The 54,499-nt window shown below is 69.7% G+C and carries 55 protein-coding genes, 1 tRNA gene and 1 riboswitch (2 of these 57 only partly in view); of the genes, 33 read left to right on the forward strand and 23 right to left on the reverse strand.

All coding sequences use genetic code 11. The annotated features are described in order from the left end of the window. Both MYF83_RS01000 and MYF83_RS01005 read right to left on the reverse strand, forming a co-directional pair. Positions 1-74, reverse strand: the 5' portion of a protein-coding gene (locus tag MYF83_RS01000) for a FecCD family ABC transporter permease (protein ID WP_248958195.1). It extends 1,051 nt beyond the left edge of the window; the window shows 74 of its 1,125 coding nt (coding positions 1-74); the start codon lies at positions 72-74; its stop codon lies beyond the left edge, outside the window. A 127-nt stretch (positions 75-201) separates the two neighbouring features. After that, the gene (locus MYF83_RS01005) at positions 202-1,239 is read right to left on the reverse strand and encodes a FecCD family ABC transporter permease (protein ID WP_248958196.1); all 1,038 of its coding nucleotides are present in this window, start codon (positions 1,237-1,239) and stop codon (positions 202-204) included. A gap of 107 nt (positions 1,240-1,346) precedes the next feature. On the opposite strand from MYF83_RS01005, the gene MYF83_RS01010 reads away from it, so the two are divergent. Continuing rightward, positions 1,347-2,351 (forward strand): ABC transporter substrate-binding protein, encoded by a 1,005-nt coding sequence (locus tag MYF83_RS01010; protein ID WP_248958197.1) that lies wholly within the window; start codon positions 1,347-1,349, stop codon positions 2,349-2,351. A gap of 140 nt (positions 2,352-2,491) precedes the next feature. Here MYF83_RS01010 and MYF83_RS01015 read toward each other — a convergent pair whose 3' ends face one another. Then, entirely contained in the window at positions 2,492-3,565 is a 1,074-nt protein-coding gene (locus MYF83_RS01015) for a PLP-dependent cysteine synthase family protein (protein ID WP_248958198.1), read from the reverse strand. A gap of 286 nt (positions 3,566-3,851) precedes the next feature. Between MYF83_RS01015 and MYF83_RS01020 the strand changes: the two genes are divergently transcribed. Both MYF83_RS01020 and MYF83_RS01025 read left to right on the forward strand, forming a co-directional pair. Further along, entirely contained in the window at positions 3,852-4,448 is a 597-nt protein-coding gene (locus tag MYF83_RS01020; protein WP_248958199.1) for a sigma-70 family RNA polymerase sigma factor, read from the forward strand. 168 nt (positions 4,449-4,616) lie between these two features. Continuing rightward, complete coding sequence (locus tag MYF83_RS01025) at positions 4,617-5,000, forward strand: RidA family protein (protein ID WP_248958200.1); 384 nt, start codon at positions 4,617-4,619, stop codon at positions 4,998-5,000. Positions 5,001-5,006: 6 nt separating this feature from the next. Here MYF83_RS01025 and MYF83_RS01030 read toward each other — a convergent pair whose 3' ends face one another. Next, complete coding sequence (locus MYF83_RS01030; protein ID WP_248958201.1) at positions 5,007-5,843, reverse strand: EamA family transporter; 837 nt, start codon at positions 5,841-5,843, stop codon at positions 5,007-5,009. Positions 5,844-5,927: 84 nt separating this feature from the next. Between MYF83_RS01030 and MYF83_RS01035 the strand changes: the two genes are divergently transcribed. From MYF83_RS01035 to MYF83_RS01045, 3 genes are all read left to right on the forward strand, one after another. Continuing rightward, positions 5,928-6,509: a helix-turn-helix domain-containing protein gene (locus tag MYF83_RS01035; RefSeq protein ID WP_248958202.1), complete on the forward strand. Its 582-nt coding sequence runs from the start codon at positions 5,928-5,930 to the stop codon at positions 6,507-6,509. Between the two features lie 127 nt (positions 6,510-6,636). Further along, positions 6,637-6,942: a hypothetical protein gene (locus MYF83_RS01040; protein WP_248958203.1), complete on the forward strand. Its 306-nt coding sequence runs from the start codon at positions 6,637-6,639 to the stop codon at positions 6,940-6,942. A 107-nt stretch (positions 6,943-7,049) separates the two neighbouring features. Beyond that, complete coding sequence (locus MYF83_RS01045; protein WP_248958204.1) at positions 7,050-7,850, forward strand: polysaccharide deacetylase family protein; 801 nt, start codon at positions 7,050-7,052, stop codon at positions 7,848-7,850. A gap of 66 nt (positions 7,851-7,916) precedes the next feature. Here MYF83_RS01045 and typA read toward each other — a convergent pair whose 3' ends face one another. Then, a complete protein-coding gene (gene typA / locus MYF83_RS01050) occupies positions 7,917-9,770 on the reverse strand; it encodes a translational GTPase TypA (RefSeq protein ID WP_248958205.1) in 1,854 nt (617 codons plus the stop codon). 493 nt (positions 9,771-10,263) lie between these two features. On the opposite strand from typA, the gene MYF83_RS01055 reads away from it, so the two are divergent. Further along, complete coding sequence (locus MYF83_RS01055; protein WP_248958206.1) at positions 10,264-11,019, forward strand: alpha/beta hydrolase; 756 nt, start codon at positions 10,264-10,266, stop codon at positions 11,017-11,019. Continuing rightward, positions 11,016-12,143 (forward strand): acetate/propionate family kinase, encoded by a 1,128-nt coding sequence (locus MYF83_RS01060; protein WP_248958207.1) that lies wholly within the window; start codon positions 11,016-11,018, stop codon positions 12,141-12,143. Before MYF83_RS01055 ends, MYF83_RS01060 begins: the two co-directional genes overlap by 4 nt. Positions 12,144-12,296: 153 nt before the next feature. On the opposite strand, the gene MYF83_RS01065 is transcribed toward MYF83_RS01060, so the two are convergent. Beyond that, positions 12,297-13,733, reverse strand: coding sequence for an aldehyde dehydrogenase (locus MYF83_RS01065; protein WP_248958208.1), 1,437 nt, complete (start codon positions 13,731-13,733; stop codon positions 12,297-12,299). 385 nt (positions 13,734-14,118) lie between these two features. On the opposite strand from MYF83_RS01065, the gene MYF83_RS01070 reads away from it, so the two are divergent. After that, the gene (locus MYF83_RS01070; protein WP_248958209.1) at positions 14,119-15,018 is read left to right on the forward strand and encodes a coiled-coil domain-containing protein; all 900 of its coding nucleotides are present in this window, start codon (positions 14,119-14,121) and stop codon (positions 15,016-15,018) included. A 97-nt stretch (positions 15,019-15,115) separates the two neighbouring features. On the opposite strand, the gene MYF83_RS01075 is transcribed toward MYF83_RS01070, so the two are convergent. Next, the gene (locus tag MYF83_RS01075) at positions 15,116-16,456 is read right to left on the reverse strand and encodes a GH1 family beta-glucosidase (protein WP_248958210.1); all 1,341 of its coding nucleotides are present in this window, start codon (positions 16,454-16,456) and stop codon (positions 15,116-15,118) included. A 53-nt stretch (positions 16,457-16,509) separates the two neighbouring features. Between MYF83_RS01075 and MYF83_RS01080 the strand changes: the two genes are divergently transcribed. Next, positions 16,510-17,166, forward strand: coding sequence for a TetR/AcrR family transcriptional regulator (locus MYF83_RS01080; RefSeq protein WP_248958211.1), 657 nt, complete (start codon positions 16,510-16,512; stop codon positions 17,164-17,166). 75 nt (positions 17,167-17,241) lie between these two features. Then, positions 17,242-17,655: a MerR family transcriptional regulator gene (locus MYF83_RS01085; RefSeq protein ID WP_248958212.1), complete on the forward strand. Its 414-nt coding sequence runs from the start codon at positions 17,242-17,244 to the stop codon at positions 17,653-17,655. A gap of 221 nt (positions 17,656-17,876) precedes the next feature. On the opposite strand, the gene MYF83_RS01090 is transcribed toward MYF83_RS01085, so the two are convergent. Then, positions 17,877-19,709 (reverse strand): ABC transporter ATP-binding protein, encoded by a 1,833-nt coding sequence (locus MYF83_RS01090; RefSeq protein ID WP_248958385.1) that lies wholly within the window; start codon positions 19,707-19,709, stop codon positions 17,877-17,879. Positions 19,710-19,724: 15 nt separating this feature from the next. Here MYF83_RS01090 and MYF83_RS01095 point away from each other — a divergent pair, with 15 nt between their 5' ends. After that, positions 19,725-19,880, forward strand: a complete 156-nt coding sequence (locus MYF83_RS01095) for a hypothetical protein (RefSeq protein ID WP_248958213.1) — start codon at positions 19,725-19,727, stop codon at positions 19,878-19,880. 171 nt (positions 19,881-20,051) lie between these two features. Here the strand turns inward: MYF83_RS01095 and MYF83_RS01100 are convergent, their stop codons facing one another. Then, positions 20,052-20,195: a hypothetical protein gene (locus MYF83_RS01100; RefSeq protein WP_248958214.1), complete on the reverse strand. Its 144-nt coding sequence runs from the start codon at positions 20,193-20,195 to the stop codon at positions 20,052-20,054. Positions 20,196-21,014: 819 nt separating this feature from the next. Continuing rightward, entirely contained in the window at positions 21,015-21,635 is a 621-nt protein-coding gene (locus MYF83_RS01105) for a pentapeptide repeat-containing protein (RefSeq protein ID WP_248958215.1), read from the reverse strand. Positions 21,636-21,984: 349 nt separating this feature from the next. On the opposite strand from MYF83_RS01105, the gene MYF83_RS01110 reads away from it, so the two are divergent. The 3 genes from MYF83_RS01110 to MYF83_RS01120 all read left to right on the forward strand — a co-directional run bounded on the left by MYF83_RS01110 (position 21,985) and on the right by MYF83_RS01120 (position 25,091). Beyond that, a complete protein-coding gene (locus MYF83_RS01110) occupies positions 21,985-23,259 on the forward strand; it encodes an ABC transporter substrate-binding protein (RefSeq protein ID WP_248958216.1) in 1,275 nt (424 codons plus the stop codon). Positions 23,260-23,331: 72 nt separating this feature from the next. Next, positions 23,332-24,219, forward strand: coding sequence for a carbohydrate ABC transporter permease (locus MYF83_RS01115; RefSeq protein WP_248958217.1), 888 nt, complete (start codon positions 23,332-23,334; stop codon positions 24,217-24,219). Continuing rightward, entirely contained in the window at positions 24,216-25,091 is an 876-nt protein-coding gene (locus MYF83_RS01120) for a carbohydrate ABC transporter permease (RefSeq protein ID WP_248958218.1), read from the forward strand. The genes MYF83_RS01115 and MYF83_RS01120 overlap by 4 nt, the downstream gene beginning before the upstream one ends. A gap of 150 nt (positions 25,092-25,241) precedes the next feature. Here the strand turns inward: MYF83_RS01120 and MYF83_RS01125 are convergent, their stop codons facing one another. Beyond that, a complete protein-coding gene (locus MYF83_RS01125; RefSeq protein WP_248958386.1) occupies positions 25,242-26,222 on the reverse strand; it encodes an ArsR/SmtB family transcription factor in 981 nt (326 codons plus the stop codon). A 147-nt stretch (positions 26,223-26,369) separates the two neighbouring features. Here MYF83_RS01125 and MYF83_RS01130 point away from each other — a divergent pair, with 147 nt between their 5' ends. Further along, positions 26,370-27,617: an MFS transporter gene (locus MYF83_RS01130; protein WP_248958219.1), complete on the forward strand. Its 1,248-nt coding sequence runs from the start codon at positions 26,370-26,372 to the stop codon at positions 27,615-27,617. Between the two features lie 109 nt (positions 27,618-27,726). Here the strand turns inward: MYF83_RS01130 and MYF83_RS01135 are convergent, their stop codons facing one another. The 3 genes from MYF83_RS01135 to MYF83_RS01145 all read right to left on the reverse strand — a co-directional run bounded on the left by MYF83_RS01135 (position 27,727) and on the right by MYF83_RS01145 (position 30,890). Then, positions 27,727-28,164: an ester cyclase gene (locus tag MYF83_RS01135; RefSeq protein WP_248958220.1), complete on the reverse strand. Its 438-nt coding sequence runs from the start codon at positions 28,162-28,164 to the stop codon at positions 27,727-27,729. Positions 28,165-28,645: 481 nt separating this feature from the next. After that, positions 28,646-29,617: a zinc-binding dehydrogenase gene (locus MYF83_RS01140; RefSeq protein ID WP_248958221.1), complete on the reverse strand. Its 972-nt coding sequence runs from the start codon at positions 29,615-29,617 to the stop codon at positions 28,646-28,648. 55 nt (positions 29,618-29,672) lie between these two features. Continuing rightward, positions 29,673-30,890 (reverse strand): MFS transporter, encoded by a 1,218-nt coding sequence (locus MYF83_RS01145; RefSeq protein ID WP_248958222.1) that lies wholly within the window; start codon positions 30,888-30,890, stop codon positions 29,673-29,675. 68 nt (positions 30,891-30,958) lie between these two features. On the opposite strand from MYF83_RS01145, the gene MYF83_RS01150 reads away from it, so the two are divergent. Further along, on the forward strand, positions 30,959-31,450 hold the full coding sequence (locus tag MYF83_RS01150; protein WP_248958223.1) for a MarR family winged helix-turn-helix transcriptional regulator: 492 nt from the start codon (positions 30,959-30,961) through the stop codon (positions 31,448-31,450). A 250-nt stretch (positions 31,451-31,700) separates the two neighbouring features. On the opposite strand, the gene MYF83_RS01155 is transcribed toward MYF83_RS01150, so the two are convergent. Continuing rightward, positions 31,701-32,087, reverse strand: coding sequence for an ATP-binding protein (locus MYF83_RS01155; protein ID WP_248958224.1), 387 nt, complete (start codon positions 32,085-32,087; stop codon positions 31,701-31,703). A gap of 197 nt (positions 32,088-32,284) precedes the next feature. Between MYF83_RS01155 and MYF83_RS01160 the strand changes: the two genes are divergently transcribed. Both MYF83_RS01160 and MYF83_RS01165 read left to right on the forward strand, forming a co-directional pair. Then, entirely contained in the window at positions 32,285-33,112 is an 828-nt protein-coding gene (locus tag MYF83_RS01160; RefSeq protein WP_248958225.1) for a helix-turn-helix domain-containing protein, read from the forward strand. Further along, entirely contained in the window at positions 33,103-33,297 is a 195-nt protein-coding gene (locus tag MYF83_RS01165) for a DUF397 domain-containing protein (protein ID WP_248958226.1), read from the forward strand. The genes MYF83_RS01160 and MYF83_RS01165 overlap by 10 nt, the downstream gene beginning before the upstream one ends. Before the next feature lie 355 nt (positions 33,298-33,652). Here MYF83_RS01165 and MYF83_RS01170 read toward each other — a convergent pair whose 3' ends face one another. After that, positions 33,653-34,309: a TetR/AcrR family transcriptional regulator gene (locus MYF83_RS01170; RefSeq protein WP_248958227.1), complete on the reverse strand. Its 657-nt coding sequence runs from the start codon at positions 34,307-34,309 to the stop codon at positions 33,653-33,655. A 249-nt stretch (positions 34,310-34,558) separates the two neighbouring features. Here MYF83_RS01170 and MYF83_RS01175 point away from each other — a divergent pair, with 249 nt between their 5' ends. Continuing rightward, positions 34,559-35,188, forward strand: a complete 630-nt coding sequence (locus tag MYF83_RS01175; protein WP_248958228.1) for a class I SAM-dependent methyltransferase — start codon at positions 34,559-34,561, stop codon at positions 35,186-35,188. 56 nt (positions 35,189-35,244) lie between these two features. Here the strand turns inward: MYF83_RS01175 and MYF83_RS01180 are convergent, their stop codons facing one another. Beyond that, positions 35,245-36,072: a helix-turn-helix domain-containing protein gene (locus MYF83_RS01180; protein ID WP_248958229.1), complete on the reverse strand. Its 828-nt coding sequence runs from the start codon at positions 36,070-36,072 to the stop codon at positions 35,245-35,247. 111 nt (positions 36,073-36,183) lie between these two features. On the opposite strand from MYF83_RS01180, the gene MYF83_RS01185 reads away from it, so the two are divergent. Then, positions 36,184-36,897 (forward strand): SDR family oxidoreductase, encoded by a 714-nt coding sequence (locus MYF83_RS01185; RefSeq protein WP_248958230.1) that lies wholly within the window; start codon positions 36,184-36,186, stop codon positions 36,895-36,897. A 74-nt stretch (positions 36,898-36,971) separates the two neighbouring features. Here MYF83_RS01185 and MYF83_RS01190 read toward each other — a convergent pair whose 3' ends face one another. Both MYF83_RS01190 and MYF83_RS01195 read right to left on the reverse strand, forming a co-directional pair. After that, on the reverse strand, positions 36,972-38,189 hold the full coding sequence (locus MYF83_RS01190; protein WP_248958231.1) for a LacI family DNA-binding transcriptional regulator: 1,218 nt from the start codon (positions 38,187-38,189) through the stop codon (positions 36,972-36,974). A gap of 123 nt (positions 38,190-38,312) precedes the next feature. Further along, positions 38,313-39,104, reverse strand: a complete 792-nt coding sequence (locus MYF83_RS01195; RefSeq protein WP_248958232.1) for an IclR family transcriptional regulator — start codon at positions 39,102-39,104, stop codon at positions 38,313-38,315. A gap of 235 nt (positions 39,105-39,339) precedes the next feature. Between MYF83_RS01195 and MYF83_RS01200 the strand changes: the two genes are divergently transcribed. From MYF83_RS01200 to MYF83_RS01225, 6 genes are read left to right on the forward strand one after another with little or no spacing between them, the layout of a single operon-like run. After that, the gene (locus MYF83_RS01200) at positions 39,340-40,320 is read left to right on the forward strand and encodes an ABC transporter substrate-binding protein (protein WP_248958233.1); all 981 of its coding nucleotides are present in this window, start codon (positions 39,340-39,342) and stop codon (positions 40,318-40,320) included. Continuing rightward, on the forward strand, positions 40,317-41,105 hold the full coding sequence (locus MYF83_RS01205; RefSeq protein WP_248958234.1) for an ABC transporter permease: 789 nt from the start codon (positions 40,317-40,319) through the stop codon (positions 41,103-41,105). Before MYF83_RS01200 ends, MYF83_RS01205 begins: the two co-directional genes overlap by 4 nt. 5 nt (positions 41,106-41,110) lie before the next feature. Next, positions 41,111-41,920 carry an ABC transporter permease gene (locus MYF83_RS01210; RefSeq protein WP_372500074.1) on the forward strand — a complete coding sequence of 270 codons (810 nt, stop codon included), beginning with the start codon at positions 41,111-41,113 and terminating at the stop codon, positions 41,918-41,920. Continuing rightward, complete coding sequence (locus MYF83_RS01215) at positions 41,913-42,719, forward strand: ABC transporter ATP-binding protein (RefSeq protein ID WP_248958235.1); 807 nt, start codon at positions 41,913-41,915, stop codon at positions 42,717-42,719. Before MYF83_RS01210 ends, MYF83_RS01215 begins: the two co-directional genes overlap by 8 nt. Positions 42,720-42,770: 51 nt before the next feature. Continuing rightward, positions 42,771-44,234, forward strand: a complete 1,464-nt coding sequence (locus tag MYF83_RS01220; protein WP_248958236.1) for a benzaldehyde dehydrogenase — start codon at positions 42,771-42,773, stop codon at positions 44,232-44,234. Positions 44,235-44,259: 25 nt separating this feature from the next. Then, entirely contained in the window at positions 44,260-45,519 is a 1,260-nt protein-coding gene (locus MYF83_RS01225) for a CynX/NimT family MFS transporter (RefSeq protein ID WP_248958237.1), read from the forward strand. Between the two features lie 37 nt (positions 45,520-45,556). On the opposite strand, the gene MYF83_RS01230 is transcribed toward MYF83_RS01225, so the two are convergent. Beyond that, positions 45,557-46,852 carry an ABC transporter substrate-binding protein gene (locus MYF83_RS01230; RefSeq protein WP_248958238.1) on the reverse strand — a complete coding sequence of 432 codons (1,296 nt, stop codon included), beginning with the start codon at positions 46,850-46,852 and terminating at the stop codon, positions 45,557-45,559. Positions 46,853-47,110: 258 nt separating this feature from the next. Here MYF83_RS01230 and MYF83_RS01235 point away from each other — a divergent pair, with 258 nt between their 5' ends. Beyond that, a complete protein-coding gene (locus tag MYF83_RS01235; RefSeq protein ID WP_248958239.1) occupies positions 47,111-48,496 on the forward strand; it encodes a glycerophosphodiester phosphodiesterase in 1,386 nt (461 codons plus the stop codon). On the opposite strand, the gene MYF83_RS01240 is transcribed toward MYF83_RS01235, so the two are convergent. Together MYF83_RS01240 and MYF83_RS01245 are read right to left on the reverse strand one after the other, a co-directional pair. Next, positions 48,451-48,960: a cysteine dioxygenase gene (locus MYF83_RS01240; RefSeq protein ID WP_248958240.1), complete on the reverse strand. Its 510-nt coding sequence runs from the start codon at positions 48,958-48,960 to the stop codon at positions 48,451-48,453. The genes MYF83_RS01235 and MYF83_RS01240 overlap by 46 nt on opposite strands. Next, positions 48,938-49,906 (reverse strand): amidohydrolase family protein, encoded by a 969-nt coding sequence (locus tag MYF83_RS01245; RefSeq protein ID WP_248958241.1) that lies wholly within the window; start codon positions 49,904-49,906, stop codon positions 48,938-48,940. The genes MYF83_RS01240 and MYF83_RS01245 overlap by 23 nt, the downstream gene beginning before the upstream one ends. A 190-nt stretch (positions 49,907-50,096) precedes the next feature. Between MYF83_RS01245 and MYF83_RS01250 the strand changes: the two genes are divergently transcribed. Continuing rightward, entirely contained in the window at positions 50,097-51,119 is a 1,023-nt protein-coding gene (locus tag MYF83_RS01250; protein WP_248958242.1) for a LacI family DNA-binding transcriptional regulator, read from the forward strand. Here the strand turns inward: MYF83_RS01250 and MYF83_RS01255 are convergent. Continuing rightward, positions 51,106-51,483, reverse strand: a complete 378-nt coding sequence (locus tag MYF83_RS01255) for a phage holin family protein (RefSeq protein ID WP_248958243.1) — start codon at positions 51,481-51,483, stop codon at positions 51,106-51,108. The two genes, MYF83_RS01250 and MYF83_RS01255, sit on opposite strands and share 14 nt — an antisense overlap. 222 nt (positions 51,484-51,705) lie before the next feature. Here MYF83_RS01255 and MYF83_RS01260 point away from each other — a divergent pair, with 222 nt between their 5' ends. The 4 genes from MYF83_RS01260 to MYF83_RS01275 all read left to right on the forward strand — a co-directional run. Further along, on the forward strand, positions 51,706-51,981 hold the full coding sequence (locus MYF83_RS01260) for a hypothetical protein (protein ID WP_248958244.1): 276 nt from the start codon (positions 51,706-51,708) through the stop codon (positions 51,979-51,981). Positions 51,982-52,011: 30 nt separating this feature from the next. Beyond that, a complete protein-coding gene (locus tag MYF83_RS01265; protein ID WP_248958245.1) occupies positions 52,012-52,410 on the forward strand; it encodes an OsmC family protein in 399 nt (132 codons plus the stop codon). A 767-nt stretch (positions 52,411-53,177) separates the two neighbouring features. Continuing rightward, a riboswitch (cyclic di-AMP (ydaO/yuaA leader) is annotated at positions 53,178-53,316 on the forward strand. Positions 53,317-53,652: 336 nt separating this feature from the next. Beyond that, on the forward strand, positions 53,653-54,225 hold the full coding sequence (locus tag MYF83_RS01270) for a hypothetical protein (RefSeq protein WP_248958246.1): 573 nt from the start codon (positions 53,653-53,655) through the stop codon (positions 54,223-54,225). A gap of 253 nt (positions 54,226-54,478) precedes the next feature. Continuing rightward, positions 54,479-54,499, forward strand: a tRNA-Lys gene (locus tag MYF83_RS01275) (it continues 56 nt past the right edge of the window).

The raw sequence follows: 54,499 nt of genomic DNA on the forward strand, positions 1-54,499 counted from the left end.
CGATGCGCGAGCCGCACCGCGCCCGCGGTGGTGGCGGCTGCGGGGGCCGTGACGGTCCCGGGTGGGGCGCTCACGGATGTACCGATCTCGAGCCGCGAACGGGCGCGACGAGGGGGACGGCGCCGGCGTGGGCGGGCACGGTGCGTGGCGGGACCATCGATGGCGGGACGGCCAAGGGCGGGACGGCCAAGGGCGGGGCGGTCATAGGCGGGGCGATCGGGTTCGGCGGACCAGGGCTACGAAGAAGGGCGCGCCGAGCAGGGCCAGGACGACGCCGGCCTCCAGCTCGCCCGGGTGCGCGACGACGCGCCCGGCGACGTCGGCGGCCGGCAGCAGGGCCGCGCCGGCGAGCCCGGAGTACGGCAGCAGCCAGCGGTGATCGGGTCCGGCGAGCGCGCGGGCCAGGTGCGGCACGATCAGGCCGATGAAGGCGAGGGAGCCGCAGGCGGCGACCGCGGCCCCGGTGAGCAGGGTGATCGCCGCGATGCCGAGGAAGCGGGTGAGCGCGATGTTGCGGCCGAGCGCGCGGGCGACGTCCTCGCCGAGGGCCAGGGCGTTGAGGCCGGGCGCGTTGGCGAGCGCGAGGGCGAGCCCCACCGCGACGAACGGCAGCACCTGCCCCGCCACCGCACTGTCGCGGCCGGCGATCGACCCGGCCTGCCAGAACCGGAACATGTCCATGGCCTGCTGGTCCAGCAGCACGACCGTCGAGGTGAGCGCGTACAGGAACGCGCTGACGGCGGTGCCGGCCAGGGCGAGGGTGACCGGGGTGGGGGCGCCGCGGCCGCCGGCGAGCCCCAGGGCGAACACGGCCGCGCTGGCGATCAGGGCTCCGGCCAGGCCGAACCAGATGTAGCCGTAGACGCTGCTCAGGCGGAGCACGACGATGCTCAGCACCATCGCGAACGCCGCTCCCTGGGTGACGCCGAGCAGGCCGGGGTCGGCCAGGGGATTGCGGGTGTGGCCCTGCATCAGGGCGCCGGCGACGCCGAGGGCCAGGCCGGCGAGTACTCCGAGGGCGGTGCGCGGGACGCGCAGATCCCGGACGATGAGGTCGGGCTCGCTCCCGGACGGGCTCCACAGGGCCTGCCAGACGTCCGCCGGGGGCACCGGTCTGGCTCCGACCATGAGGCTGAGGACGACCGCCACCATGACCGCGACCGCCAGAGCGGAGAGGATCGTGAGCCTTCTGGCGCGCAGGTGGCGCAGGGGCCGGCGCTCGATGGCCGCCGCCGTCATGACCACCCCTCGCCGCTCCCGTCCTTTGCCGATTCGTGACGAGTATGCCAGATTAGGCATGCCTAAGCTAACTTAGGTTTGCCTAACATTTATGGAGGATGACTTCGATGCGAGTGCTGAGCGCCCTCGGTGTGGTCGCGGCCGTGCTCATCGGTCTGACCGGATGCGGGTCCGGGCAGGCGACCACCGCCGACCCCGGGGCGGCGCCGTCGAGCGGAGGGGCGAGCGCCGGCGCCTTCCCCCGCGTGGTGAAGCACGCGATGGGGGAGACCAAGGTCCCCAGCCGGCCCGTGCGCGTCGTGGCACTCGACCAGAGCTTCGTGGACGCGGTCCTGGCCCTGGACACCGATGTGGTGGGCTTCACGACCTACCGGGCGCTCACCGATGAGCTGCCCGCGTATCTGGGGCCGAGCGTCCAGCGGAACGGCCAGAACGCGCAGGTGGTCGGCACGCTGGAGGCCCCGAGCCTGGAGAAGATCATCGCGCTCGAGCCCGACCTGATCGTCTCGGCCAAGGTCCGGCACGAGGCCCTGTACGCCAAGCTCTCGCAGATCGCCCCGACGGTGTTCAGCGAGACCACCGGGGCCATCTGGAAGGACAACCTCCGCCTGATGGGCGAGGCGCTCGGCAAGGAGGACCTCGCCGAGCAGAAGATCAAGACCTACGAGGAGCGGGCGGGGAAGATCGGCCAGGCGGTCAAGGAGAAGAACGGCGGCACGATGCCGACCGTCACGATCGCCCGCTTCGCCGGTGAGCCGACCGTCCGGCTCTACGTCGAGAACTCCTACTCGGGCATCGTGCTGAAGGACGCCGGCTTCCCCCGTCCCGAAGGGCAGCCCACCACCACCGAGACGATCGTCGTGAACATCAGCGAGGAGCGGATCGCCGACCTCGACGCCGACCACATCTTCGTCGCGACCTACCCCGACGAGAAGGGCGACGTCCGCAACGTTCAGGAGAAGTTCGAGGCCAACCCGCTGTGGGGCCGGCTGAAGGGCGAGCGGCACGAGGTGGACGACATCACGTGGATGACCGCCTGCGGCATCCAGGGCGCCCACGTCATCCTGGACGACCTGGCCTCGGCCTTCGGCGTGGACCCCGCCAAGGCGTGACCTCCCCGGCCTCCCAGGCGCCGTCCCGCCTGATGGGGCGGCGCCCTGGCCGGTGTCGGAAGACCTGGCCGGTGTCGGAAGGTGGCGCCAGGGCGGCCGGTGCCGGTACCGGTGTCAGGTGGCGCCAGGGCCGGAGCCGGTCAGAAGGCGAGGAAGGCGCGGAGTTCGTCGAGTGCGGGCTGGATCTCGACCCCCCGCTCGGCGAGCCAGTCGTCATCGTCGTAGGTGCACCGGTAGCGCTCGCCGCCGTCGCAGATCAGCGTGACCACGCTGCCCCGCTCGCCGTTCTCGCGCATCTCCTTGATGAGCTCCACGGCAGCCGCGACGTTCGTCCCGGTGGACCCGCCGACGTGGCGGCCGGTGACCTCGCGGACCCACCGCATGGCGGCGATCGAGGTGGCGTCCGGCACCTGGATCATGCGATCGATGACCATGGGCATGAACGAGGGCTCGACCCGGGGCCGGCCGATCCCTTCGATCCCCGAACCCAGGGCGATCATGCCGGAGTCGCCGGCGACCCATGACGGGTAGAAGGCGGATCCCTCCGGGTCGACCACGGCCAGGCGCGTCGGGTGGCGGCGGTAGCGGATGTAGCGCCCGATGGTCGCGGAGGTGCCTCCGGTTCCGGCGCCGACGACGATCCAGGCCGGCTCCGGGTGCCGCTCCAGGGACATCTGCTGGTAGATGCTCTCGGCGATGTTGTTGTTGCCCCGCCAGTCCGTGGCGCGCTCGGCGTAGGTGAACTGGTCCATGAAGTGGCCGCCGGTGTCCTCCGCCAGCCGGCGGGACTCTTCGTAGATCGCCCGGGGGTTGTCGACGAGCTGGCACTTGCCGCCGTAGAACTCGATCAGCGCGATCTTCTCCGGCGAGGTGGCCGCGGGCATCACCGCGACGAACGGCAGGCCGAGCATCCGGGAGAAGTACGCCTCGCTGACCGCCGTCGACCCGCTGGAGGCCTCGACGACGGTGGTGGTGGGCCCGATCCAGCCGTTGGCCAGGCCGTACAGGAACAGGGAGCGAGCGAGGCGGTGCTTCAGGGAGCCGGTGGGGTGGACCGACTCGTCCTTCAGGTAGAGGTCGATGCCCCACTGCGGTGGCAGGGGGAACACGTGCAGGTGGGTGTCGCAGCTGCGGTTGGCGTCCGCCTCGACCGTGCGGATGGCCTCGGCCACCCACGCCCGAGTCGCCGGATCGTGCCGATCCACGTACTTCATGGCCATACGCTATCGTGTGCCCGATCTATGTGACCCTTACCACACTTTCCTCCGTTTTGTCCGTTGTCTGTTACTATAATGAGACTTGTCCGGCCTCGGCGTGTGGAGTTACCACTCCGGGTCAATCGCTGAAAAACCCCTGCTGACCTGCTTCGACCCCTAACGTCACCCTTATGGGTGAACCGTAAGCATGTGATCAGCCGTCAGATGGAGTAAAGCGGTTACAGAGCCTGCATGGGTTCATGCCGGATGGGTAACGGGGGACAGCAGGCATGAGGGGGATTAAATGATCTCGATGACCGACCAGCAGCGTCAGGCGTGGTTCGAGCGCGACGTCATGCCCGTGACGAGCCAGCTTTACGCGTCCGCCATGCGCCTCACCCGCAACACCGCTGACGCGGAGGACCTGGTGCAGGAGACGGTGGCCAAGGCATACACCTCGTACCACCAGTTCCGTCCTGGCACGAACCTGAAGGCGTGGCTCCATCGCATCCTGACCAACAACTTCATCAACGACTACCGCAAGCAGCAGCGCTCGCCCAAGCTTTCCGCGGCCGAGGACATCGAGGACTGGCAGCTCGCCGCCGCCGAGTCGCACATGTCCACCGGTCTGCGTTCGGCCGAGACCGAGGCGCTGGAGCAGCTCCCCGACAGCGTCGTGATGAACGCCCTGCGGTCCCTGCCCGAGGATTTCAAGGTGGCGGTGTACCTCGCCGACATCGAGGGGTTCGCGTACAAGGAGATCGCCGAGCGCATGGGCACGCCGATCGGCACGGTCATGTCCCGCCTGCACCGTGGCCGCCGGCAGCTCCGGACGATGCTGGAGGGGTACGCGCAGGAGGAGGGGGCCCTGCGGGCCTCGGCGCAGTTCCAGGCGGCCTGACACGCGCTCGGGCGGCTGGAGGGCGCCTCCCGCCCCGCGGCCCGGCATCAGGAGTGCGGAGGCCGGCACGGTGACCACCGTGCCGGCCTTCTTTACGGTCCAGGGCCGACACGCCGTCCGCGTTCCCCCTGTGGACGTACACCTCGCCGTATGCCTACGGTGCTCGCCATGACGACACGGCGATTGATCTCAAGTGGGTCCACCTTCGAGCAGGCGGTCGGGTACTCCCGGGCGGTCGTCGACGGCGACTGGGTGCATGTGGCGGGGACGACAGGGTTCGACTATCAGACCATGACGATCTCCGACGACATCGTGGAACAGACCGAGCAGTGCATGAAGAACATCGAGGCGGCCCTGGACGAGGCGGAGTGCTCGTTCGCGGACGTGGTGCGCGTGCGGTACATGCTGCCGGACGCCGATGACTTCGAGCCGTGCTGGCCCGTGCTGCGGCGGTACTTCGGCGTCGTGCGCCCGGCCGCGACGATGATCGTCTGTGGCCTGTCGGACCCGCGGATGCGCATCGAGATCGAGGTCACGGCGCACCGCGCGTAACCGGCGCTACGCCGAGGCGATGAGGGCGACGGCGCCGAGGGCCAGGCCGACGCCCGCCGCCTGCACCGCGTTGAGCCGTTCCCCGAGCACGTACCTGGCGAGCAGCAGCGTGCTCGCGGGATACAGCGACGCCAGCACCGCGACCACGACCAGCATGCCGCGCTGCACCGCCAGCAGGTACAGCACGTTGGCGAGCATGTCCAGGACCCCGGCGGCGATGATGGTGGGCAGGGCGCCCTTCCCGGGCCGGAGCGTGCGCCTGGTGGTCAGCGCGATGCCGGCGGCGAGGATCGCCGAGGCGAGGCGGGCACCGAACAGCGGCCACATGCCGGTGTCGTCGGGCGCCTGGTTGAGCAGGACGAAGAAGGCGCCGAAGCCCAGGCCGGAGGCGAGCGCCTGCAGCACCGGCCGGAGGGGCGTCCTGCCGCCGCCGCTCTGGGAGTCGCGGCTCACCAGGGTGACGGCGGCCAGCGCGAGCACCACCCCGCCGAGGGCGACGAGCTCCGGGCGCTCGCCCATGGCCAGGCCGACCAGCACCGGCAGCGTGGCCGAGGTGGTGGCGGTCGTTGGCGCCACCACCGACATCACGCCGCCGGCGAGGGCCCGATAGAACAGGATGACCCCCAGGCCGCCGCACAGGCCCGCCCCCATGCCCCACGCCAGCGCCTGGACGCTCGGGGCGCCGGGCAGCAGGGGGAGCAGCGGGAGCACGAACAGCAGGCCGGTAACCTGCGTGAGCATCACCACGGCGAGGACGCGGGAGCGTCGTGTGGCCAGCCCGCCGAAGAAGTCCGCCGTTCCGTAGACCACCGCACAGGCCGTCGCCAGCAAGACCGCTGTCACGCCCATTCACCCCCAACGAATTGCACTGTTAGTGCAATATATTGGGATTAATCTGGTGTACACAAATCGCACTACACTGCACTCATGCCTGATCCGGAGACGGTCACCGCGGCGATCGCGAACAACGTCCGCGCCCAGCGCGCCCACCGGGGGCTGACCCTGGACGCGCTGGCGGCGCGCTCCGGCGTCAGCCGCGGGATGCTGGTGCAGATCGAGCAGTGCCGCACCAACCCGAGCGTCACGACGCTGACGCGCATCGCCGACGCGCTCGGGGTCACCGTGGCCCGGCTCGTCGAGGTCTCCGACACGCCGGTCGTCCGGGTGGTCCACTCCTCCGACGTGGTCACCCTGTGGCGCAGCGACAAGGGCGGCTCGGCGCGGCTCCTGGTCGGCTCCGACGCCCCGGCGATCCTGGAGCTGTGGGACTGGACCCTGCAGCCGGGGGAGTTCCACGACGGGGACGCCCACCCTCCCGGCACGCGGGAGATGCTGACCGTGCTGGAAGGCGAGCTGACCCTGTCGGTCTACGGGAACAGCCACGTCGTGGGCCGTGACGAGGCCGTGCTGTTCAGCGCCGACCGGCCCCATCGCTACGCCAACGAGGGCGAGGAAACGCTCCGCTTCATCATGGTCCTCACCGAGCCGCGGGAGACCCCCGACCAGTAGCGCTCGAACCGCTAGGTCACGTCTCGACCACGAAAGTGCAAAGCTTCCCCCAACGCGGGTACATCACGGGTGTGTGCGCTCATGGCTTACCGCTCCGGCCGGCTCGTGGTCGCCGGGAGGTGGACGGGTGACTGACGCCCGTGCGGCGCTGGCGAAGCTCCGGGTGGAGCTCGTCGGCCTGGGGGTGACCGACGCGTACGACGTATGCGATGACGCGATCCTCTCTGTCTGGATTGGCCTGGTAGTCACCTTTCGCGATGGTTTTTACCGTTGGCAGGAGGGCGTGGTGAAACGTCGCCATCTGGGTACAGATCCGGAGGGTTGCGCCATTCGCGTGGCGCGTCGTTACGCAGAGTTGCAGGCCGATGCCCCGCCCTGGTGGGACGAGCTGGCCAAGACTCTGCGGGGGGGAACGGCCGACGACTATCCGTGACCCCTGCCGCTGTTCGGGGGGAGCGCGCGGTGGCATCTGTTCGGACAGGGGCACTCTGGCTGTCCCTCTCACTCTCGCTGCTTCTATGCTTGCCGGGATGCGGCGAGGTGAGAGCGCCCGTTCGGGAGGGGTTGCAGGATGACGTCATCCGGGTGCGCACGTCCGCGCCCGTGCGGGCGCCGGACGATCCCGCCGTCCTGGCCCTGCGGGTGATCGCGCAGCAGCCGGGGTGGCCGGGCACTCGCCCGATAGTGGCGCCGCCCAGCCGGTCCATCCGCTGCAAACAGGTCAAGTGCGTCGCGCTGACCTTCGACGACGGACCGTTCGACTACACCGGCAGGGTGCTGGACGTGCTGGCCGAGCACCACGCCCGGGCGACGTTCTTCGTGGTCGGCCAGATGGTGAACCCGCAGACCGCGCCCTTCCTGCGCCGCATGGTCACGGAGGGGCACGAGCTCGGCAACCACTCCTGGGACCACCCGTCGCTCACCTCGCTGTCGCACGACGCCCTTCGCGACCAGCTCGAGCGCACCCAGCAGGTCGTCAGGGCGGTCACCGGGACGACGATGCGGCTGATGCGCCCGCCGTACGGGGCGACCGACGGCAAGGTCGCCGAGGAGACCGGGCACGCCGGGCTGGCGCAGATCCTGTGGGATCTGGACACCCTCGACTGGCGCGACAGGGACAGCGCGCTCGTCGCCCGCCGCGCAGCGGCCGCGAGCCCCGGCTCGGTCGTGCTGTTGCACGACATCCACAAGAGCACGGCCGATGCCGTGCCCCGCCTGCTGGACGACCTGCAGGCCAGGGGCTACACGTTCGTGACCGTGTCGGAGCTGTACGGAACGCAGGAGCTCGTTCCCGGCAAGCGCTACGCCGGCGAGCAGGAGGGCGAGAAGACGAGCCGCTGAGACCCGCGCGGCGGCGGTGCCGCCGCCGCGCCGGCCGCGGGGTCAGCCGCCGCGCCGGCCGCGGGGTCAGCCGCCGCGCTTGGCCCGGGCGACGCTGCGGCCCCGGATGGCGGCGTCGAGGACGACCTTGCGGATGCGGACGGTCTCCGGGGTGATCTCCACGCACTCGTCCTCGCGGCAGAACTCCAGCGCCTGCTCCAGCGAGAGGTTGCGCGGCGGGATGAGCTTCTCGGTCTCATCACTGGTGGAGGAGCGCATGTTGGTGAGCTTCTTCTCCTTGGTGATGTTGACGTCCATGTCGTCGGCGCGGGAGTTCTCCCCGACGATCATGCCCTCGTAGACCTCGGTGGTCGGCGAGACGAACAGCGTGCCGCGCTCCTGGAGGTTCATCATCGCGAACGCGGTGACCACGCCGGCCCGGTCGGCGACCAGCGAGCCGTTGTTGCGCGTGCGCAGCTCGCCGAACCACGGCTCGTAGGCCTCGAAGACGTGGTGGACCAGGCCGGTGCCGCGCGTCTCGGTGAGGAACTCGGTGCGGAAGCCGATCAGCCCGCGGGCGGGGACCACGAACTCCATGCGGATCCAGCCGGTGCCGTGGTTGGTCATGTGCTCCATGCGGCCCTTGCGGACGGCGAGCAGCTGGGTGATCGCGCCGAGGTACTCCTCGGGGGCGTCCACCGTGAGCCGCTCGACCGGCTCGTGCAGCTTGCCGTCGATCGTCTTGGTGACGACCTGCGGCTTGCCGACCGTCAGCTCGTACCCCTCGCGGCGCATCTGCTCGACCAGGATGGCCAGCGCCAGCTCGCCGCGGCCCTGGACCTCCCAGGAGTCGGGCCGGTCGGTGGGCAGGACGCGCAGGGACACGTTGCCGACCAGCTCCTTGTCGAGCCGGTCCTTGACCATGCGGGCGGTGACCTTGGAGCCCTTGACCTTGCCCACGAGCGGGCCGGTGTTGGTGCCGATCGTCATCGAGATCGCGGGCTCGTCGACCGTGATGAGCGGCAGCGGGCGCGGGTCCTCGGGGTCGGCCAGCGTCTCGCCGATCATGATGTCGGGGATGCCGGCGATGGCGATGATGTCGCCGGGCCCGGCCTGCTCGGCGGGCTTGCGCTCCAGCGCGTCGGTCATCAGCAGCTCGCTGATCTTGACCCGCTGGATGCTGCCGTCGGTGCGGCACCAGGCGACCTGCTGGCCCTTCTTGATGGTGCCCTGGTGGACGCGGCAGAGCGCGATGCGGCCGAGGTAGCTGGAGGCGTCCAGGTTGGTGACGTGCGCCTGGAGCGGCGCGGTCGGGTCGTACACCGGCGCCGGGATCGTCTTGGTGATCGTCTCGAACAGCGGCTCGAGGTCGTCGGAGTCGGGCATGCCGCCGTCCTCGGGACGGTTCAGGCTGGCCCGGCCGGCCTTGGCGGAGGCGTAGACGATCGGGAAGTCGATCTGCTCCTCGGTGGCGTCGAGGTCCATGAAGAGCTCGTAGACCTCGTCCACGACCTCCTTGATGCGCGCGTCCGGCCGGTCGACCTTGTTGATGCACAAGATGACCGGCATCTTGGCGGCGAAGGCCTTGCGCAGCACGAACCGGGTCTGCGGCAGCGGGCCCTCGGAGGCGTCGACCAGCAGCACGACGCCGTCGACCATCGAAAGGCCGCGCTCGACCTCGCCGCCGAAGTCGGCGTGGCCGGGGGTGTCGATGATGTTGAGGGTCATGCCGCTGTGCTTGACCGCCGTGTTCTTCGCGAGAATGGTGATGCCCTTCTCGCGCTCCAGGTCGTTGGAGTCCATGACCCGCTCGTCGACGTCCTGGTTGGCGCGGAACGCCCCGGACTGCCAGAGCATGGCGTCCACGAGCGTGGTCTTCCCGTGGTCGACGTGCGCGATGATCGCGATGTTCCGCAGGTCGTCGCGGCTGTTCAAAGGCATGATGGAGTCTCGCTCTGGGTCGTGGAGGCGGGCCGCGGACACTGCGGCCTCCCCCATTTTAGTTGATCGCTGTTACCACCAGGTGCCGTGACCGTGCAAAAGGAACATTTCCGGCACTGTTCATGATTTTTCGCTATGCCCGTCGGCCCCCGTTGACCAGGGAAGGGCCGGACCCGAAGGCGGCTCCGGTGGTACCGGAAAAGGCATTCTGGACTAAGACGTCCTCGCTCGGGAAGACAGCCACCATGGTGGACGAAGGACTGACGCGAGCCGCCGCCTCCGCACACCGGGTGGCCGAACAGGCCGGCCACTTGTCGTGCAGGCGGCGTGTCGGAGAACGATGCCGCCTCGCCGTATGGGCACTGGTGCTGGGCGCGTTCATGGTCGGCTGGGTGACGCCGATGGCAGCCAAGGCCCAGGCCCGCATGGTCGCGGCGGACCATCCTTCGCACACCTCGTCGATCTGCGCTGGAACGAACCTTAAGCTTTTTCCATGCCGCTTGCCACAGCATTCCCCGCGACGCTGATGACAAAGGACGGTGTGCGGATCGACGCGGCGCACACCCCCTCCCGAGGGGACGTCGATCTCGGCATCGTCATCGCCCACGGCTTCACGGGATCCTGGCGTGAAGGCACGACCCGGCGCATCGCCCACGTGCTGAGCGGCTTCGGCGGGGTGGTGGCCTTCGACTTCCGCGGCCACGGCAGGTCGGGCGGCCTGTCCACGGTCGGCGACGCGGAGGTCCTCGATCTGGACGCCGCCGTGGCCCACGCCCGTTCCGTCGGCTACTCCCGGGTGGCCACCGTCGGCTTCTCGATGGGCGCCGCGGTCGCCATACGGCACGCCGCCCTGCACCGGGGGACCGACGCGGTGGTCGCCGTGAGCGCCCCCGCCCGCTGGTACTACCGGGGCACCCGTCCCATGCGGCAGGTCCACTGGGCCATCGAGCGGACGTCCGGGCGGCTGGCGGCCCGCCTCGCCAAGCGCACGCGCATCCAGTCGGGCAAGTGGGATCCGGTGCCGCTCGCCCCGCACGAGGCGGTCGAGCGCATCGCGCCCACGCCGCTGCTGATCGTGCACGGCGACGCCGACACGTTCTTCCCGCTGGACCACCCCCACCAGCTCTTCGACGCGGCGCGCGAGCCGAAGGAGCTGTGGATCGAGCGGGGGTACGGCCACGCCGAATCCTCCGCCACCCCTGACCTCATCAAGCGCATCGGCGCGTGGCTCTCGGAGGTGCAGCGATGATCCTGGTGATCAACTCCGGGTCCTCGTCGGTGAAGTACCAGCTCATCGACCTCGATGGGCCGACACGGCACAAGACCGGCAAGATCGAGCGCATCGGTGAGCCGGGGTCGGGCTTCCCCGACCACGAGGCGGCCCTCCTGCGGGTGGCGGAGGAGGTGGCGGAGTACTCCGGCGAGCTCACCGCGATCGGCCACCGCGTCGTGCACAGCGGGGGGGCGTTCACCGGGCCCACGCTGATCACCGACCACGTCGTCGAGCAGATCGCGGAGGCCGCGCCGCTGGCCCCGCTGCACAACCCGTCGAACCTGGCCGGCATCGAGGTGATGCGGCGGCTCCACCCCGACCTGCCGCAGGTCGCCGTGTTCGACACCGCGTTCCACAGCACGATCACCCCCGCCGCCCGCACCTACGCCATCGACAGCAAGGTGGCCGAGCGGTACGGCGTGCGGCGGTACGGGTTCCACGGCACCTCGACCGCCTACGTCTCGCGCGTCGCGGCCAAGATGATCGGCAAGCCCGAGCTGGCCAACGTGATCGTCCTGCACCTCGGCAACGGCGCGAGCGCCTCGGCGGTCTCGGCGGGACGGTGCGTGGACACCTCCATGGGGATGACCCCGCTGGAAGGGCTCGTCATGGGCACCCGGTCGGGCGACGTGGACCCCGGAGTGATCTTCCATCTGATCCGCGGCGGGATGGGGCCCGACGACGTCGAGGCCATGCTCATCCACGACAGCGGGTTGCACGGCCTGTGCGGCGACAACGACATGCGGGCGGTGCTGGCACGGGTCGCAGAGGGCGACGAGGAGGCCGTGCTGGCCTACAACGTGTACTGCCACCGGCTGAGGAAGTACATCGGCGCCTACTGCGCGGTGCTCGGCCGCGTGGACGTGATCGCCTTCACCGGCGGTGTGGGGGAGAACTCCGCCCAGGTCAGGCGCAAGGTGCTCTCCGGCCTGGAGCCGATGGGCATCCGGCTCGACCCCACGCGCAACTCGTCCGCCGACGGCGTGCGGCTGATCTCCGCCCACGACTCGGCCGTGAAGGTCGCCGTCGTGCCGACGGACGAGGAGCTGGAGATCGCCATGGAGACCGCAGCCGTAGTGGCGCGAACCAATTCCGAATAAATGTCGTCTACCTCCAAAGGAGGTATGAGATCCGCCAGGCGAAGTCCTTACCGGGGCAGGACTCCTGGCGGGGGCGATCTCGGACATCCTTGTATTGCGGGGCCGTCGCCCAGCGACGCGGGGGCGCGCTGGGCGACGGCTGCGCACGAACGGTCAGCCCAGGCGGGCGATCGACTTGTACTCCAGGTAGGAGGAAAGGCCCTCGGGGCCCAGCTCACGGCCGATGCCGCTCGCCTTGTACCCGCCGAACGGGGCGGAGGGCTCCATGGTGTTCATCATGTTCACGCCGTAGGTGCCCGTGCGGACCCGGCGGGCGATGTCCATGCCGTGGTCGGTGTCGGAGGTCCAGACCGTCCCGGAGAGCCCGTAGTCGCTGTCGTTGGCGATGCGGACCGCGTCCTCCTCGTTCTCGTAGGGGATCACCGACAGCACGGGGCCGAAGATCTCCTCGCGGGCGATGCGCATGTCGTTCGAGACGCCCGCGAAGACGGTCGGCGCGACGTACCAGCCACGGTCGCGGGGACGGTCCAGGCCGCCGACGACCGGCTTGGCGCCCTCGTCGATGCCGATCTTGATGTAGCCCTCGACCCGCTCCTGCTGGCGCTTGGCGACCATCGGGCCGATGCCGGTGGCGGGGTCGGCAGGGTCGCCCACCGGCTGGCCGCTGACCATGTCGGCCACGGCCTGGAGCACCTCGTCGTACCGGGAGGAGGAGGCGAGGATGCGGGTCTGCGCCACGCAGGCCTGGCCGTTGTTCATGAGCGAGGCGATGGACAGGAAGCCCATGGCCGCGTTCAGGTCGCAGTCGTCCAGGATGATCGCCGCCGACTTGCCGCCCAGCTCCAGGCTGCAGCGCTTCAGCTGCTCGCCGCAGATGCCCGCGATGCGGCGTCCGGCCGCGGTGGACCCCGTGAAGGCCACCTTGTCGACGCCCGGGTGCGACACCAGGTGCTCACCCGCCTCGCGGCCCGCGGCCACGATGTTGACCACGCCCTCCGGGATGCCGGACTCCTTGATCATCTCGGCGAGGAGGTAGGAGTCCAGCGGGGTCTCGGGGGCGGGCTTCACCACGACCGTGCAGCCGGCGATGAGCGCGGGGGCGAGCTTGGTCATGATGACGAACTGCGGGACGTTCCACGGCACCACGGCGGCGACCACGCCGACGGGCTCGCGCCGCACCGTCACCGGGCCGAACATGCCGGGACGCTCGTCCTCCACCGCGAAGGTCTTACCGAGCTCGCTGTAGTACTGCAGCATGCCGAGTGGCTGCGGCGCCTGGGCGAGCTGCGAGAAGGTGATGGGACAGCCCATCTCCAGCGTGATCAGCTCGGCCATCTCGGCCTGCCGCGCGGCGTACAGCTGGGTGAGCTTCCCGACCACCTCGGCCCGCTCGGCCATGGACATCCTCGGCCACGGGCCGTTGTCGAAGGCCTCGCGCGCGGCGGCGACCGCGCGGTCCATGTCGGCGGGGGTGCCGTCGGGCACGCGGCCGACGATCTCCTCGGTGTGGGGCGATACGACGTCGATCGTCGCGGTGCCCGAGGGAGCCACCCAGTCGCCCCCGATGAAAAGACGGTCGTGCTGGAGCATGTGTCTGCCTCCTGGTCGGGCGGGCCGGGGTCCTATTTGACCGAATGCTTGCTTGTTTTCAGTCTTGCCGCGCGGGGCCGGGCTCACAAGGGGCCACGTCGTCCGGTCGCTGTGACAGAACCATGTTCTGTCCTTGTTGGCAAGACTCGGGGACCGCGGGAAGCGTCCCCGGATAGGATCGGTCGCCCGATCGTCCGGCTACATGATCACGGTGTAATGCCGCAGATGTCCGGATGTGAGGTAGGCCCAATTCTCGGCAAAGCCGCACGCTGCGTAGTCGTGAAGTGGTAGATAGTTCGCCAATGGTGTATAGGTTCTTCCGATCGCGTGACCGCCCCGGAGATCGGCTTCTGGAGTGCCGGGGCGTCTGGAGTGAGGAGGGCTGATGCGTTCAGGCCGTGCGATCACACTGGCGGCCGTCCTGCTGGGCCTGTTCACGGCGCTCGTCATACCGCCCGCCGAGGCCAAGCCCAGTCCGCAGGCGCAGCTCGAGAAGCTGACCAAGCAGGCGGCCGACCTGCAGAAGGCCTACCGCGGGCAGATCCAGAGCCTCGAGGACACCCGCGACGCGGCCCAGAAGGCCGGGAACCGCATGAAGAAGCTGCGCACCGATCTGGCCGCCGCCGAGAAGCAGATCGCGCAGTTCTATGCGAACTCGTACATGTCAGGCACGATCGACGGTCCGAAGGTGTTCACCTACAGCGGCGATCCCGACTCGATACTGGGACAGGCCGCCACCGTCACCTACCTCGCCGAGGAGAAGAACCAGCGGCTGAACCGCATCAGCGGGCTGATCAAGGAGTCGCGGACCGCCAAGAAGGAGGCCGACGGCAAGATCTCCGACCTGAAGAAGGAGATCGACCGGCTCGAGGCCAAGAAGAAGGACGTCGGGCAACTGCTCAGGAAGTTCGGCTTCCAGGCCCCCGACGCGGGAAGCGGCCTGACCGCCCGCATGGTGAGCATCCGCAACGTCATCCTGCAGGGCTTCCCGATGCCGTTCGGCGTCGGATGCCTGCGCCCCGGCGACCCCGGCGAGCACGGCAAGGGCCGCGCCTGCGACTTCATGATGAGCACGGGTGGCCGCATGCCCGACGCGGCGGCCCAGGCCCGCGGCGACGCCCTCGCCCAGTGGTGCATCGAGAACGGCCGCCAGCTCGGCATCATGTACATCATCTGGCGGCAGCGTTACTACGACATCCGCACCGGCGCGGGGTGGCGGACGATGTCCGACCGGGGCGGCGTCACCGCGAACCACTACGACCACGTCCACGTGTCGGTCTTCTAAGCAGGGGATATCGCATCTGACGCATATCCACGAGTTGAGATGGCGTTTGTCCTTTCACACCTGCCCGGGCCATGGCGACGGGTCACGGCTCCGGGGGTCACGGCTCCGGGTGGGCGGCGATGCGCTCCCTCAGCCAGTGGTAGGACGCCTTGGGCGTGCGCTTCTGGGTGGCGAAGTCGACGTGGACCAGGCCGAACCGCTGGTCGTACCCCTCGGCCCACTCGAAGTTGTCCAGCAGCGACCAGACGTAGTAGCCCCGTACGTCCACCCCCTCGGCGATGGCGGCGCGCACCGCCTCGATGTGCCCGTCCAGGAAGGTGATCCGCGCCTGGTCGTCCACCACGCCGTCCGGGCCGGGCTCGTCGGCCTGGGAGCACCCGTTCTCGGTCACGTACACCGGCGGCAGCGCGTCGCCGTACCGCGCCCTGAGCCCGGTGAGCAGCTCGCGCAGGCCGTCGGGGACCACCGGCCAGCCGAAGGCGGTCGTGGGGTACCCGGTGACGCCGGCGTCCTCGAACGGCAGCCCGCCGGTGTCGGCTCCTTCGGCCGGAGCGGCGATGCGGGTCGGGTTGTAGTAGTTGATCCCGAGGCCGTCCAGGGGCTGCGCGATGATCTCCGCGTCACCGTCCCGGACGGCGTCCAGGGTGGTCACCCCGTAAGCCGACAGGTCCGGATACTGCCCAAGAAGGACGGGATCGTTGAACAACCGGTTGTGCAGGGTGTCGTACGCCTCGGCAGCCCGCAGGTCCTCGGGGGACCCGGACGCGGGCCGGACCGGGGTGCAGTTGTTGGTGATGAGCACCCGCTCGGCGCCGTTCGCCCGTAGCGCCTGCGTGGCGAGGCCGTGGCCGAGCAACTGGTGGTGGGCGACCGGCAGGGCGTCCAGGAGCAGCGCCTTGCCCGGCGCGTGCGTCCCGAGGGCGTAGCCGAAGACCATGTGGATGAACGGCTCGTTGAGCGTGATCCACATCGGCACCCGGTCGGCGAGGCGGCCCGACACGGTGTGCGCGTACTCCGCCAGGTGGTGGGCCGTGTCGCGGTTCAGCCAGCCGCCTTCGTCCTCCAGCGCCTGAGGGAGGTCCCAGTGGAACAGCGTGACCGCCGGGGTGATGCCCTTGGCGCACAGCTCGTCGACGAGCCGGTCGTAGAAGTCCAGCCCCGCCTTGTTGGCCTTCCCCCGGCCCTCAGGATGGACTCTCGGCCACGAAATGGAGAAGCGGTAGGAGTTCACCCCCAGATCCGCCATGAGCATGACATCCTCTGACCACCGGTGGTAATGGTCACAGGCGACGTCTCCGGTGTGACCATCTCGCACGTGGCCGGGATCATGGGTGAAGGTGTCCCAGATGGACGCGCCCCGACCGTCCTCTGCCACGGCGCCCTCGATCTGGTAGGACGCGGTAGCCGTACCCCAAAGGAACATGGTGACCTCCGGCATATGAGTAGACCTCATGTTAAGCGCAGCACCGGGATCGGGAGGATGATGGGGGAATGACGAACGTCTCCGCAGGGACGCTCCGCCGCCGTCCCGCTCAGCGCCGCAGCGTCGAGCGGGTCGAACGGATGCTCGACGAGTGCGCCCGGCTTCTCGACGAGGTGGGATACGACGGGCTGACCACCAAGGAGGTCGCCCGCCGCGCCGGCGTGCCCATCGGCACGTTCTACCAGTTCTTTCCCGACAAGCAGGGGCTCGTACGGGCGCTGGCGCTGCGCAACCTCGACGCCTTCCTCGACCGGCTCACCGCCCGGCTCGGCTCGGCCGAGATCACCGACTGGACCGACGCCGTCGACCTGGCGGTGGACGAGTTCGTGGCGATGAAGCGCACCATCCCCGGGTTCGCCATCGTGGACTTCGGCGAGATACTTCCCTCCCCGGGAGCGCCGCCGCTGAAGGGCACCAACCGCCTGCTGGACGCCGCGCTGGAGAACAACGTGATCGTCGCCGACCGGCTGCGGGCGCTCACCATCGACCTCCTCGGCGCGCCGAGAGGACCCGGCCTGGACCGCGCGCTCATCGTGGCCGTGGAGGCCGCGGACGCGGTGCTGAAGCTCGCCTTCCGCGCCCACCCCGACGGTGACCCCGACCTGATCACCGAGTGCAAAAAGCTCGTCCGCCGCTACCTGGCCGACCACCTCCCCGAACGCTGACCACCACCGCCCCCGTGCCGGGGGTGGGCTGTCCGGGCTTGACCTGGAGCCCACTCCAGGTGGGATCCTCGGGCGGTGAGCGTCTATACACCGGGACAGGTCGCGGAGGAGACCGGGTTCAGCCTCGACACCCTCCGCTACTACGAGCGCATCGGCCTGCTGGAGCCGATCGAACGCAACGCCGCCGGGCAGAGGCGGTTCAGCGATGAGGACATCGGCTGGCTCGGCATGGTGCGCTGCCTGCGCGACACCGGGATGCCGATCGCCGAGATGCTGCGCTTCACCGAACTGGTCCGTGGCGGGGGCGAGACCATCGGTGACCGCATCACCCTGCTGGAGACCCACGACCACGAGGTCGAGGCGCAGATCGCCCGGCTCAGGGAGAGACAGGCCGCCATCCAGCGCAAGATCCAGCACTACCGCGACATACTCGCCCAACGCAACACCCCAACCCCCCGCACCCGCCCCGAGGACCCCACGACGCCCTGACCGGTCCAGCCACGACGCCCTGACCGGTCCAGCGCGGCGACCGCACACCTTCGCGTGGGGCTCACCGTTCCAGCGCCATGACTGCGTGCCTCGGCCGGGTGGGTCCTTTCCCGCTTGGTGTGCTGGTTGTGTTATCCGGCGCCGCGGCGGCGGGAGGGGGTACGGCGATGCCGGCGCCGACGTACGTTGGGTGACCCGGTGGACGTTCGTGGGGACCCCCATCAGATCTTCGTGGGGGACTCCTTCCGGGCGTAGGCGGGGTCGTAGGCGCTGGCCTGGATGGTGTAGAGGTCGGCGTAGATGCCGTCCAGGGCCATCAGGTCGTCGTGGGTGCCCTGCTCGACGACCTTGCCGTGGTCGAGCACGTAGATGCGGTCGGCGTAGCGCACGCTGGCCAGGCGGTGGGTGATGAGCAGGACGGTGCGGCCGTCGGCGTGCCTGCGGATGCGCTCGAACAGCGCGTGCTCGGCGCGGGCGTCCAGCGCGGCCGTCGGCTCGTCGCAGATCAGCAGCGGCGCGTCGCGGTAGAAGCCCCGGGCCACGGCGATGCGCTGCCACTGACCCCCGGACGGCTCGTGCCCGTCCTTGAAGCGGCGGTCGAGCAGCGTGCGGTAGCCCTGCGGCAGCTCGGCGATCACCTGGTCGGCCCCCGCGACCTCCGCCGAGGAGTGCAACGCCTCCACTCCCTTCTCAAGGCCCATACAGATGTTGTCCTTCGCGGTCAGCGGCCAGCGAGTGTGATCCTGGGCGATAACGGCGATGTGCCGCCGGAGCTCCTCATGGTCGACCTGCCGGATGTCCACCTCGTCCCATAAGACCTGCCCATCGCCGGGGTCGTACAGCCCGGCGATGATCTTGGAGAGGGTCGTCTTGCCCGAGCCGTTCTCGCCGACGAGCGCGACCACCTCGCCCCGGTCGAGGTGGATCGAGACGTGATCGAGGGCGGGCTCCTCCTTGCCCGGGTAGTTGAAGGTGACGTCGTCCACGGTGATGCGCTGGAACGCCTGCGGCGCCTCCAGGGAACGGGCGGGCCCCCTCCGCGCGCGGGCCTTGTCGCAGAAGTCGAGGAAGTCGGTGAAGTAGAGGCCCTCCTCGTACAGCCGGTTGGTGGAGAACATGAGGTTGGCCAGTGAGGTCTGCCCCGAGCGGATGGCGAGCACGGCCGTGCCGGCCACCGCCAGCGGCACGGCGCCGATCGCGAGCAGGACGCCCAGCGCCAGGTACACGATGGCCGTGCCGAGGCCGCCCAACGCCTCGCCGATGATCCGCGCCACCGCCTGGCGCCGGGCGACGGCGAGGACGGCCTCCTGTTCGGCGCCCGACACCGCGTCGTACAGCCGGGTCAGGAAGCGCCGCATGGTGAACGAACGCACCTCGGCCGCGGTCTCCCTGGCCGCCATGAGACCGGTGAGGATCCACTTGCGCCGCCGGACCGGTATCAAGGTGTACATCATCGTGTAGCGCATGCGGGCCGAGCGGACGGCGGCCCAGGCGTCGGGCAGGACGGCGAGCAGGAGCAGCGGCAGCAGCACGGGATGCAGGATGCCGAGCACGCCCGCGGCGGCACCGATGCCGATCAGACCGGTGAGCAGGTCGATCGCCGAGTCCACCACGCTGTCCACCATGGAGACGCCGCGCATGCGGGCCCGCTCGAGGGCATCGTGGAACTCGGGGTCGTCGAAGCGGATGAGATCGACGCGGCTGGTCAGCTCGTAGAGCTGCTTCTCGGCGATGCGGCTGACCTGCGGCTCCAGGCGGGACTGCGCCCAGCCGGCCCCCGCCTCGAGGCCGGTGCGCAGCGCCGCGGCCGCGCCGACCAGCAGCAGGCTGGGCAGGGCGGCCCTGACGCGGTCGGGCGTGGGGCCGGCGGAGAACAGCGCCTGCAGGACCCCGGTCGTGGCGAGCAGGCCGAAGGCGGTGAACACGCCTCCCAGCACGCTCAGGGCGATGGTGGCCGCGGTGTCGCGCGGGCTCGCCCGCCAGGCCAGGCGGACGGCGTGGCCGATGAGCGCGGGGAGCCTGCGTGCGACGGTGAGGAAGCCGACCCCGGTCATCGTCACGGTGTGGGCGTGCCAGTCGCTGAAGGTGACTTCGCCAAGGTCGACAGGCGCGTCCTCCCCGGGCCGCCCATCGGAGCCAGGGCCAGGGCCAGGGCCGCCAGGGGAGCCATCGGGGCTTGGGGCGGCCGGTGGGGTGTCGTCGGAGGGGGCGTCGTCCGGCGCTGAGCCGTCAGGAGTGGATGGTTCCTGGGGAAGGTCGGCCATGCTGGCAGTGTGACCGCCGCCACCGACAGTTTAAAGCGGCGGTCGTAAAGGCGGGCTTTTACGTTGAAAGCCGCAATTATTCTGCTCGGCGACTTATGCCAGGGTGTGCGGCCACCCGGCGGCCGCGCGGGGTCAGCTTCGGAAGCAGGTCGCGCCCCATTCGACATCGTCCTCCGGCGGCTGCGGAAGCTGGGCGGCGAGGCGCTCGGCCTCCTGGTGCAGCGCGGCGACAAGGAGGAGTTCGAGGCCCAGGTCTTCGAGGTCGACGGTTTCCATCTGCGTCTCCCGACGTGAAATGCCCTTGCCGGCCCGGAGGTCGTTCTGGAGGCCGGTGCTCGTGGAATCTTACCTTCCGTGACGACAGATCGCAGTCATGGCCTGGATTCATCACTCTTCGTATGAAACGGTCGAGCCGTAACCATGCTTTTAGCAGGCACCTTTCGGTGACTCCGCGAGAGGGACGGACCCGTCTTCGCGTCACCGTCGAGCTCCTGCCGCCTGATCGTTCCGACTCTGCCCCGAGCGGTGCACCTTCCACGGGAACGTGCCAGAGCCGGGGTGACGATCACCTCGGCGAGGCGCCTTCCTTGGACGTGATCAGAGCAGAGTAACCAATACGGTCACAATTACGGAAGGTGGTAATTCGAGAAAATCATCACGTTCTGCGGTCGATGTGGACGCTGAGACGACCTTGACAGTGATCGCTCGGGTTCGTCCCGGAAAGACGATTCAGCCGAGGGAAAGCCCGATGTGCCGCCGTGCACGGCGTCCGGCGGTCTTCATGGATACGAATCGTGGCGGGTGATGAGCGCGCTGCGTTTGTTGGTGGAACACTTGCGTGATGGCCGAGGCCCCGTGCTGAGGAGTGTGACCGCCACGCGCGGCGTTCCCTCCGGGGCCGGCCACCCTTACGGCCCGTGTCCCGCGAGACGGGCGAGGTCACCTCGGAGGGGTGGAGACCGATCCCAGGGGCACGCGGCCCGCGAGCTCGGGTCACGGCACGTCCGGCGTCACCGGCCCGAGCTCGCCCCCTCACGCAGGGCAGGTGTCACAGACCCGAGTTCGTCCTCGGGCGCGGCGGGACTTCGGCTCAGGTCAGCCGGAGCGCACGTCCAGGCCGAGGGCGGTGGCGATCATGACCGCCTGGGGGAGGTCGACCACCGCGCCGCGCAGGGTCACGGTCGCCGGGTCCAGCGCTGACAGGTCGCTGCCGCGCAGGTCGCACCGGGTGAGATCGGCGCTGTGCAGCCAGGCGCCGGAAAGGTCGACCCGCCGGAGTGTGGCGCCCTCGCATCGGGCGCCGGTGAGGTCGGCCTCGCGCATCCGCACGTCGGTGAACGACGTTCCTTTCAGGTTGGCCCCGGGGAACCCGACGAACGACCAGTCGCCGCCGTCGACCTTCAGCAGGTCGAAGGTGCACCCGTCGAACATGCTGCCGACGAGCTTGCAGCCGGTGAAGGTCGTGTCGAAGAAGCCGCACCGCGTGAAGGTGCAGTTGAGGAACGCGGCGTCGGAGTGCGTGGAGGCATTGAACCGCACGCCCCGGAACGAGCAGTCGGAGAAGACCGCCCCCTCGTTCGCCATCTCGGTCATGTCCACGTCGACGAAGGCCACCTGGCTGTGGTGCTCGCCCGAAAGGTCTCGCCCATCCCAGTCGTCGGACACGATGGACGTGAGCGTCTCCGGCGCCGGCCGGCCGTGCTTGCGCTCAGCCACGGTGGGCCCGGCGATGGTGACGGACGGCGGGGGCGGAGGTCATGGCTGTGGAGGCCTTTCGTGCCGGGGGGCGGGTCGTGACCATGCGTTCTTTGCCGCGGTTCCGCGCCTTCGTCGAGGGCCTTCTTACGTTAGTGCGCCCCACCGACGATTTCCCGTCCGGGCGCTCCGGCGGAGGCCACCGGCGCTATATGGAGACGTTATTCGCGCACCCTTGACGATTCGGGCTGTGAGGTGGGTTGATTGCGTACTGACAACGTTGTCACCTACGGCCTGGTAGACGGGGGCGGGCTTGTGTGGACAGCCTCCTCGAACCGTGAAGGGACCAAAAGTAATGCGACGACGGTGGATGTCGGCCGTCGCGGTCACCGTGGCAGGCCTCCTCTCCCTCTCCGCCTGTGGCGGTGGTGGTGACGAGAAGGGCACCGGCAGCGGGCAGACCGCGACGAAGCAAGTCGAGGTCTTTTCCTGGTGGACCGGCCCCGGCGAGGCCGACGGCCTGAAGGCCATGCGGGAGATCTTCCAGAAGCAGAACCCCGACCTGACGTTCTTCGACGCGGCCGTCGCCGGCGGCTCGGGAGACAAGGCGCGGGCGCTGCTCTCCAGCAAGCTGCAGGCGAACCAGCCGCCGGACACCTTCCAGGGGCACGCGGGCGCCGAGCTGCAGGGCTACATCAAGGCCGGCAAGCTCGAGCCGCTGAACTCCCTCTATGACGAGCTCAAGCTGAAGGACGTGTTCCCCCAGCAGCTGGTCGACCAGATCACCTACGAGGGCAACGTCTACTCGGTGCCGGTGAACATCCACCGCTCCAACGTCCTGTGGTTCAACCCCAAGGTGCTGAAGGACGCGGGCATCGCCGCCGCGCCGAAGACCATCGAGGAGTTCATCACCGACCTCGCGGCCGTCAAGAAGACCGGGAAGATCCCGCTGTCCATCGGCTCGGAGTGGACCGTCGTCCACCTGATGGAGAGCGTGCTGCTCGGTTCCCTCGGCACCGACGCCTACAACGCGCTGTGGGCCAAGGGCGCCGACTGGTCGGGCGCCAACGTCACCAAGGCGCTCAACGACTTCAAGACGATCCTGTCGTACGCCGGCCCGCCGCAGGACGACTGGCAGCCGGCGGCCAAGCAGGTCGCCGACGGCGCCGCCGCGTTCAACATCATGGGCGACTGGGCCTACGGCTACTTCCACAACGCGCCGGACGGCGGCCTCGGCAAGACCTCCAAGGAGGACTTCGACTGGGCGGCCTCGCCGGGCACCGACGGCACGTTCATGTGGCTGTCGGACAGCTTCACCCTCCCGAAGGGCGCTCCGAACAAGGACGGCGCCCTGGCGTGGCTCAAGGTCGCCGCGAGCAAGGAGGGCCAGGACGCCTTCAACCCGAAGAAGGGCTCCATCCCCGCCCGCAAGGACGCCGACAAGAGCCTCTACACGGACTACCTCGAGTGGGACCTCGCCCAGTGGGCGAACGACAAACTGGCCGGCTCGATCCAGCATGGTGTCGTCGCCAACGACGCGTGGAAGACGGCCATCACCGAGGCGGTCGGCCTGTTCTTGCAGAGCAAGGACCCGGCCAAGCTGCAGCAGGCGCTCGTCGAAGCCGCCAAGACCAACAATCAGTGAGCTGATCTCGTACGGCTCGCGCCCGCGCGTCGCATCACGCGCGGCGGGCGCGAGCCTTCACTGGGGGTAAGAGTGTCGCGCGTCCGCAGATGGCTGCCAGGCCTGCTCCTGGTGACGCCGTCGATCATCGCGATAGCGGTCTTCGTGTACGGAATGCTCGGCTGGAACTTCAAGCTGGCCATGACCGACCAGCACGATGAGATCTCCGCCGGGAAGTTCGTGGGCCTGACGAACTTCGTCTCGTTGTGGGACCAGGAGCGCTGGGGCATCTCGGTCCGGCACGCGATCGTCTTCACGGTCGTCTTCGTCGGCGGCGCGCTGGCGCTGGGCTGGCTGCTCGCCTTCCTGATGGAGAAGGGGATCAGGGGCGAGGGCGGATTCCGGGCCATCTACCTGTTCCCGATGGCCATCTCGTTCGTCGCCACCGGCGTGGTGTGGCGCTGGCTGATGAACAGCGGCCAGGACACGCAGGCGGTCGGCCTGAACCGGCTCCTGGACGGCCTCGGCCTGGGGTTCCTGCAGAACGAGTGGTACCGGGACCAGGACTGGGGGATGGCCGCGATGGCCATCCCGGCTATCTGGCAGATGTCCGGATATGTCATGGCGCTGTTCCTGGCCGGGTTCCGCGGCGTGCCGGACGAGCTGCGCGAGGCCGCGCGGGTGGACGGCTGCAAGGAGTGGCAGGTCTACCGGTACATCGTCTTCCCGTTCCTGCGCCCGGTGACCCTGTCCGCGCTGATCATCCTCGGTCACATCTCGCTCAAGGTCTTCGACCTGATCGTGTCGGTGTCCGGCAAGCAGATCATCACCGACGTGCCCGCCGTCTTCATGTGGGTCGCCGTCTTCGACGCCCACGACCCCGCCAAGGGCGCGACGATCGCCTCGTACATCGTGCTCACCGTCGCGGTCTTCGTCGTGCCGTACCTGATCTGGAACGCCCGCAGGGAGAACCGCTCATGAGCACGGCCGTCGCGGCCCCGTCCACAGCCCGGCACGAGGCTCCCCCGGTCGCCCGCCAGGCGCGCTGGCCGATCTACGTCAGGTTCGTGCTGCTGCTCGGCTTCGTCCTGGTCTTCCTGATCCCGATCTACGTGCTGCTGGTCACCAGCTTCAAGCCGCTGACCGAGGCCGACCCGAGCCAGGCGTGGAGCCTGCCCAAGATCTGGACGACCGAGGCCTGGCAGGTGGCGTGGGAGAAGCTCAAGCCGGGCATCGCCAACAGCTTCCTGCTGGCGGTCCCCGGGTCGCTCATCTCGGCCGCGCTGGGCGCGATGAACGGGTTCGTCCTGGCCAAGTGGCGCTTCCCCGGCGCCGACCTGGTCTTCACGCTGTTCCTGTTCGGCATGTTCATCCCCTACCAGGGCGTGATGATCCCCCTGGTCCAGCTCATGGTGAACCTCGGCGTGTACGGGGGCATCCCGGGGCTGATCCTCGCCCACGTCGTCTACGGCATCCCGATCTGCACGCTGATCTTCCGCAACTACTACGTGACCATCCCGGACGAGCTCATGGAGGCGGCCCGGGTGGACGGCGCGGGGATGCTGCGCACCTTCTGGTCGATCGTGATCCCGGTCTCCGGTCCCGCCGTCGCGGTAGTGATCATCTGGCAGTTCACCTCGATGTGGAACGACTTCCTGTTCGCGGTCTTCCTCACCGGGCCGACGTCGTGGCCGACGACCGTGATGCTGAACAACATCGCCGGCGCGCAGACCGTCCCCTACAGCCAGCAGATGGCCGCGGCGATCCTGGCCTCGGTCCCGACGATGGTCGTCTACGTGCTGCTCGGCCGGTTCTTCATGCGCGGCCTCATGGCCGGCGCGCTGAAGGGCTAGCGCGGGCGCGCTGAAGGGCTGACTCGGGCGCGCTGAAGGGCTGACTCGGGCGCGCTGAAGGGCTGACTCGGGGGTTCTGACGGTCAGACCGGGCGTGCTGAAGGTCTGATCGGGACGCTGACGGTCCGATCGGGCGCGCGGCGCGTGGTGTCAGCCGCCGTTGACCAGCGCGTCGCCGAGCGGCGTCCGGTGGTAGAGGACCGAGCGGCCCACCCGGGTACCGGTGATCAACCCGGCCTCGCGCAGCGCGGCCACGTGGTCACCGGTCCCGCCCACGCTCAGGCCGAGCAGGGCGGCGAGCTGGCTGGTGGTGGCCGGGGTCTGGAGCAGGATCGTCGCGCGGGTCCCCCCGATGAGCCGCGCGAGCCCTCTCGGGGGAAGGTACTGCGCGGCGACCCCGCGGGCCGGATACACCAGCGCGTACGGCCAGGCGTCCTCGAGGTACGCCGCCACCCCCGGCCCGAGAACGGTGGGGACGAACAGCAGTCCTCGCCCGCTCAGCCGGTGCCGTTCGTCCTGCCCAGGCGTGTCCATCCGCACGGCGATATGGCCGGCCCCGCCGTCCGCGCGCCACCGCACCCGCGGACTGAGGTCGTCCAGCGCCGCCGCCCAACCGTAGGTCGCCAGGCGTCCCGCGCGGTGCACGACGTCGCGCTGCAGGATGGCGCGGAACCGGGGCCAGTCGTTGGACACGATCTGCTTCCAGGTGGCCTCCAGCGCGTCGGCGAGCCGGTCCACCACGTCCGGCCGGTCGAGGACGGCCATGATCTCCGGCGGCGGGCAGGGCCTGCCCCGCAGGTTCCGCGCGATCTCGTCACGCGCCTGCGCGAGCGGCGTCGCGCGCATCACCGCCAGCTCTTCCTCGATCGCGACGTCCACCCCGGCCGGGGGCGGAGCGATGAAGTCCGCGTTGTAGTCGCCCCTCCCGAACAGCGCCGTCAGGGCCGCCACCCCGGGCTCGCTCCGCCGCAGCTTCTCGTACGGCTCGCGCGTCCGCTCGGCCCAGGGGCGGTGCACTCCGGCCTCGGCGGCGCCCGACAGGATCCACAGCGCGTGCATGGTCTCGATGAGCGGCGAGATGGCGAACCGGCTCGCCATGACGTCCTGCGGGCTGACCTCGATACGGATCATCCTGCCCACGCCGCATACTCCTGTCTTGATCTTTCGCCTATTTCCGAAAGCTTAGCCAAGGCGCCGCCCGCCCCCCAGCATCGTCGCGGGAGGTGCGTCCATGACAGAGCGATCGCGCGAGCGGCAGGCGGGGGCGGGGGTGTGGCCATGACGGACGGGTCGCGCGAGCGGCAAGCCACGTTCGGTGAGGTGTTCGCCGTGCCCGAGTTCCGGGTGCTCTTCGGGAGCTTCACGCTGCTGGTGGCCGGGGACAGCGTCAAAATGCTGGCCTTCTCCGTGCTCGTGTACGCGCGCACCGGCTCGGCCGGACTCTCCGCGCTCGCCTACATGGCAGGGTTCCTGCCGCACGTCCTCGGCGGGACCTTCCTGCTCTCGGTCGCCGATCGGGTACGTCCCCGCCGGTTGATGGTGGCCGGGGAACTGGTCCGCGTCGCCGTCTGCCTGGTGCTGGGCTTCACCGGGCTGCCGGTGTGGGCCATGCTGCTGCTCGTCGTCGCCACCGGAGCGCTCAGCCCCGTCTTCGGCGCCGCGCGCTTCGCGACGCTCCCCGACCTGCTGCCAGGTGACGCGTTCGTACTCGGCCGCTCCGTCCTCACGGTCACCTCGGCCGCGGCGCAGATCGGCGGCCTGGCCGCGGGCGGCGCCGTCCTCACCCTGGCCGGACCCGGGGGAGCGCTTCTGATCACCGCGGTCCTGTCCGGGATGAGCGCAATCGTCCTGCGACTCGGCCTGCCCGACCGCCCCGCACGCGCCGGGACGGGCACGGGGACCACGGGTGGCACGAACCTCGTACGGGCCACTCTGCGGGTCAATCGGAGGCTGCTGGCGGACCGGCGCGTACGCGGGCTGCTGCTGGCCGCGTGGGTACCGGTGATGTTCGTGGCGGGGGTGGAGGCCCTCGTCATCCCCTATCTCGGTGAGCGCGGAGCGCCGTCCCAGGCCGGCCTCATCCTCGCGGCCTTCGCGGTCGGGATGGCGGCCGGGGACTTCACCGTCGGCAGGTTCGCCGCCCCCGCGCTACGCGAACGCCTGTCCTTCCCGCTCGCCGTGGCGATCGGGGTGCCGATGCTCGGGTTCGCCACACGCCCGGACGTCGCCTGGTGCCTGGCGCTCGCCGTACTGACAGGTATCTGCCTCGCCTACAACCTCGGGCTCCAGCGCAGGTTCGTCGACGCGGTGCCCGAGGACGTACGGGGCCAGGCGTTCGGGCTGCTCACCTCGGGCCAGATGACGACCCAGGGACTCGGAGCCGCGCTGGCCGGCGCGCTCACCGTGGCGGTACCCACGCACTTCGCCATCGCGCTGACCGGAGCGGGCGGCATCCTGGGTTCTCTCGCCCTCGCAGGACACCTCCGCCCGGAACGCGTCAAGTCAGGAACGGGATCCCCGCGATGACCTCGCCGGACCCAGGTCGAACGGCGTCTGCGCTTCGACGGGAATCGCATTCGGCGACGCTGTCAGGGGACGGACGCTCGACGGCGAGGATGGAGGTGAGCAGCCGGGTTCAATCCGCGGGCCGGTCGAGGATCAGACGGGCGCCGAGCTGGGTGAGCAGCTCCAACTGGTCGTAGTAGATGCAATGGGTGACGATGAGGCCGTTCTCGAAGTTGCGTACGCTACACCCCCGGATGGTGATACCCCTGTTGGTCGCCTCGATGATCTCGCCGTCGGGCATGAGGTAGGGCCCCTTGTGAGTACCGGTGAGGATCCACTCCATGACCACGGTGTCGCCACAGGTGCACTTCCTCCACGGGGTCAGCTGTAGATCCGGGAACGCCTCCTGGAAGAGAGCCCAGAAGGAAAGGACCTCGTCGGCCCCCTCGCCCTTGCCGCTCGGAGACACGAAGAACGCCTCCGGGCTGTAGCAGCGCATCATCGCCTCAAGATCGTGCTCGTTGAGCGCGCCGATCATCTGGCCCATGACTTCCTGAATGTCGGACATCGCGAGGTCCCCCTCTTTCTCGCGGCTACAAGTCACGGTACCCCGGCGCACCCAGGCTCTGTCCAAGGCGTGCCCCGCCCAGGCGAGGGTGTGTCCCGAGTGTGACGGCCTCCCCTCCCCGCTCGCTTCTCGCCTACCCCGGCGTGCTTCTCGCCTACCCCGGCACCCCGGCGTGCTTCTCGCTGCCCCGGTACCTGGCTCGCTTGCTCGCTAACCCCCGCTCGCTTCTCGCCTACCCCGGCACCCCGGCGTGCTTCTCGCTGCCCCGGCACCCGGCTCGCTTGCTCGCCAACCCCCGGCTCGCTTCTCGCCTACCCCGGCACCCCGGCCTGTTTCTCGCTGCCCCGGCACCCGGCTCGCTTGCTCGCTAACCCCCGCTCGGCATAGTGGTCGCCCTATCGGCGCCGGGACGGCGAGAAGGGGTACGGCGATGCCGGCGCCGGCGTACGGCGGCCGGCCGGCCGTGTCCAGAAGCCTTGGCTCAGATGACGAGCAGCGTCTTGCCGGGCACTTCGCGGGCTTCGATCGCCGCGTGGGCGTCGGCGGCGCGGTCCAGCGGGAAGGTACGCCCGATGACCGGCCTGATCCGGCCGGCGGCGGCCTCCGCCAGGGCGCGTTCGGCCAACTGCTTCTTCTCGGCGGGGCCGAACTGCACGTCCTGGATGCCGCGAACGGTGATCCCGCGCCGTTCGGCGTCCTGAGGGTCGATCGGGGCGAAGCCGCCGCTGGGCGCGCCGTGCGCCGAGACGCGGCCACCCGGTGCGGTGATCGCGAACGCCGCCTGGCCGACCTCTCCGCCCGCGCCGTCGAAGACCACGTCGGCCCCCGTGCCGCCGGTCGCCTCCCGTACCCGCTCGGCCCAGCCCGGCTCGCTGTAGTCGACGGCGATGTCGGCGCCGAGCCGCCGGGCCAGGTCGAGCTTCCCCTCGCCGCGAGCGGCGGCGGCCACGTGCGCCCCGGCCGCATGAGCGAGTTGCACGAGCAGGATCCCCATGCCGCCGGCCGCCGCCGTGACCAGTACCCAGTCTCCCGGCTTGACCTCGGCCGCCTCGAACACGGCCAAGCCCGTGACGCCGTCGTGCAGCAGGGCGACCGCGTCGGGCACTTCCAGCCCTTCGGGCACCGCGATCAGTGCCTCCGCGGGGACGACGGCACGCTCGGCGTACCCGCCTCCGCCTTCGGTGCCGGCCACGACCGCACTGCCGACCCAGCCGGCGTCCACTCCGTCCCCCACGGCGAGCACCCGCCCGCCCACCGCCCCGCCCGGGACGTACGGCGGTACGACCGGAAACCACTGGCGGGCCGCACCGCTGCGGATCTGCGTCTCGACGAAGAGCGTGTCGGCGACCGCCACCTCGATCACGGCCTGCCCCGGCTCGGCCACCGGATCGGGTGCCTCCACCGTCTCCAGCACCTCAGGTCCCCCGAACTGCTCCACCCGTACAACGCGCATGGCTGCCACCCTTCTCCTGCGGGACTTTCTTCCAGTGGCAGTCTCGAACTTGAACTTAGGTTGAAGTCAACTCCGGCCGGTGTCCCGCCGTACGGGGCACCGGCACCCGCCGTACGTCCGGGATGGCGAGCACGGCCAGATTCGCGGCGGCGACCAGCACCGCCCCGATGAGCAGCGGAGCCGTGGCGCCGGTCAGCGCCGCGATGGGGGCGGCGACGGCCAGCCCCAGTGGCCGGGAGGCGAAGGAGATGAGCCCGTCGAACGACCCGACCCGCCCAAGGGCCTCCTCGGGAATGCGCTGCTGCATGGCCGTCTCCCATAGTGGGCTCAGTACGCCGAGGCCGAACATCGCCGCGCAGTACGCGATCGTGACGAGCACCATCGGCATCGGCACCGCGAAGGCGGCCATCGGGAGCGCGTAAGCCGCCGCTCCGACCGCGGCGGCCATCAGCGGGCGGCTGACGGGCAGCCGCGGCGCGACGTAGACGCCGGCCAGCAGGCCGGCCGTGCCGAGCTGGGTGATAATCACCCAGGAGGTCTCGCCGCCCAGGTGTCGTACGGCGATCAGCGGGCCGAGCGTGAGCAGGAAACCGGCCGCCAGATGCCATACGCCGTGCCCGAGCACGCTGGCCAGGAACCACGGGTGGCGGCGGGTCTCCGCCCACCCCTCGCCGAGTTCTGTGATGAACGCCCGTCGCGGATTGCGGCGGGCGGCACGGACCGGTCGCAGGCCGCCGAGCGTCAGCGCGGAACCGACGAACAGCCCGCCGGTGAGAAGCGAGGACCAGCCCGCTCCCACCGCCAGCACCAGCGCTCCGGCCATGGCGGGGGCGGTCACCTGGGCGAGCCCGGTGGCCACGCCGAGCCGCGCGTTGGTGCGCAGCCGCTCCGGCTCCGCCACCACGGCGGCGATCAGCGTCCGTACGGCGGGTGTCCCGAAGGCCACCCCCGCGCCTGTGAGCGCCGACAGCGCCGCCAGATCCGGGATGCGCGCCACACCCGTGAGCAGTTCGGCCGCGATCGCGAGCTGGGCGGCGCCGCGCAGCAGATCGGCCGCAAGGACGATCCGCTGCGGCGGGAAGCGGTCGGCGATCACCCCCGCCACGGGCAGCAGGACCAGCATCGGCAACAGCTCGCAGGCCAGGACGAGACCGAGGTCCGCTGCGGAACCGGTGGCCCGGACGACCGCGAGTGTCAGCGTCGTGGGGATCAGCGCGGTGGCCAGCGCCGCGATCGTCCGGCCCGTCAGCAGCCGGCGTGTGGGGGAGCTCATGACGGGAAGGTATTTCGTTGGCAAATCATTTGTCAACGAAATACTTGATGACGTAGCATACTGGGGCGATGGAGGACTCTGTCGATCGGCATCTCGCCCGCTGGCGCGACAAGGCGCCCTTCGACGAGCGGGTGGAGGCGATCATCACGCGCATCCAGCTTCTGGCCCGGCACGTCGGGCACGCGAAGGACCGGGCCTTGGCCAAGGTCGGGCTGCAAGGGTTCGAGTTCGAGACCCTGCACCGCCTCGCCTCGCGTGGAGCGCCTTGGCGGGCCACGCCCTCCGAGTTGGCGGCCGAACTGATGGTCTCCCCGGCCGGGATCACCGGCCGGCTCGAGACGCTGGAGAACGCGGGCCTGGTCCGCAGGCTCCGCAGCACGGAGGATCGGCGGCGCGTCGACGTCGAACTCACCGAGCTGGGACATGACCGGTGGTTCGCCGCCATGGAATACCGCGGCACCGCGGAGGACGCCATGGTCAGGCCACTGGACCCCGCCGAGCAGGACACCCTCATCGCCCTGCTCAAACGCATGCTCGTCCAGGTGGAGTCCGGCCGCTGACTTGGGCTGACCTGGGCGAACCCTCAACCCCTGAACGGCCTCGCCGCTCCGGCACTCCCGGAGCCATGCCCTCCGCCACCTCCGGCCTGCTGTCCGATGATCTGGTCCGGTGGAAGCGCGGTGGGCCTTGTGTTCTGACGGATGATGCGCATTGGCCGGGTCGTCTTGTGCTGGGTGGGCGTCAAGTGCTTGCCCACCCAAGTGGGTGCCCGGGTGGGCCGTATGGGGTTAACCGAACTGTCGTCCGTCGTCAGAATTTGACCTCGCACCAGACGGCGCGGCCGGTGGCGTCCTCGTCGATACCCCAGTGCCCGGAGAGTTGCTCCACGAGGAAGAGACCGCGTCCCCCTTCGCCTGAGAGGTCACCGGACACTATGGGCAGGGTGTCCGCGCCGGCGTCCTGCACAGTCACCCGGATGGCTTGATCAGTTTCCGCCAGCGTGATCCTGACCGGTCCGCCGTCCCGTGAGTTGGAGTGGACCACGGCGTTGGTCGTCAGCTCCGACGCCAGGAGCGTCACGTCGTCCAGGGCGGGATGCCCGGCCCCCAGCGTCGCGCGTACGAACGCCCGCGCCACGGGTACAGAGGCCTCCGTGCCGACCAGATCCAATGAGCCGGACAGGAACTCCGTGGCCATGCCGAACCTCGTTTCCGCGGTCGAGATGACACGCGAAGTCCCGCGCAGCCGGTAGGACCCTCATGTCATCTGTTGTTTTCCTCTCCCAAGAGTGGCCATTGTTCGTTACCGTATGGAGTCAAATGATTGCACTGTGAACACACGGTTGAGTGCGTCGACGGTGTTACGGCGGACCAGGCGCATTTGAGGAGGGGTTGATGCCGCAACCGGTGGAGTTGAATCCCGATAGTTCGCCGTTGGCTCGTTTTGGCTTTGAGGTGCGAAATCAGCGCCTTGCGGCAAACCTCACCCAGACGCAGTTAGCCAAAAAGGTCCTGTTTTCGCCGAGTATGGTGGGAATGGTCGAACGGGCGGCACGGAAGCCTGAGAAGATCTTCGCCCAGCGGTGCGACGAGATCTTCGGCCTCGATGGCATCCTCACTGAGTTGTGGATGATGGCCGACCGCTGGAAGGACGCCGCTCCGCCCTGGTTTCGCCATGGTTTGGAAGCCGAGCAGGAGGCGACCGCCCTCCGGACGTGGGACCCGCTCCTTGTCTTCGGCCTGATGCAGACCGAGGCCTATGCGCGGCACGTGCTGGCCGGAGAACCTGGAGTCACGCAAGAGCTGCTCGAACAACGTCTTGCCACACGGCTCCAGCGCAGGTCTGTGCTCTCGAAGCCCGACCCTCCGACCCTCTGGGCCATCATCGACGAAGGAGTCCTGCATCGGCCGATCGGCGGGTCTGCGGTGATGCGTGAGCAGTTGGCGTACTTGCTGGAGATCGCAGAGCACCCGAAAGTCAAGATCCAGATTCTCCCGTACGAGGCGTCCTCGACGTGCGGATTGATGAGCGCATTCGTGATTACGGAGCTTCCGGGGCACTGGACAACCGTCTGGGCGGAGTCTTCGATACAGGGAACGGTGACGGATGCCCCGGAGATAGTTAAATCGATCGGCGAGCGGTATGACGCCTTGCGTGTGGAGGCTCTTCCCCAGCACATGAGTTTGAAGGTCATTAAGAAGGAGATGGACAGGTGGACTTAGGGTCGGCGGTGTGGCGCAAGTCGTCCAAGTCGGGTTCGGACGGCGGTTCGTGCGTGGAAGTGGCGGCGAATCTGGCCGGGGTGGTGGGGGTGCGCGACAGCAAGGATCCAGGTGGTCCGGTGCTGGTGGTCGCCTCGGACGAATGGCGCGCCTTCCTTGCCGGCTTGAAGAACGCGGCCGGCTGACAGCGACGTCTCCGGGCTGGATATGCGCGGGGCTCGCTGCTGCGCCGGCCAGGCGATCAGAGGTGGCTCGTCGGAGCAGTGGAAGATCAGGGGAAAGTTTGCTCACGGCTTGGCGGCGGCGTCGTTGTGATCAAGCCTGCAAGATCATCCGAGTCGTATTTGGCGCTGATGATCACGCAGTGACCTGATTTCAAGGGGTTTACCGGGTTTGGTGCGGCCGGTCAATTCGCATCAAAGCGGCATGGATCGGGCCGGAGATCTAGCGTTGAGCGCGGTCGATCTTGCAGAAGTGATCCATTTAGGGCGAGACGGGCATGCCGATTATCCGCCGTCCCACCCGGTCTCCGGAAACTCCTCATCTGTTCGGGGCCGTGGTCTCCACCGCGGACAGCAGGAGGTGGATGCCGAAGGAGTAGTAGGCGTCGAGGTCGGGGGGGTTGGAGAGGGTGGCGGCGAAGGCGGCCAGGTAGGGGTAACGACCGGGAGGTAGGCGTTCCAGGTCGAGACGATGCTGCCGCCTGAGCTCCGCGGCCTCCTCCTCGTCGCTTCCCACGCCGCCGGGCTGGCAGGACACCATCGTCGTGGCCCCCAGGAGCAGGTAGGTGGCCACCTGGTCGGCTTCCTGGAGCGTGAACCCGGCCTCGGTGAGCAGCCCGATCGCGGTGTCGGTGGCCCGGCGGTATTCCTCGGCCGCGCTCTTGTCGATCATCGGCAGCAGGGTGGACAGGTACGGGTGCGCGCGAGTCTGCTCCACCAGCGCGGTGACCATCGCGCGGAGACGCTGGTTCCAGGGCCGGTTCGGGTCCACGTCGGCGACGAGCGCCGCGAGCAGGTGGTCGGCGAGCGCGGATAGCAGCTCGTCCTTGTTCTTGACATGCCAGTACAGCGCCGTCGGCGTGACGCCGAGCTCGGCGGCGAGCCGGCGGATGGTGACCGCCTGGAGCCCATCGGTGTCGGCGAGCTTCAACGCCCGCTCAATGACGGCCTGGCGGGTCAGTTTCTCTGGAGCCACTTGACAACTGTAAGCGGTACAAGGTCTCCTGTACAACGTTCATGTACTACGTCAATGTACAGCGTTCATGTACACCGTGCAGGGAAGGTCGGTGGCTGATCAGGCGACCGTTCCCCCTCGGGAGGCGCGCGTTGTGGTCATCCCGAAAGACAAGATTCCCAAGGAGGCGCCAGACATGAGACACAACGAGGCGGCCGGATCCACGCGCCTGCACCGCTTGGACCGCTGGCACGGCCGGAGGGCGGGCGGATGACGGTCCGCCACCCGTTGTTCGCGCGTCTTTATCCGCGCGTCAGCGATTACGAAGACGCCCACGGAGCGCTCGAACACCGCCGGGAACTGCTCGCCACGGCCGGCGGCCGCGTCCTGGAGATCGGAGCCGGGCACGGCGCCAACTTCCGCCACTACCCGCCCACCGTGCGGCAGGTCATCGCCATCGAACCCGAACCTCAGCTGCGCCTGCTGGCTGAAGGCGCCGCCGCTCACGCCCCCGTACCCGTGGAGGTCCGCGCGGGCCACGCCGAGCACCTGCCACTGCCCGACAACTCGGTCGATGCCGTCGTGGCCTCCCAGGTGCTGTGCTCGGTCCGCGATGTCCCCCGTTCCCTGGCTGAAGCGGCCCGCGTGCTGCGTCCCGGCGGTCACCTGTACTTCTACGAGCACATCCGCTCACCGCGTCCGGGTTTCGCGCGGATGCAGCGGGCCCTGGACCTGCTCTGGCCGTTGCAGGGGGCGGGCTGCCACCTCGCACGCGACACCGAGCGGGCCATCACCGACGCGGGATTCATCATCGACCGGGCCCGGCACTTCGATTTCCTCATCGACGGTCGCACCAGGCCAAGTTCTCCCTGCGTAATCGGGGCGGCGACGATCAAATGAGGGCGGCGTAGCTTCCGTGCGGCCGAGGCAGTCCTCACAAACAATCAGGTTGGCAGTTAGGCGGTGCCTACGTCCTCGGTGGCCATTGCCAGCAGTACCAGGGCGTCGTGTTCGGCCGTGCCGGGCGCGGCCTGGTAGACCAGCATCCGCTGGCCGTCACCGGCGGTGCTGAGCACGTCGTTGGCGAGGGTGACCGGGCCGATCACCGGGTGCCGGAACGCGGTCTCGCCGCCGCGCTTGACCCATACCTCGTACCGGCGCCACAGCGCGGCGAACTCGCCGCTGGCCGCGGACAGTTCGGCGACCAGCGCGGCGGTCGGCTCGGGGGCGGTCAGCTCGGCGGTGTGCAGATGCGCGACGCTGTTGCGGGCCACCCGGTCCCAGTCGGCGAAGAGCGTCCGCGCGGACGGGTGCAGGAATGTGTACCGGATCGTGTTGCGCTGTCCGGGCGGCCAGTCGCCGAGCCCGGGCATCAGCGCCAGGCCCTCCGGGTTGGCGGCCAGCACGTCGTTGACCTCGCTGAGCACGTACGCCGGGCTGGGCCGGACCGATTCCAGCAGCAGCCGCAGGCCAGGGCGGGCCGGCTGCGGGTCGGCGGGGCGGCGGCGCGGCGTCCGCCCGGCGGCACGGTCGGCGAGGGTGAGAAGGTGGGTGTGCTCGTCGTCGGTGAGTCGCAGGGCCCGGGCCAGCGCGTCCAGTACCGAGTCGCTGGGCGCGGTCTCGCGGCCCTGCTCGATCCGGGTGTAGTAGTCCACGCTGACCCCGGCCAGCGCGGCCAGTTCCTCGCGGCGCAATCCAGGGATTCGGCGGGCGCGCGGCCCGATGGGCAGCCCGACGTCGGCCGGGCCGATCCGCCCGCGCCGGATCCGGAGGAACTCCGCCATCGCGTTCATGACTTGAAGTGTGCCACCGGGCGATCCACTCCTGGGTGGCCGTCTCACACCCAGGAACCGCACGGCCTTCCCGGTCCCCGAGGATCGGCGGAAACTCGGATCATGACCAACGCAATGATCATCGGCGGCGGCTCCGGGATAGGCCTGGCACTGGCCCGGACCATGCTCGCCGAAGGTATGGATGTGACGATCGTCGGCCGGTCCGCGGACCGGCTCGCGGCGGCCCAGGCGGAGCTGGAGCGGGCCGCGCAGGGGAAGATCAGCACGGTGCCGGCGGACATCGGCCGGGAGGAGGACGTGGCCGAACTGTTCGCCCGGGTGGAGCGAGTGGATCACGTGGCGGTCACCGCGGCGGACGCTACCGGGGTGTACGGCCGGATCACCGACGTCGCCACAGCGACCGCCAGGGCCATGGTGGACACCAAGCTGCTGGGCGCCTGGCTGGTCGGTAAGCACGCGGCCGAGCGGGTGACCGGGTCGATCACGTACACCTCGGGCATCAACGCGTACCGGCCGAACGGGTCGAACACGATCGTGGCCGCAGCCAACGGCGCGCTCGCATCGCTGGCATACGGGCTGGCGATCGAACTGGCGCCCGTGCGGGTGAACGTAATCTCCCCCGGCTGGGTGGACACTCCCGTCTGGAACCAGCTCAACATAGACAAACAGGCGGCCTTCGCCGAAATGGCCGAGCGACTCCCTGCCCGACGCATCGGCACTCCCGACGACATCGCCCAGGCGTTCGTGTCGGTGATGCGCAACGGATTCATCACTGGAACGGTGCTGCACGTCGACGGCGGCCACCGCCTCACTTGAACCGGCGCCGCCCCTCTCTCCGCGCCCGCCAGGTAGTCCTGCAGCGGCGCGGGCGTCTTCGTCTCGTCAAGCTCTCAGAATGTCGCTGGGGGGAGTTCGCCGGAGCCGCGGGGGATGAGGTGGGTGGGGAGCTGGATGCGCTCGACGGGGCCGTTCTCTCCGGCAAGGCGGCGAAAGAGCAGCTCCGCGGCCGTGCGGCCGAGGCGGATGGGGTCCTGGGCGACCACGGTGATCGAGGGAGAGAGCAGGTCGGCGAGCTGGAAGTCGTCGAAGCCCACGATCGCGAGGCTCGCCGCGAGCCGCTGCCCGCCGTGGCGTGAGGACGCCCACCCGCCTTCGCGTGAGGACGCCCACCCGCCTTCGCGTGAGGACTCCTGCCCGCCGGGGCCTGAGGACGCCGGTCCGCTGTGGCGTGGGGACGCCGGCCCCCGAGGGCTTGCGGACGCGGAGCCGCCGCCGCGCGAGGAGTTCGGCTCGGGGTCGCGGGCGGAGAGGATTTCGAGGGCGCGCAGGGCGGCGACCGTGGTCTGGCCGTTGCCGGTGAACAGGGCGGTGGGCGGGTGGTCGAGGGCGAGCATGCCGGCCATGGCGGCGGTGACCCGTGCCTGTTCGGGCGGCCCCATGGAGACCAGGGACGGATCGTAGGGCAGGCCGGCCGCGTCGAGCGCCTCGCGGTAGCCGCTCAGGCGTTCCTTCGCGGTGAAGATCACCGCGTTGTCGCCGAGGAAGGCGATGCGCCGGTGGCCGTGGGCGATGAGGTGGGCCACACCCGTCCTGGCGCCGCCCGCGTTGTCGCACAGCACGGTGTCGACGTCCAGCGCGGGGCCGGTGGGGCGGTCGGCGAAGACGGCGCGGATGCCGGCGTGCAGTTCGGGGGCGAGGTAGCCGTGGTCGTACCCGGCGGGCACGATGACCAGCCCGTCGACGCGGCGCGCACAGAAGGCGAGAACCAGTTCGCGCTCGCGCTGGGGGTCCTCGCCGGAGGAGCCGGTGAACACCAGGGAGCCGTTGCGGAGTGCGACGTCCTCCACGGCCCGGCTCAGGCCCGAGTAGAACGGGTCGGCGACGTCCTCGATGACCAGGCCGATGCTGGCCGTGCGTCCGCGGCGCAGGACGCGGGCGCCGTCGTTGCGGCGGTAGCCGAGCAGTTCGATGGCCTGGCGGACCCGTTCGGCGGTCGCCGCGTTGACGCCCGGCTCGTCGTTGACCACGCGGGACACGGTCTTGAGGGCGACGCCGGCGGTGGCGGCGACGTCGTTCATGGTGGGCCGCCCGCGTCTGGTCTCTACCACGGTCCGCATCATCCCGCATCTCAGCAGGTGTGACAACGTTGTCAACCCTCAGGGTTTCACACATGTCCTTGCCGGCGACGGCCGGTGTGCTCGCCGGTCCGCCGCGCGGGCGCACCGGGTAGGTCAGGTGGCGGGCATGGCGGTGCGGTGGCCGCCGCCGGTGGTGTGAAGGTCGGCCTCGATGCGCGCGGCGGTCGCGAGCAGCGGGGGCAGCAGGTCGCGGCGGGCGGACTCGACGGTGGTGCGGCTGGCGTGGGAGGAGAGGTTCACGGCCGCGACGACCTGGCCGCTCCGGTCGCGGATGGGCGCGGCGATCGAGCGCAGGCCCTCCTCGAGTTCCTGGTCGACCATGGCCCAGCCCTGCGCCCTCACCCGTTCGAGCTCGGCGACGAGCGCGTCCCGGGAGGTGATCGTGCGGGAGGTGCGCCGCTCCAGGTCGGCGACGGCGAAGTACGCCTCCAGGTCGGCGGGCGGCAGCCAGGCGAGGAGCACCCGGCCCATCGAGGTGCAGTGGGCGGGGAAGCGCGTGCCGATGCTGATCGTGACCCGCATGATGCGGGTGGTCGGCACGCGGGCCACGTACACGATGTCGGAGATGTGCAGCACGGAGACCGAGGCGGATTCGTGGACCTCGGCGACCAGCCGTTCCAGGTGGGGGAGGGCCACCTCGGGCAGGGACAGGCTGGACAGGTAGGCGTAGCCGAGCTCCAGCACCCGCGGGGACAGCGCGAACAGGCGCCCATCGGTGCGGACGTACCCCAGCTCGACCAGCGTCAGCAGGAACCGCCGGGCGGCGGCGCGGGTGAGCCCGGTGGCGCGGGCCACGTCGCTCAGCGTGAGCTCCGGATGCATGGCATCGAAGGCACGGATGACCGCCAGCCCCCGGGCGAGCGACTGGACGTACTCCTCCGCCATGATCGGCCCCTTTCGCGGTGACCGTTATACCAGCATGTGCCGCTCTCGGCGTGTTCGTCTCGCGGTCTCGTTCGTCTGCCGAACACAAGTTCTCGCGGGGACGCTACTTACTCAGGCGCGAGATGGTCAACGGACCTGTAACCTCCATGTTTCCGTGACGTTGACGCGATCTTGTCACGGGGATAGCTTGCACTGACACGTTCCTCCCCAGAACGCTCGTTCGCAGAGCGAACACATGTCGCTCGATACCCCCCTTGGAGTGCTCATGCGCCGCTCCGCTCGTATTTGTCTCACCGCAGCCATCGTGACCCTCGCCGCGGCCTGCGGCTCCTCCGGGTCCTCCGAGGGCGCCAAGTCCGGCGGGAAGGACAAGGTCACTGCCGGTGTGATCGCCATCGTGGACACGGCGCCGATCCATCTCGGAAAGGCCAAAGGCTTCTTCGACAAGCAGAACATCGACCTGTCCATCACCCCCGTCCAGGGAGGCGCGGCCAGCGTCTCCGGCACGGTCGGCGGCCAGTTCCAGTTCGCGTTCGGAAACGTGACCTCGCTGCTGACCGCCAAGGAGCAGGGCCTGCCGGTCAAGGCGGTCGCCAACGGCGTCTCCTCCACCGGAGAGCAGGGCAAGGACTTCAGCGCCGTGCTGGTGAAGCAGGACAGCCCGATCAAGACCGCCAAGGATCTCGAAGGCAAGACGGTCTCGGTCAACCAGCTGAAGAACATCGGCGACACCACCATCCGCGCCTCGGTGCGCAAGGCAGGCGGCGACCCGTCGAAGGTGACGTTCGTGGAGCTCGCGTTCCCCGACGCCCCCGCGGCGCTGCAGGCGGGACGGGTCGACGCGATCTGGGTGGTGGAGCCGTTCGTCAGCCAGGCGATCGCCCAGGGGGCCCGGCCGGTCGCGTGGAACTTCGCCGACGCCGCCCCGAACCTCACCGTGGCGACGTACTTCACCACCACCAAGACCGACCCTGACCTGGTCAAGCGGTTCACGGCGGCGATCAACGAGTCCCTCGAGTACGCCGACGGCCACCCGGAGGAGGTCAGGGAGATCCTCAAGACCTACACCAAGATCGACCCCGCGGTCATCGCCAAGATCTACCTGCCGAAGTGGCCGACGACGATCAACCGTGAGTCCATCCAGACCATCGCGGACGCGGCTCTCAGCGACGGCACGCTCAAGCAGAAGCCCGACCTCGGAGCGCTGCTGCCATGACCGGGTCGACGCCGGCCCGCACGAAGGTCCTGTACGGCCTGATGGGGCCGGCCTGCCTGCTGGCGGTGACGGAGGCGGTGCCCCGGCTCGGCATCGTGGACAGGCGGTTCCTGCCGCCCGCCTCGGAGATCCTCGGCGCCCTCGCGGCCGAGCTCCGCACGGCCACGCTGTGGACGGCCCTCGGAGAGACGATGCGGGGCTGGGCCCTCGGCCTGGCCATCGCCTTCTGCGCCGCGGTGGCCATCGGCGTCGTCATCGACGCCGTCCCCGGGCTGCGGGCGGCCTCCCACTCCACCGTCGAGTTCCTCCGGCCGATCCCGTCGGTGGCGCTGATCCCGCTGGCGACGCTGCTGTTCGGCGCCTCGCTCGGCTCCACCCTGCTGCTGGTGATCTACGCGTCCTTCTGGCAGGTGCTCATCCAGGTGATGTACGGCGTCGCCGACGTCGACACGGTGGCCGACGACACGGCGCGCTCGTACGGGCTGTCGCCGTGGTCGCGGATCCGGCACGTGGTGTGGCCGACGGCCCTGCCGTACATCATGACCGGGCTCAGGCTGGCCGCCGCCGTGGCGTTCATCCTCGCGATCACCGCCGAGCTGGTCATCGGCAGCCCCGGGCTCGGCCTGGAGATCCAGACGGCGCAGTCCAGCGGCGCGGTCGCCACCACGTACGGCCTGGTGGTGCTGGCCGGGTTCGTCGGCATCGTGGTGAACCTCGCCGTCCGCGCGCTGGAGCGCAGGGTGCTCGCCTGGCATCCGTCCGTACGCGGGGAGGTGGCGTCGTGACCTCGGTGGACCTTGAGGTCGAGCGGGAGACGGCTCCCGCGCGGAGTTCGGCGGCCGGGGGCCTCGGCCGCAGGCTGCTTCGCCTGCTCGGGCTGCCCGTCCTGCTGATCCTCGGCTGGTGGGCGTTCAGCGTGACGTCCGAGAGCTTCTACGTGCCCACCCCGCCGCGCGTCGCCCAGGCGTTCGTGGAGACGTGGTTCTCCCAGCGGCTGTTCGACGACGCCCTGCCGAGCATCGCGCGGCTGCTCGCCGGGTACGCCCTCGCGACTCTGATCGGCGTGGGCCTCGGCGTGCCGATAGGCCTGTCGGTACGGCTGCGCGCGGCGGCCGAGCCGGTCCTGGAGTTCTTCCGCGCGATCCCGCCGCCCGTGCTCGTTCCGCTGATCATGCTGCTGGCGGGCATCGACAACGGGATGAAGATCCTGGTCATCGTCTCCGGGTGCGTCTGGCCCATCCTGCTGAACACGGTCGAGGGCGTCCGGGCGATCGACGAGGTGCTCTCCGACACCTGCCGGATGTACAAGGTGCGGGGCGGGGCGCGGCTGCGCCATCTGGTCCTGCGCGGAGCCAGCCCGCAGATCATGGCAGGGCTCCGGCAGGCCCTCTCCATCGCGATCATCCTCATGGTCATCAGCGAGATGTTCGCCAGCAGCAGCGGGCTCGGATTCACGATCGTGCTGTTCCAGCGCGGCTTCGCCATCCCCGAGATGTGGAGCGGAATCCTGCTTCTCGGGCTGCTCGGGTTCGGGCTCTCCGTGCTCTTCCGGCAGGTGGAACGCCGCGTCCTTTCCTGGCATTGGAGCCACCGTGCTTGAGGTCACCGGTCTGAAGAAGATCTACGAGACGACCGGGCGGGAGGCGGTCGGCGACCTGTCCTTCCAGCTCGACGCGGGCGAGCTGGCCTGCGTCGTCGGCCCGTCGGGATGCGGCAAGACCACGCTGCTGCGGTGCGTCGCCGGGCTGCTCGCCCCGACCGCCGGCTCGGTCCGGGTCGCCGGCGTCCCGGTGAGCGGACCGCCCGACAACATGGCCGTGGTGTTCCAGGAGTACGGCCGCAGCCTGTTCCCCTGGATGACCGTCCAGCAGAACGTCGAGCTGCCGCTGAAGGAGAAGAAGCTGCCGCGGGCGCGCCGCGCCGAGCTGGTCGCCGAGTCGCTCTCCGCCGTCGGCCTGGCCGACGTGCCGCAGGCCTACCCCTGGCAGCTCTCCGGCGGCATGCAGCAGCGGGTGGCGATCGCGCGGGCCCTCGCGTACGAGCCGCAGGTGCTGCTCATGGACGAGCCGTTCGCGGCGGTCGACGCGCAGACCCGCGCCGAGCTGGAGGACCTGGTCCTGCGCATCTGGCAGCGGCTCGGCACCACCACGCTGTTCATCACGCACGACATCGACGAGGCCATCTACCTCGGCCGGCGGGTGATCGTCCTGTCGGCGTCGCCCACGGTCGTCGTGGAGGACATCAAGGTCGACCTGCCGGCGGAGCGCGACCAGCTCACCACCCGGGGGCTCCAGCGGTTCGCGGAGCTGCGCGGCCAGGTGTACGCGCGGATCCAGCAGGCGAAGGACGCACGGCCCTCGCAGGACTCGCCGATCCAGCAGGTGAAGGACGCGCGGTGAAGGCGGAGCCGGGCGGGCGCGCACCACAGCACCACAGAAAGGATGTTCATCATGGATTTCCTCGACCCTAAGATCTGGTCGGGATCGATCTACGGCGGCAACGGATGGACCGCCTCCCAGGCGGGCGACGCGCCGGTGATCGAGCCCGCCACCGGCAACGAGATCGCCAGGGCGGGGGTCGCCGGCCCCGCCGACGTCACCGAGGCGGCCGCTCAGGCCGCCAAGGCCCAGCGGGAGTGGGCCGCGGCCTCCTTCGAGGAGCGCGCGGGAGTCCTGCGCAGGGCCGGCCGCCTGTTCGAGGAGCACGCCGCCGACATCCAGCACTGGCTCATCCGCGAGTCCGGCTCGATCCCCGGCAAGGCCGGCTTCGAGACCTACGTCGCCGCGCAGGAGTGCTACGAGGCCGCGGCGCTGGCCTCCCAGCCTCCCGGTGAGATCCTGCCCACCGCCAAGAAGCGCCTCAGCCTCGCCCGCCGCGTGCCGGTCGGGGTGGTCGGCGTCATCTCCCCGTTCAACGCGCCGCTGATCCTCGGCATCCGGTCGGTCGCCCCCGCACTGGCCCTCGGCAACGCGGTCGTGTTCAAGCCGGACCCGCGCACCGCCGTCTGCGGCGGCGTCGCCATCGCCCGGGTGTTCGAGGAGGCGGGCCTGCCTCCGGGCGTGCTGCACATGCTGCCCGGCGGCGTGGAGGCGGGCGAGACGCTCGTCGCCGACCCCCGGGTCAGGGTCGTCTCCTTCACCGGCTCCACCGCCGCCGGGCGCAAGGTGGGCGAGCTCGCCGCCCGGCACCTCAAGCGGGTCCACCTGGAGCTCGGCGGCAACTCGGCGCTGATCGTCCTCGACGACGCCGACCTGGACCTCGCCGTCTCCGCCGGCGCGTGGGGGTCGTTCTTCCACCAGGGCCAGATCTGCATGACCGCGGGACGGCACCTCGTCCACTCCTCGATCAAGGACGAGTACGTCGAGCGGCTCGCGGCGAAGGCCGACCACATGCCGGTCGGGGACCCGGCCACCCAGGAGGTCGCCCTCGGCCCGCTCATCGACCAGCGCCAGCGGGACAAGGTCCACGCGCTGGTCACCGGCAGCCTCGACAGCGGCGCCCGGCTCGCGGCCGGCGGCACCTACGAGGGGCTGTTCTACCGCCCGACCGTCCTCACCGACCTGACGGCGTCCGCCCCGGCCTACGCCGAGGAGGTCTTCGGGCCGGTCGCCCCGGTCATGCCGTTCTCCTCCATGGAGGAGGCGGCGTCGCTGGCGGCCGAGAGCGAGTACGGGCTGTCGCTGGGCATCCTGACGCGCGACGCCATGAAGGGGCTGGCCCTCGCCGACCTCATCCCCACCGGCATCGTGCACATCAACGACCAGACCGTGGACGACGAGGCGGTCGCCCCCTTCGGCGGCGTCGGCGCCTCCGGGACGGGGTCGAGGTTCGGCGGCACCAGGGCCAACATCGAGGCGTTCACCGACACCCAGTGGGTGACCATGCAGGGTGACATCGCCAGGTACCCGTTCTGATGGTCACCGATAGGCTCCGGAGCCTATGACCCCCCCTGCCGCGGATCGTGCTCCGAAGCCTGGTTCCGTCCTGTCCGGCCGTCCCGGCGCGGTGCGGGTGCTGCTGGTCGCGGGGTTCGTGCTCGCCTCGCTGAACCTGCGGCCCGCCCTCGCCGGGGTGTCGCCGCTGCTGAGCGAGATCATGGGCGATCTCGGCCTCACCCCCGCGGCGGGCGGGGCGATCACCACGGTCATGGTGGTCTGCCTCGGCCTGCTGGCACCGGTGGCCCCGGCCATGGCGACGCGCGTCGGCCTGGACCGCACCTTGCTGATCGGGCTGCTCATCTTGGCGGCGGGCACCCTGGTGCGCGGCGCCGGCGGCATCGTGGCCCTGTACGCCGGGTCCGCCGTCGCCGGCACCGCCATCGCGATCATGAACGTGGTCATGCCGGGTGTGGTCAAGCAGCACTTCCCCGACCGCATCGGGCTGTTCACCGGCATCTACGTCTCCGGCCTGGTGACGGGCGCGGCGTCGGCCTCGGCGCTCATGGTGCCCATCGAGCAGCGGTACGGCTGGCGCACGGCCGCCGCGTCGGTGGCCCTGCTCGCGCTGGCGGCGGCGCTCCTGTGGGCGCCGCAGGCCTTGCGGCGGTACGCCGGCCGGCCGGGCGGCGGCCACCGGCCGTACGCCATGCTGCTGCGCAGGCGCGTGACCTGGTACGTCATGCTGTTCATGGGGCTGCAGTCGCTGACCTTCTACATCATGCTGGCCTGGCTGCCGACGATCTTCCGGGACGCGGGGCTGCCCGCCGACCAGGCCGGCTACCTGCTGGCGCTGACCAACCTGTCGCAGATCGTCGCCACGCTGACGGTGCCGCTGCACGCCGGCCGTGCCCGCTCGCAGGTGCCGCACACCGTGACGGCCACGCTGGTCACCGTCGCGGGGTACCTCGGCGTGCTGCTCGCCCCGGCGACGCTCCCGTGGCTGTGGATGATCATCCTTGGCCTCGGCCAAGGGGCCTCGATCGCGCTCGCCCTGCTGATCATCGCGCTGCGCGCTCCCGACCCCGCCTCGGTGACCGCGCTGTCGGCCGTGGCCCAGACCTCCGGTTACCTGCTGGCGGCGCTCGGCCCCTTCCTGATCGGCCTGCTCCACCAGCTCTCCGGCGGCTGGACCCTGCCGCTCACCGTCGGCGTCGCGGCATGCGCACTGCAACTGGTCTCGGGCGTCCTCGCCGGGCGGTCGCCCTCGCCGTCCGATGAGGCGCGGAGCCGGCGGCCTCCGATCGTCGCCTCGGACGCCTGAGACGGCCCGCCGCGAACGGGCGGTCGTACGGGCTCGCTCACTGGTTGGTCGGTAGGAGCTCCGCGCCGATCGGGACGGCGGGGTTGAGGCTGTTGTCCACGACCATCATCTCGTAGGGGAACCGGCCGACGCCCTTCTTCCACTGCACCCCCACGGGCTGCTGGATGGCCACGCCCGGCACCGGCCCGCGGGAGAAGTCCAGCACGCCCGACATGCCGGAGTAGTTCAGCGCCCTGAGCCGCGCCGCGACGGCCTTCCTGTCCCGGGGCGTGTCGACCGCCGTGAAGGCCTGGTGGGCGATCTCGAAGAGGGAGTAGACCGAGCCGAGGGTCTGCAGCCACTGCCTGCCGCTCGCCGACTGGTACGCCTCCGCGAGCCGTTTGGCGCTCTCCCCGTCCAGCGACGAGGTGTTCGGCATGTACGGCCCCCACCACGAGTCGGTCGCGATGTTGTCCACCAGGTCGCCCAGAGGCAGGGTGTCCGAGGGGAACAGCAGGACCTTGGCCACCGTCGCCAGCCGGGGCCGGAAGCCGTCCGCCGCCGCCTGCCGCCACATCCGGTTGAAGTCGGGGGTCAGCGGGGCGTTGATGAAGATCTCACACTGCTCGCGCATGAACTTGGAGATCATGGAGCCGAAGCTCCTGTCCTGCTTGTAGGCGCCGCCGTCCACCCAGGTGTACCCGGCCTTCTCGATGATCGGCGGCCAGGCGCGGCGGAAGGCGTTGCCGTCGGCGTCGTCCGGGAACATGCCGGCCACGATCTTGTTGGACGAGATCCGCTCCCACATCGGGACGAAGCACCCGCCGAACTCGTCGACCCCGAGGAAGAACATGGTCGTGTAGGTGAAGGGCCGGGGATCGTCCGGGTCGGCCTGCCGGGAGAAGTACCAGGCCTCCCACGGGACGACGGTCGCGACGCAGGGGATCCCCTGGGCCTCGCACACCGTCGCCACCGGGTTGGTCGTCTCAGGGGCTGAACTGGTGAGGATCATGTCGGCCTTGTGGTGCGAGATGAGCTCGCGCGCCGCCCGCGCCGCCAGTCTGGGGTCCGACAGGCTGTCCTTGACCACGATCTCGATCTCGTACGTCTTCCCGCCGACCGTGAATCCCTTCGCGTACGGCGGGGTCTGGCGCACGCGGTCCACGACGAAGGCGTCTCCGGAGGCGAAGCCGGCGAGAGCCCCGGACTGCGGGCTGACGTACCCGATGACGATCTTTCCGTCACGCGCCCCGGCGTCCGGCCCGGCTGGACCGCACGCGGTGGCGGTCGCGGCGAGGGCGCCGAGGCCCACGCCCTTGAGTAAGGCTCTGCGGGGGAGGGATAAGTCCTGCATGCAAGCCTCCGATATCAGGACATGCCGGAGCTGAACGGGAATGGCCGGACGCTACGGCTCGACCCCGCGCGACCGTGCCGCATCTGGCCGGAAGCGCGGTTGTTCGACTGGTTCATGGTGATGATCGTTGCTCTGGGGAGATGATTGCCGATAAAGGTGGGCGGTCGCTGGTGATCCCCGATAGTCGTCGGAGGTATGTAGGGCACAGCGCGCGTGTCATGCGGGCGGCAGAGCGGATGACCAGGCCTAACATCGAGCGTGACCTGCCTTCCATGGCTCGCGGCCGGAGCGCTGGCCGGCGTGCTGTCCCTCGTCCCCGGTGTCGCCTCCGCCGACCTGGCGTCCGATACCTCCCCTGCCACGACGTTCGGCACGTCCCCTGACCCGCCCTCCGATATGCCCTCTGGCGTGCTGCCCGGTACGGCCACCCTGGCGGGGTTCGGTACGGTCCTGTCCCTCGGGCCGTATCCGGTCGTCATCGGGCACCGGGGCGCGTGCGCGTACCGGCCCGAGCACACCCTGCTCTCCTACCGGACCGCCATCGAGATGGGCGCGGACTTCATCGAGCCCGACCTGGTGTCGACCAAGGACCACGTGCTCGTCGCCCGGCACGAGAACGAGATCTCCCGCACCACCGACGTCGCCCGGCACCCGGAGTTCGCCGCGCGCAGGACCACCAAGGTGATCGACGGCCGCAATCTCACCGGCTGGTTCACCGAGGACTTCACCCTTGCCGAGCTGCGCACGCTGCGCGCGGTGGAGCGGCTGCCGAGACTGCGTCCCGACAGCGCCGCCTTCGACGGCCTGGCGCCGATCGCGACCTTCGACGAGATCGTGGCCCTGGCGAAGCGGGCCGGCGTCGGGGTCTATCCCGAGACCAAGCACTCGGGCTACTTCACCTCCATCGGGCTGCCCCTGGAGGAGCCGCTGCTCGCGACCCTCGGCCGGTACGGCTGGCGCGAGAAGTCCGACCCGGTGTTCATCCAGTCGTTCGAGACCGCCAACCTGCGGGCGCTGCGCGGCAGGACCCGCCTGCGGCTCGTCCAGCTGCTCGAGTCGTCGGGCGCTCCCCGCGACCTGGTCGCGGCGGGGGACCCGCGCACCTACCGCGACCTGGCGACTCCCGCGGGGCTCGCGCAGATCGCCTCCTACGCCGACGCGATCGGCGTGCCGACCCGCCTGGTGCTGCCGGCGCGCCGCGATGGCGAGCTGCGCGACCCGACCACGCTGGTGGAGGACGCCCACCGCCAGGGCCTGGCCATCCACGTCTGGACCGTCCGGCCGGAGAACGCCTACCTGCCCGCCCGCTTCCGGCAGGGCGACCCGGCGGCGCCGGGGTACGCGGCCGCGCACGGCGACGTGACGGGCTGGCTCAGGATGCTGTACGGGCTCGGCGTGGACGGGGTGTTCACCGACGATCCCGGCATCGCCCGGCGGACCCGCGACGCGCTGACGAGCGGCGTGGGCGGACCCGAGAGCGGTCGTGACGCAGCGGCCGAGGAGCTTTCAGGTCTCCCCGGCGCACCGGCCGAGGAGCTTTCAGATCTCCCCGGCGCACCGGCCGAGGAGCCCTCATGGCTCTCCGGCGCACCGGCCGATCAGACGAGCGCCTCGGTGTCCATCGGGCGCAGCTCGTCCGCGTAGCTCACCGAGGCGCGGCGCATGACGCCGTCGTCGCTGATGGAGTACTGGCCGAGGCGCCACAGCGGGGGCGAGTAGGCGTGGATCGACACGCTCTCCGGCGCGTAGCCGTTGATCCGGTGGATGTGCTCGGGCCCGAACGACAGCGACTGGCCCTCCGCGACGAGGGTCTCCAGGTGGGCGCCGCCGATGCGGGGGTTGGACTCCTTGACCGCGCCCGCGACCACCCGCACGGCGCCGGAGGAGACGTCGTGGTCGTGCCAGCCGGTGTCGTCATCGGGACGCCAGCAGATGACCCAGATGTCGACGAAGGAGTCACGGTGGAGGGAGGCGTAGTGCCGCGCCTCTCCACTATCGCCGAACTCGACGTGCGGCGACCACAGCTCGGGCCGCTGCGCCAGATCTTCGACGAGGTCGCGCAGTTCACGCTTGTTCAGGTATCGGTCAGGCAATGACTCCCAGGTCATCTGGCACGGCTCCTTTCAGGTTGAGCAGACGTGTTGGATTGGTCACCGAGATCTGGTGCTCGATCGCCTCGCCGAGCAACGCCGAGGCCGGTGAGGCATAGGGGGCGTCCGAGCCGAGGACGACGACCTCGACGCCGGCCACCCGGGTGATCGCGTCGATGGCCTGGTGGCCGTAGGACGAGGTCTCCAGGAAGGCGTCGGTGTCGACGGCGCCCCGGGCCGACCCGCCTCTGGCGATGAATCGCTCCACGTGCAGGGGAGCGAGGCCGCTGAGCAGCGCGAAGCAGACGCGGAGCCGGGGGTGCCGGGGGCGGCCGAACGCGCGGAAGGCGTACCAGGCGGCGTGCATCTGCTGGACGTAGGGCACCATCGCCGGCCACCAGCCGGGCTCCTCGGCGGCTCCGGCGGGCGCCGCGGCTCCGGCGGCCGGTGCGGCTCCGGTGCCTGCGGCCCCGGCCGGACCGGGATGGACGAACAGCGGCAGGTCGCGGTCTTCGAGCAGGTCGAGCAGCGGGGCGACCCGGGCGAAGCCCGCGGCGTCGAGCAGGGTGGTCGCGGGGAGCTGGAGCCCGGCGAAGCCGCTGTCGAGGACCTTGGCGGTGCGCTGGGGGTCGATCTCGGTGACGCAGGTGGAGGCCCACGCGCGAAACGTCGGCGGCAGCGCGAGCGCCCCGTCGTGGTAGGCGCGGAGCAGTGGCCACGCGTCCTCGGGGGCCAGGTGCTCGATGCCGAGCGGGCTCGAGAGCGACACCAGCGCGAGGTCGATGCCGTGGCCGGCGTTGAACGTGAGCCGATGGCCGAGGTCGTGGTCGAGCGGGTTCACCGCGTACGGTGCCTCGCCGTCGAGGTACAGGGTCCAGCCGGAGAGGAACGGCGGCGTGCCGCGTCCGCGCAGCGCGTCGACGAATCCGGGTGTCCAGATGTGCTGGTGCACGTCGATGCCCATGTCACCTCCTCACCAGCCAGCTTATCCCACAATACCTATCGACTTTGTCGGCAATGTGCGGAGTCAGCCGTGAAGCGATTCACTGATTCGTTTCAGTGAAGCGCTTCACTAGGCTCACGTCAACCATCCGTCCGCCGGTCGAGACGACGGCGGCCCCTCGCCCGACGGGGATTCGGCATAAGCTGGCGTGATGCCGCGCTCCCAGCCACGTAAACGGGCGACGATCCGCGAGGTGGCGCAGGCGACCGGCCTGTCACCGGCGGCGGTCTCCTACGCGCTGCGAGGTATGCAGGTCTCAGAGGAGACCATCGAGCGGGTCCGCCAGGCCGCGGCCGAACTCGGCTACGAGGCCGATCCGATCGCCCGTGCTCTCGCCAGCGGGCGCACCGGCATGATCGGAGTGCTGTGCGGCTCGCTGGAGGACCTCTGGCAGCAGTCGCTCGCGATCGGGCTCGGGCGCGCCCTGCGCGACAAGGACCGGTACGCGTTGATCCTCGACGCCGCCGGCGACCCCGCCCGGGAACGCGCGCTGGCGCTCCAGCTCCGCGACCAACGGGTGGACGGGTTGATCGTGCAGCCGGTCGACCCGGCCGCGCAGTTCTGGGCGCAGCTCGCCGAGAGCCTTCCGGTGGTCGCCATCGGCGACGGGCTCCTCGGGGCGCGGTCGGCGGGCGAGGTCGTCTTCGACAACCGCAAGGGGGTCACGCTGGCCCTGGAGTACCTCCGGGGGAAGGGCCACCGCCACATCGCCGTCCTGACCTCGACGCGGCCGAGCACCCCCGACCGGCCCGCCGACGTCCACGTGACCGCCGAGGCCGAACGCCTGGGGCTGGACATCGAGGTCGTGACCGCGCCGCACGGCCTCGCCGCCACCACCAAGGCGGTCCGCGAGCTGCTCGCGAGCGACTCCCGTCCGGGCGCGGCCTTCTGCTTCTCCGACTCCATCGCCTACGGCGTGTACGCGGCGGCCTCCGAGCTGGACCTGCGGGTGCCCGGCGACATCTCGATCATGGGATACGACGACCACCCGATGTCAGGGCTGCTCACCCCAGGCCTGACCACCGTCAACTGGGACATCGACGGCATCGTGCGGGCGGCCGTCCGGCTGGTCGTCGCGGCGGCGGAGGGGCATAACCGCAGGCGCAGGATCATCCAGGCGCCCGAACTGCGCGAGCGGGGCTCCGTCGGCCAGGTCGGCGTCAGTCCTCGTTGAGCCCCAGCAGCCTGTCCAGGAGCCAGGTGATCACACCCACGAGAATGGCCCCGAGGAAGGCGGCCCAGAAACCGCTCACGTGGAACGGCAGGTCGAGCTGCTCGGCGATCCAGCTCGTGAGCAACAGCAGCAGGGCGTTCACCACCAGGGCGAACAGGCCCAGCGTGAGCGCGTAGAAGGCGCACCCGAACGTCTTGATGATCGGCTTGAGCACGGCGTTGACGATGCCGAATATGAGCGCGACGGCGACCAGCGTGCCGGCGGTACGCGCCGTGGTGTCTCCGGAGACGGTGATCCCCGGGATCAGGCGCGTGGCGGCCCAGAGCGCGCCCGCGACAATAAGGATCTTGATAATGATCTTCACACCCTTGATGTTCGCATCAGTTGCCGGAGAGCGGTAGGGGCTGAAGACCTGGCGCACGCGGTTTCGGGGCCGGTGAAAGATCGACGGATCTGAGGGTGTTCGCTTGATGGGGGACGCATCCATCGTCCGCGGACGGGCCGGCGGCAAGGTGATCACTCGGTCTGCCCGATGTGCATATCCCCGTGATCGCGGGGAAAAGGGGCTAAAGGGGGGTGAGCCCGAATGGACCAGGATGAGCTGCAGTCGCTGTCGCCCAGGGAGCTGCACGACAGGGCGGTGCACTATGCGGTGACGCACGGTGACTTCGGCTTCCTGTGGGATCTGCTCAAGGTGATCCCGGCGGCGGAGGCCGCCAGCGGCCACGCGGACGAGACGGCGAACGACCTGAGCCGGGTGTCGGCGCTGCTCAGCGACGCGATGGCCTCCGGTGAGGGCGAGCTCGGCGAGGCGCTGCGGCCGGTCTACGTCGCCTACCTGTCCAAGCACCCCGACGCCTAGACGTCCGCCGCCTGCTTCTAGGCTCCAGGCATGGCATCGGTGAATGTGGAGCGTACTGAGAACGGCTTCGTGGCGCGTAACGCGCGCGGGGCGGTGGTCACTATGGGCAGCGGCGACGAGGAAGGCGCGTTCACCCCGGTCGAGCTGCTGCTCGCCGCGGTGGGCGGCTGCAACATCGTGACCGTCGAGCCGCTCACCGCCCAGCGCGGCCACCGGCTCGTGCGGCTCGCGATGACGGTCGAGGCGGAGAAGATCGAGCCCACGCTGCTCGGACCGATCACGATCACCTACGACGTCGAGCTGCCCGAGGGCGATCCCGAGGCGGACGAGGTCTTCCGCGCCGTGGCGCACCGCGTGCACGAGCGGCACTGCACGGTCAGCCGGTCCCTCCAGAAGGGCACCGAGGTCAGGGTCGAACTGCCCGAATAGCCGCTGCGGCCAGGCTCCTGGCGCGTACCGGTCATGCCCGCGACTTAGACCGAATCTATACCTTGGGATGACGAGCACCTCAGGCCCCGGTATGTAGTGTTAAGGCAGGTCAAGGGGGATGCGACCAGCGTCCGGGATGGGCGCGACGCAGCTTTTCACCATAAGGACGCGGTGGGGGACCGCGTCCGTACAGCGGGACCGCCCGATGCGTTTGGGGGAAGGCATCGGCGCTGGACCGTGAAGAGTCGGGGCCGGACAGGCGGGGGACTGTCCGGCCCCGATTCATGTCCACCCCCGGCTCGGGCCCGCTCGATCCTCCACCCCCTCGCCCTCTCGCCCTCTTCCCGCATGGCCACTGTTCTCTGGCCTGCCGCTGACCCGGGGCGGCCCTGGACCATGAAGGCCCGCAGTCGCGCCTCTGTTCTGCGGTCGCGCCCCCGCGCAGGACAGGACATCTCCCCGCCGGGGGTGCCACCTCTTTCCGGAACCCCACCGGGCTTTGCCGTACTCCCCGGTCATCAGGACATTTGACTCGCTGCCGAACTCCCATTTTCACCACAGGTCACACACGTCACATCAGTGCTCCGAGCGGCCCGTACGCTGGCGCAGGCATGAAGGGTTGAATGCCCGATCTAGGGGGGTTCATGCCCAGAAGGTAGATCTTATAATGCTTTGTAGAGATTTCGTTTGCTTTGTCCTGACTTGATGGGTAACGTCTATCCCAGAACAGGGCGGTGACCTGGTCTTCAGCCAGAAGGCCGCCGCCCTAGCGTCGAATCTCGAGGGCCTACCTAGCCCAAGGGAACCGGGGACCCAAGTCTCATTGGGGTGAATCCGCGCGAGCGGTAGGGCGACTCCACGTCCGAACCCGTCAGCTAACCCGGTAGACGTCAGTGGAGAGGAGACCCGAGTGGACCACCCCACTCCGTCCCCCGGGCAACCCTAAACCCGGATCTCGCCGTCAGAAGCGGCGGACAAGTCGGCTGGTAGCAGCCGTCGACCGGGCGATTCGTTCGCCCTTTGCGACGTGGTGGCTCACGCCACCCCAACCCGACCTACGTAAGAAAGCGCTCGCGCAGCGGCAGACCCTGCCTCATCATGCTGCCTCAGTCTCTGAGAAGACGCTTTCCACTCCCGGCACCGAACCCCCTTGACGAATTCGGAGCTCGGGTCCCCTTGTCTTCTGATGAAAGATCCTAACCTCCCATGCCTTCTTTCTTCACAACCCCCAAATGCCGCATCATGTCGAGCATCATCGGTGCCGCCCTGATGTGCGGCGCAACCGTCGGAACGTGCGCCACCGCGCAGGCCTCCATCAAGCCCACCGGGACCGACAAGACGCGCCTCGTGGAGCCGATCCTGCTGAAGGGCTCCACCAAGGCCTCCTACTTCTGGGACGACTCTTCGGGTCGCATGGGTGACACGGGTCTTCCGGCCATCGGCAAGCCGATGCAGAAGGGCCTGTTCGCCAGCCCCAGCTGGCCGCTCGGCACCGAGGGATATGTGATCTACAAGGGCAAGAAGGCGCCGTTCTTCATCGGTGACCGCGGCCCCGGCATCCCCTCCGAGAGCGGCGTCATGCTGGACATCGACGGCAAGACCTTCGCGGAGCTGACCGGCGGCAACTTCAGCGACACCTCCCTGATGGTGACCGGCTTCGACGCCGGCCACATCAAGGTCGACTACGTCATCACCAAGTGGGGCAGCGGTCCCGGCAAGAAGAACCGGCCCGTGCCGTTCTCCGCCGGAGCCTGGGGCGTCTACGACAAGAACCCCGCCAAGCCCCCCGTGGCCCTCGCCTCCCTCGGCGACTGACCAGAACGCCGGCCTCTCCAGCGGTCCGCGCTCCCGCCTTCCGAACAGGCTCGCACTCTCTGCCGTTCGAGCGGGTCCGCACCCACCTGCTGTCCGAGCAAGGCCCGCACTGGTCCGCCGACTCCGTACATCTCTGCGGGACGCCTGAACGACACCGTCCGGGCGTCCCAGCGCCTTCCTGGTAGCGGGCGCGCCGCATCGCCGCCGCCGATGTGCGCAGCTTCGCCAGGACTGCTAAAGTCACCGTAGTCACGCGCCGCTAGCTCAGTTGGTT

The sequence above is a fragment of the Sphaerisporangium perillae genome, from assembly GCF_023276435.1.
GTDB classification, from domain to species: Bacteria; Actinomycetota; Actinomycetes; order Streptosporangiales; family Streptosporangiaceae; genus Sphaerisporangium; species Sphaerisporangium perillae.

What these genes read in the sequence shown, in the direction of transcription:
- MYF83_RS01200 (WP_248958233.1), top strand. Translation starts at nt 39,340, where the DNA reads ATGTCGCTCGATACCCCCCTTGGAGTGCTCATGCGCCGCTCCGCTCGT.
- MYF83_RS01065 (WP_248958208.1), bottom strand. Translation starts at nt 13,733, where the DNA reads ATGCTCCAGCACGACCGTCTTTTCATCGGGGGCGACTGGGTGGCTCCC.
- MYF83_RS01005 (WP_248958196.1), bottom strand. Translation starts at nt 1,239, where the DNA reads ATGACGGCGGCGGCCATCGAGCGCCGGCCCCTGCGCCACCTGCGCGCC.
- MYF83_RS01110 (WP_248958216.1), top strand. Translation starts at nt 21,985, where the DNA reads ATGTCGGCCGTCGCGGTCACCGTGGCAGGCCTCCTCTCCCTCTCCGCC.
- MYF83_RS01155 (WP_248958224.1), bottom strand. Translation starts at nt 32,087, where the DNA reads ATGGCCACGGAGTTCCTGTCCGGCTCATTGGATCTGGTCGGCACGGAG.
- MYF83_RS01240 (WP_248958240.1), bottom strand. Translation starts at nt 48,960, where the DNA reads ATGACCTGGGAGTCATTGCCTGACCGATACCTGAACAAGCGTGAACTG.
- MYF83_RS01220 (WP_248958236.1), top strand. Translation starts at nt 42,771, where the DNA reads ATGGATTTCCTCGACCCTAAGATCTGGTCGGGATCGATCTACGGCGGC.
- MYF83_RS01230 (WP_248958238.1), bottom strand. Translation starts at nt 46,852, where the DNA reads ATGCAGGACTTATCCCTCCCCCGCAGAGCCTTACTCAAGGGCGTGGGC.
- MYF83_RS01025 (WP_248958200.1), top strand. Translation starts at nt 4,617, where the DNA reads ATGACGACACGGCGATTGATCTCAAGTGGGTCCACCTTCGAGCAGGCG.
- MYF83_RS01015 (WP_248958198.1), bottom strand. Translation starts at nt 3,565, where the DNA reads ATGAAGTACGTGGATCGGCACGATCCGGCGACTCGGGCGTGGGTGGCC.
- MYF83_RS01055 (WP_248958206.1), top strand. Translation starts at nt 10,264, where the DNA reads ATGCCGCTTGCCACAGCATTCCCCGCGACGCTGATGACAAAGGACGGT.
- MYF83_RS01245 (WP_248958241.1), bottom strand. Translation starts at nt 49,906, where the DNA reads ATGGGCATCGACGTGCACCAGCACATCTGGACACCCGGATTCGTCGAC.
- MYF83_RS01185 (WP_248958230.1), top strand. Translation starts at nt 36,184, where the DNA reads ATGACCAACGCAATGATCATCGGCGGCGGCTCCGGGATAGGCCTGGCA.
- MYF83_RS01145 (WP_248958222.1), bottom strand. Translation starts at nt 30,890, where the DNA reads ATGAGCTCCCCCACACGCCGGCTGCTGACGGGCCGGACGATCGCGGCG.
- MYF83_RS01075 (WP_248958210.1), bottom strand. Translation starts at nt 16,456, where the DNA reads ATGCCGGAGGTCACCATGTTCCTTTGGGGTACGGCTACCGCGTCCTAC.
- MYF83_RS01070 (WP_248958209.1), top strand. Translation starts at nt 14,119, where the DNA reads ATGCGTTCAGGCCGTGCGATCACACTGGCGGCCGTCCTGCTGGGCCTG.
- MYF83_RS01080 (WP_248958211.1), top strand. Translation starts at nt 16,510, where the DNA reads ATGACGAACGTCTCCGCAGGGACGCTCCGCCGCCGTCCCGCTCAGCGC.
- MYF83_RS01195 (WP_248958232.1), bottom strand. Translation starts at nt 39,104, where the DNA reads ATGGCGGAGGAGTACGTCCAGTCGCTCGCCCGGGGGCTGGCGGTCATC.
- MYF83_RS01125 (WP_248958386.1), bottom strand. Translation starts at nt 26,222, where the DNA reads ATGATCCGTATCGAGGTCAGCCCGCAGGACGTCATGGCGAGCCGGTTC.
- MYF83_RS01260 (WP_248958244.1), top strand. Translation starts at nt 51,706, where the DNA reads ATGGACCAGGATGAGCTGCAGTCGCTGTCGCCCAGGGAGCTGCACGAC.
- MYF83_RS01265 (WP_248958245.1), top strand. Translation starts at nt 52,012, where the DNA reads ATGGCATCGGTGAATGTGGAGCGTACTGAGAACGGCTTCGTGGCGCGT.
- MYF83_RS01035 (WP_248958202.1), top strand. Translation starts at nt 5,928, where the DNA reads ATGCCTGATCCGGAGACGGTCACCGCGGCGATCGCGAACAACGTCCGC.
- MYF83_RS01250 (WP_248958242.1), top strand. Translation starts at nt 50,097, where the DNA reads ATGCCGCGCTCCCAGCCACGTAAACGGGCGACGATCCGCGAGGTGGCG.
- MYF83_RS01225 (WP_248958237.1), top strand. Translation starts at nt 44,260, where the DNA reads ATGACCCCCCCTGCCGCGGATCGTGCTCCGAAGCCTGGTTCCGTCCTG.
- MYF83_RS01180 (WP_248958229.1), bottom strand. Translation starts at nt 36,072, where the DNA reads ATGGCGGAGTTCCTCCGGATCCGGCGCGGGCGGATCGGCCCGGCCGAC.
- MYF83_RS01135 (WP_248958220.1), bottom strand. Translation starts at nt 28,164, where the DNA reads ATGTCCGACATTCAGGAAGTCATGGGCCAGATGATCGGCGCGCTCAAC.
- MYF83_RS01120 (WP_248958218.1), top strand. Translation starts at nt 24,216, where the DNA reads ATGAGCACGGCCGTCGCGGCCCCGTCCACAGCCCGGCACGAGGCTCCC.
- MYF83_RS01100 (WP_248958214.1), bottom strand. Translation starts at nt 20,195, where the DNA reads ATGGAAACCGTCGACCTCGAAGACCTGGGCCTCGAACTCCTCCTTGTC.
- MYF83_RS01175 (WP_248958228.1), top strand. Translation starts at nt 34,559, where the DNA reads ATGACGGTCCGCCACCCGTTGTTCGCGCGTCTTTATCCGCGCGTCAGC.
- MYF83_RS01130 (WP_248958219.1), top strand. Translation starts at nt 26,370, where the DNA reads ATGACGGACGGGTCGCGCGAGCGGCAAGCCACGTTCGGTGAGGTGTTC.
- MYF83_RS01020 (WP_248958199.1), top strand. Translation starts at nt 3,852, where the DNA reads ATGATCTCGATGACCGACCAGCAGCGTCAGGCGTGGTTCGAGCGCGAC.
- MYF83_RS01010 (WP_248958197.1), top strand. Translation starts at nt 1,347, where the DNA reads ATGCGAGTGCTGAGCGCCCTCGGTGTGGTCGCGGCCGTGCTCATCGGT.
- MYF83_RS01270 (WP_248958246.1), top strand. Translation starts at nt 53,653, where the DNA reads ATGTCGAGCATCATCGGTGCCGCCCTGATGTGCGGCGCAACCGTCGGA.
- MYF83_RS01140 (WP_248958221.1), bottom strand. Translation starts at nt 29,617, where the DNA reads ATGCGCGTTGTACGGGTGGAGCAGTTCGGGGGACCTGAGGTGCTGGAG.
- MYF83_RS01150 (WP_248958223.1), top strand. Translation starts at nt 30,959, where the DNA reads ATGGAGGACTCTGTCGATCGGCATCTCGCCCGCTGGCGCGACAAGGCG.
- MYF83_RS01160 (WP_248958225.1), top strand. Translation starts at nt 32,285, where the DNA reads ATGCCGCAACCGGTGGAGTTGAATCCCGATAGTTCGCCGTTGGCTCGT.
- typA (WP_248958205.1), bottom strand. Translation starts at nt 9,770, where the DNA reads ATGCCTTTGAACAGCCGCGACGACCTGCGGAACATCGCGATCATCGCG.
- MYF83_RS01060 (WP_248958207.1), top strand. Translation starts at nt 11,016, where the DNA reads ATGATCCTGGTGATCAACTCCGGGTCCTCGTCGGTGAAGTACCAGCTC.
- MYF83_RS01090 (WP_248958385.1), bottom strand. Translation starts at nt 19,709, where the DNA reads ATGACCGGGGTCGGCTTCCTCACCGTCGCACGCAGGCTCCCCGCGCTC.
- MYF83_RS01205 (WP_248958234.1), top strand. Translation starts at nt 40,317, where the DNA reads ATGACCGGGTCGACGCCGGCCCGCACGAAGGTCCTGTACGGCCTGATG.